This window comes from Halodesulfovibrio spirochaetisodalis (genome assembly GCF_001672295.1).
In the GTDB taxonomy this organism is placed as follows: Bacteria; Desulfobacterota; Desulfovibrionia; order Desulfovibrionales; family Desulfovibrionaceae; genus Halodesulfovibrio; species Halodesulfovibrio spirochaetisodalis.
This window is the reverse complement of sequence record NZ_JXMS01000011.1, coordinates 57672-113777: the sequence shown is the minus strand read 5'-3', so window position 1 is coordinate 113777 and position 56106 is coordinate 57672. Positions and strand designations below refer to the sequence as shown.

The following is a 56106-nucleotide window of genomic DNA, read 5'->3' as shown; positions in this document are numbered from 1 at the left end:
CAGTAAAACATGGAGGTTATACATTATGTCTTTAGTTATTAACAACAATTTGATGGCAGTAAACGTCACCCGCAACCTGAACAGCTCATACGGGAAACTCGCAACATCCACCCGTCGCCTGTCCTCAGGTCTTCGTGTTGGCACTGCGGCAGATGATGCTGCCGGTCTTGCAATGCGCGAACTTATGCGCGCAGATATTAAAACACTTGCTCAGGGTCTGCGTAACGCTAACGACGGTATTTCAATGATCCAGACTGCAGATGGCGCTCTCGGCGTTATCGATGCAAAGCTCATCCGCATGAAAGAGCTTGCAGAACAGGCTGCTACCGGCACTTACACTGATGCACAGCGCTTGATGATCAACCAAGAATATCAGCTGATGGCGAAAGAAATCACTCGTATGGCCATGGACACTGATTTCAACAGCAGGAAATTACTTGCCGGTACAGGCCAAGAAATTAATGTTGAAGAAAGTGTTGCCCAAAACGATGCTGCGCGTACGGCAGAAGCAACTATGGTTGATGAAGACGGCAACACACAATCTTGGTCAAGTGACGGGCCAAACGATGAAGCAATCGTTACTAGTTCAGCAACAGACACACCACTCGGCGCTATCGACGCAAATGGTGTTCAGACCATTACCAAATCAAATGCTGGTGACACACTCACATACACTTCAAGATCTGGGATTGCAGCGGTAGAGAACACCGTAACAACCGTTGCGGGCGGTGGAACCATGGATCTTAAAACCGGAGAACTTACTGGTGTGGGTGTTACAGCGTCCGCTGTTGCTGCTGTTACATACGCTGGCACAAAGGTAACTATCGAAACCCGTGCACCAGGAGGCAACTGGACCGATATTACTGACGCAGCAACAGCAGCAGCGCAAACAACGACTGCAACCCATGAAGTACGAATCACAGCAGAACTTGCTAATGGATCAATCGTGCGCGACACATTTAGCAATAACGATAATCAATTTACCATTACTCCAACTGTTGCCGGTACTGCTAACAGCTATACCATAAGAACTACTGCGGACTCTGGTACTGCTATTCAAATTAACTCTGAATTTGCTGCATCGAAAACATTTGAACAAACCACAAAAACTGGCGTTAAAGTGGTCAACGATGCTGTTTCGTTCCTTGAAGACAACTCAAAAACTTATCTGCCTGCCAAAGCAGGTTTTACTCACGACGCTAAGACAGGTGAGATTAAAAAAGCTCAGTCTGTTGAATCCTCTGCATCAAGCAGTTACGGTTCGATGAAGACGCCTGTTCAAGATATTATTATCGAAGCGTACAACGAAACTACCCATACATGGGATAAGCTTTCCTTGGGCGATACTACTGGAGCTACTCTAGATATCCCTGATACTGTAAAAAAATTCCGCATTACTGCAGAATACGGTGACTACAACAAGGTTAGAGATACGTTCTCTAACAACACTGGTGGTAAATTTACTGTTACTAAGACCCAGTACGGCATGGACTTAGGCATGACAGATACTGATGCAGGCACACCTGGCATTCAGGCTCAAAATTCTACAACACAACTCAACGTTAAGTCAGAAGATTTAGTTGTAGTCAATGTACACTTTGGTACAGGTAGCCAGAAAGTTGATAGCTACGACACCTACATCAATATGGCTTCTGCAAAATCCCTTGGTGTTGGTGAAGAAGCTGGCGACCATATTAAGACTCAGAAGATGGCTAAAAAAGCTCTGGACAACCTTAATATTGCGATCACCCGTAAAGATGAAATCCGTGCAGAAATTGGCTCTACCCAGAACCGCCTTGCTGCAACGGTTGAAAACGTATCCATCCAGAAAGAAAACTTACAGGCTTCTGAATCTCGTATCTCTGACGTGGATGTTGCAACTGAAATGACACAGTTCAACAAAGTTCAGATCATGACTAACGCTGCGGTTTCTATGCTTGCACAGGCAAACTCACTGCCTAAGGCTGCTCAGAAACTTATTGATGGTCGATAGACAGCTAGCAATTCCAACATGTAAAAGCCGAGGATTTTCCTCGGCTTTTTTTATAACTAAATTTACCTTAAAAATGACCTAGCTCCCCTGCAAAAAATTCCTACACTTGCACCTATCATCAATATTCTTTTTCTTTATAAATCTTAACATGCTGTTTATATTAACATTTACAAACATGGCCTCTTACTTGCTTTTTTATTCACAGTAAAACATGGAGGTTATACATTATGTCTTTAGTTATTAACAACAATTTGATGGCAGTAAACGTCACCCGCAACCTGAACAGCTCATACGGGAAACTCGCAACATCCACCCGTCGCCTGTCCTCAGGTCTTCGTGTTGGCACTGCGGCAGATGATGCTGCCGGTCTTGCAATGCGCGAACTTATGCGCGCAGATATTAAAACACTTGCTCAGGGTCTGCGTAACGCTAACGACGGTATTTCAATGATCCAGACTGCAGATGGCGCTCTCGGCGTTATCGATGCAAAGCTCATCCGCATGAAAGAGCTTGCAGAACAGGCTGCTACCGGCACTTACACTGATGCACAGCGCTTGATGATCAACCAAGAATATCAGCTGATGGCGAAAGAAATCACTCGTATGGCCATGGACACTGATTTCAACAGCAGGAAATTACTTGCCGGTACAGGCCAAGAAATTAATGTTGAAGAAAGTGTTGCCCAAAACGATGCTGCGCGTACGGCAGAAGCAACTATGGTTGATGAAGACGGCAACACACAATCTTGGTCAAGTGACGGGCCAAACGATGAAGCAATCGTTACTAGTTCAGCAACAGACACACCACTCGGCGCTATCGACGCAAATGGTGTTCAGACCATTACCAAATCAAATGCTGGTGACACACTCACATACACTTCAAGATCTGGGATTGCAGCGGTAGAGAACACCGTAACAACCGTTGCGGGCGGTGGAACCATGGATCTTAAAACCGGAGAACTTACTGGTGTGGGTGTTACAGCGTCCGCTGTTGCTGCTGTTACATACGCTGGCACAAAGGTAACTATCGAAACCCGTGCACCAGGAGGCAACTGGACCGATATTACTGACGCAGCAACAGCAGCAGCGCAAACAACGACTGCAACCCATGAAGTACGAATCACAGCAGAACTTGCTAATGGATCAATCGTGCGCGACACATTTAGCAATAACGATAATCAATTTACCATTACTCCAACTGTTGCCGGTACTGCTAACAGCTATACCATAAGAACTACTGCGGACTCTGGTACTGCTATTCAAATTAACTCTGAATTTGCTGCATCGAAAACATTTGAACAAACCACAAAAACTGGCGTTAAAGTGGTCAACGATGCTGTTTCGTTCCTTGAAGACAACTCAAAAACTTATCTGCCTGCCAAAGCAGGTTTTACTCACGACGCTAAGACAGGTGAGATTAAAAAAGCTCAGTCTGTTGAATCCTCTGCATCAAGCAGTTACGGTTCGATGAAGACGCCTGTTCAAGATATTATTATCGAAGCGTACAACGAAACTACCCATACATGGGATAAGCTTTCCTTGAGTGACACCACAGGTGCTACTCTCGATATCCCTGATACTGTAAAAAAATTCCGTATTACTGCTGAATACGGTGACTACAATAAAGTTAGAGATACGTTCTCTAACAACACTGGTGGTAAATTTACTGTTACTAAGACCCAGTACGGCATGGACTTAGGCATGACAGATACTGATGCAGGCACACCTGGCATTCAGGCTCAAAATTCTACAACACAACTCAACGTTAAGTCAGAAGATTTAGTTGTAGTCAATGTACACTTTGGTACAGGCAGCCAGAAAGTTGATAGCTACGACACCTACATTAATATGGCTTCTGCAAAATCCCTTGGTGTTGGTGAAGAAGCTGGCGACCATATTAAGACTCAGAAGATGGCTAAAAAAGCTCTGGACAACCTCAATATCGCGATCACCCGTAAAGATGAAATCCGCGCAGAAATTGGCTCTACCCAGAACCGCCTTGCTGCAACGGTTGAAAACGTATCCATCCAGAAAGAAAACTTACAGGCTTCTGAGTCCCGTATCTCTGACGTAGATGTTGCAACTGAAATGACACAGTTCAACAAAGTTCAGATCATGACTAACGCTGCGGTTTCTATGCTTGCACAGGCAAACTCACTGCCTAAAGCTGCTCAGAAACTTATTGACGGTCGTTAGACCCAGCTACTCAACTTGATATAATGAAGGCCGGGGAAACTCTCCGGCCTTTTTCCGAATCACCCGCCTTTCAACAGTTGTTGTATGAAGCCATGTACGCTTCAGACAAAATTGTAGGACACGGAGGTTATACAATATGTCTTTGGCCATTAACCACAACTTACTGGCAGTAAACTCCAGATACAGCCTTGATTTCTGTTATAGAGATATGGCTACTTCTACTGAACGTTTGTCATCTGGACTTCGAATCAATACAGCTGTCGACGATCAGGCAGGGCTCGCCCTTCGTGAACTCATGCGTGCCGACATAACAACTCTTGGACAAGGGTTACGTAATGCTAACGACGGCATCTCCATGATTCAGACTGCAGACGGGGCTCTGGGCGTCATTGATGCTCAGCTTATCCGCATGAAAGAACTTGCGCAGCAGGCATCTACTGGCACATACACCGATGCCCAACGCGAAATAATCAATACCGAATATCAGAAAATTGCCTCAGAAATCAGCCGCATTGCTGGAAGCAGTGAATTCAATACTAAACATCTTCTGAATGGCTACCAGCATGACTTTGCAACTGAAAACGCTTCCCCTACTCCAACTGGCACCGCGACTGTCGATGAAGCTACTAAAGAAATTACTGTAATTGCAGCCACTGACACAACAACATTCGTTAATAAAAACAAAGACGGCTTTAGCGTAACCACAACCGCTACTTTCTCAGAAAAAGGAACAGGAACAGCTGCACCAACTGAAGCCACTTACGAATACAATGAAGACGGCACTACCACTATTACACCAAAAGCTGCCGGCGCAGGTGCCAAAGAGCTCATCAGTTCCTCCACCTACAACCTGAGTAAGCAATATGAGCCAAGTGACGCTACATCCGTTCGTTATGAAATTTCAAAAGATGGTGGCAAGACATGGGAATACCTGCCAACGACTGGTAAAGTAACCACAAATGCAGGTGAGCAGATGCGTGTCACTGCAACCTACCAGCGTGGAGAAATCACAGAAATCTTTACTGACCCTAGCAGCACCGATCCTGCCCATGCTGCTGACGACGCCAGAATTGTTTTTGAATTTGATGCTGACACACATACGATGAGCTATAAGACCGTTGCCAAGCACACAGCTCCACCAGCACTCACTGAAGCCCAAGTCGATGAGAATGCCGCCCAAGCTCAAGAGGATTTGGAAACAGTACAGAATAACATTAAAACAGATTCTGCATTAAGTGTTAACTTCTCTTTCGGGACTGAGAATGAAGCAGAAGACAACTATTCTATTTTAATCGGAAAGGCTGATGCAAAATCTCTCGGCATCGGTGCTGAAGCAGATGACAACGTGCTGACCCAGAAAAATGCACAAAAAGCATTGGATAACCTTACTGCTGCGGTTTTGATAAAAGATGAAATTCGTGCACGAATTGGTGCAACACAGAACCGCCTCTCAGCTTCGATAGACAATATCAGAATCCAGCGTGAAAACGCACAAGCAGCGGAATCCGTTATCTCTGATGTTGATGTTGCAAGCGAAATGGTAGATTTCAGCAGCCAGCAGATTAGAGCAAATGCTGCCATGGCAATGCTTGTACAGGCAAACTCGTTGCCAGAAACAGCACGCAGATTGATCCAAGGTGCATAATATTTCAAAAACAACAAAAAAGCCGGAGAAATTCTCCGGCTTTTTTTTATTCATAACATTCTTGCCTGAAACAAGTTCACAGCAAACAGTTCATTAAGAATCAAAGCGCTCTAAGGCGATACTGGCAGCATACTGTTCAGCTCGCTTCACACTTGGCCCCTCAGCTATAACTATTGTCCCGTCAGGTAAACCAAGCTCTACCTCAAACACTTTTGCGTGCTCTGGGCCTTTACTGCTCTTAAGCGTATAGGACGGACGATCTTTAAATTTTTTCTGTGTCAATTCTTGCAAACGACTTTTGTAGTCTTTTGCTTTTGTGCTTTCCGGCTCATTTGGCCATTTATTCTCAAACACATTATCAATATACTGCAACGCACTATCATATCCGCCATCCAGGAAGACTGCACCCAACACAGCTTCAAACGCGTCACTCAACAAAGAATGTCTGTCGCGCCCGCCTTGTGCTTCTTCCCCTTTTCCAAGCTTCAAATATTTATCAAGTTGCATTTCAATAGCCAGCGCAGCAAGGGAAGGTTTGCTCACCAGCTTTGCGCGCATGCGAGTAAGAATCCCTTCTCTCGCCCTAGGAAACTTGGCAAACAACCGCTCAGAAACACAAATCTCCAGCACGGCGTCACCTAAAAACTCCAAACGTTCGTTGTGTTCTATTGCTCCGCCATGTTCATTCGCATATGAACTATGCGTAAGAGCGGTTTCAAGCAAAGATATTTGCGTAAATGTATAACGAATATGTTCTTGCAATCTTTCGAGCATACTATCCTTCTCACACACTATGGTGCTTTTCTGCCGGCAAGTGTCTGTGTACAAAAGCAAGCAACCTTCTCTTGCACACACATCTTGTCAACAGCCTTCTGTGGTCGCATAAGTTTGCATTGGCGGTTATCTTTTTTTTCTCCGTATGTAAATACAGATGCCATTTATTCTACTAAATATACCTAAAACTAACTGAAACACATTGCAATTATGCAACATAAACTACTCATCCAATGGTAACCCGTCATTGAACACCCTTCCAACACTCTCCAATATTTAAAACCGGAAAAGTCTGCATATCTTTCTTGATTTTCTCTGCTAGAATACGGCACAGTATACCGCACTTTACGATGCAGACTACCCCATTTTTTTCATTATACTTTTTTAGTCTGCCTTCTATTCACGGCTGACTACCTTTTATGATATTGTCTTGATATATGTGCTGGAATATTCTGCTCTCTTAGATAGTCCATGCGCGTTGTGATTATATAGCTTTTCGACAGGAGGACGCAATGGCTGCAGGAATTTACATTGGCTCTACGTCCGGATATTCCGGAAAAAACATGGTTGTTATGGGCATTGGCCTGCGTCTTCAAAAAGAAGGATTTGATGTCGGGTACATGAAACCGGTCGGGGCTGTACCGGAAGAACGCGACGGTGTACTTGGCGATCAGGACGCTTTTTTTGTTCAAGATATCCTTGGACAAGATGCACCTCCTGAATTTGTAAGCCCGGTAGTTGTAACACAGGACTTCAAAGTCCGTGCATTCAGCGGTCAGTACGAAGACCTCATGCCAGCCATCAAACACGGATATGACCAACTGGCCAAAGACAAAGACGCCATGATTGTTGCAGGTTCCGGCTCTATGTACTCTGGACGCTACTGCAACATCGACGGCATGCGCGTTGCCAAGGCGCTTGGCCTGCAGATCGTTGTCATCGACCGCCTCGATAAAGAACTCAATTATGACTATCTTGTCGTGCTAAAAGATGTTCTCGGCGACAGTCTCGCCGGTGTTATCCTCAATGATATTCCAGCCAGCTTCATGAATGAGGTTGATGGACTGATAAAGCCGTTTCTTGAACGTAACGACATAAAAGTACTGGGTGTTATCCCGAAAGACCCGCTCATGGGTGCTATTAAAGTAAGTGACCTTGCTGAACGTCTCGGTGGCAGAGTTATCTCCTGCGCATCAAAATCCGAAAAAGTTGTTGAGAACTTCCTTATCGGCACCATGCAGGTTGAGAACTTTATGACTCACTTCAGAAAGAATAAAAACTCCGCTGTCATTGTTGGTGGAGACCGTTCGGACGTACAGCTTGTTGCTCTTGAAGGCAACTGCCCATGTTTAGTGCTTACAGGCAACCTCTACCCGAATGACATCATTCTTACTCGCTCAGAAGTGCTTAACATCCCGATTGTTGTGGTACGCGATGACACCTACACCGTAGCAAAAAAAATGGAAGCCATTCTTTCCAGACATAAGCTGCGAGATGTCATTAAAATCCGCCAAGGTGCCCAGCTGGTAAGCTCATCCATCGATTTTGAATACCTTAAAGAGCGCATGGGACTCGCGGATACATAACTTTTGTTACCTCCGGTGGCAGGGGAAAATAACTTGTTCTCTGCCACCTTCCCAACAAACTTAGAGACCTGTACTTATTCCTATCCCTGCTGACAGGTCGCCCTCCTCAGCTTTTTCTTTTTTGGGTTTCCTGACCTTAACGCCCCATTTGTGAGACTCCCATGCAGACAAACCGGCCTTACCAGAGCGCACTGCCCTTTCGTACCGCACTACCTTACCTGTTTCTCATTGCACTCATTTTTTATTTCAACTGTGTTGAACGGGCTCTGCTCTCTCCCTTGCTCGTATCAATTCAAAAAGAATTTAATTTTTCATATACATTAACCACAAGCTTGCTCGTGGCTCGCTCCCTCGGCTTAAGCGTCAGCCTTTTTTCTAACAGTTTTCTTGCCGTTCATTTTCAGCACAGACATATCATTACAGCTTCTGTATTCTTTGCAGGAGCCAGCTTTGCTCTACTCTCAATAACCACAACATACACTCAGCTTCAACTTGGATTATTCCTGTTCGGTCTTTCTGCCGGACTCTACTTCCCCTCCGGCATGACAACACTCGCCTCGCTGGTAGAAAAAAATGACCTAAGCAAAGCATTTTCTATTCATGAACTTGCCCCGAACCTAGCATTTATTACTGCTCCATTCATTGCAGAGCTCCTACTGAATGTGACAGACTGGCGGGGCTGTATGCAATACGTGGGCATAGCATCTATGGGACTGGCTGTATTTTTTGCCCTTACAGGAAAAGGGGGATACGGCAATGGTGCTCCTCCCCGTTTTGCTACACTCAAACGGATTCTCTCTAAGCGCAATACATGGATATTTTTTACACTTGCCGGATCTGGACTCGCCCTTGAAATTGCACCCTACTATGTACTTCCGCTATTCTTAGTTGATCAACAAAATATGACAGGAGCAGAAGCCAACCAGTTGCTTGCCTTCTCCAGACTTGCCACCCCAGCCGCAGCGCTCATGGCTGGATATGTTTCCGTAAGAACTGGTGAAAAGCCCCTTCTTATAACTTGTTTCTTTTTAAGCGCAGTTTCCCTTGCTCTTATGGCAACAACGCAAGGAGCTATCCTTAATGCGGCAATAATTGCACAACCATTATTTCCAGCTATTCTATTCCCTGTAATCTTCAAGGTTTTCTCAGAGTTCTTTCCTGCGGAAGAACAATCTCTTGTGCTCGCTATCACTATGCCGTTTGTCGGCTTTCTCGGCTCCGGTATTATGCCAAACTTTTTAGGATACTGCGGAGATATTTTCTCCTTCCAAATGGGATTCGGCATATTCAGTGTCCTCACTCTGGTAAGCATGATCGCTCTCTTTATTACGCCTTCACAAGATTAGCACGTCGAATAACTTGACAGTTGTAGAACGAATACCTACCTAAAGCCGGAACTTACTTTAAGGAGCAGAACATGGCTTATGAAATAAAATTAGTTAAATTGGTGAGCGGAGACATGCTCATTGGCAAAGCAGACGTTGAAGAAGGTATGCTTACTGACGTTGCTGTTTTGCAGACCGTCCCTACTCAGCAAGGCGTTCAGATGATGCTCCTGCCTTTCGGTTACCCGTTTGAGCAAGATTTCGACGCTAAAATTTCTACCGCACACGTAATCTACGAATACAAAGAGTGTCCGGAAGATCTTAAAACAAAATATCTGGAAGCTACTTCCAACCTTACCGTTTCCACCGGTGGTCTTGGCAACCTTGACCTTCAGGGCGGCGCAGGCGGTAACGTTACCGACATTTCACAGCTTCTGAAAAAATAGTTATTGTTTTTTTACTCGTTTTTCTGAGAGGCGGCAGTTATGCCGCCTCTCACCTATTTTGTACAACATAACTTTGTTACGACAGTTCACAGTGTCAGGAAAACAGTGCAACTCTCCCTGTTCTGAGACTTTCGTATAAGGATATTCCATGCGTGAATTGCTGCAGTTGGTTCCAAAACCCAGCCGTTACCTCGGCATCGAAGAGGGAACCGTTCATAAACAAGGCAAAGACATTTCCATCCACGTCGCACTTGCGTTTCCAGACATGTACGAAGTGGGAATGTCCTACCTTGGTCAAAAAATTCTTTACGGTATTCTCAACGAACGGGAAAACTGGTGGGCTGAACGCGTTTTCACTCCATGCGTAGAAACCGCACAAGTCCTGCGTGATCACAATGCACCACTCGCCACACTGGAATCCGACACGCCGCTCAACAAACTCGACATGATCGGCTTTCATGTCACCCACGAACTTTGCTACACCAATATTCTCTACATGCTTGATCTAAGCGGCATACCATTCCGCACAGCAGACCGTGGTGAATCACTGGATATCCCTATCATTATGGCTGGTGGTGGCTGTACATTATCTGCCGAACCTCTTGCGCCGTTCATGGATCTGATGACCCTCGGTGAAGGTGAGGATATGATGGTAGAACTGCTCGACACCCTTGAGCAGTGTAAAAAAGAAAACACTACCCGACATGAATTTCTGCTTCGTGCAGCCAAAGTTCCTGGTGTATATGTTCCATCCTTCTATGAAGCAAAAGAACAAGGCACAATGCTGGTTCCAACCGAAGATGTCCCAGCACGTCCTACGCGTCGCGTAGTTCCTGACATGAATGATGCTGACTTCCCTACAAGCCAGCCAATTCCGTTCGGTGCTGTGCACAGCCGTCTTGCACTTGAAATTGCCCGTGGATGTACCCGTGGTTGCCGATTCTGTCAGGCAGGCATGACCTACCGCCCAGCCCGTGAACGTTCTGTGACGAACGTGGAAAAAATTGTTCAGGAAAGCCTGACAACCACCGGATACGATGACCTTTCGTTCCTCTCCCTCTCTACAGGTGACTTTTCAGCACTGAAAGAGTTGTTCATGAACACCGTAGATCGCTGCTCACAAGAGCAGGTATCCGTATCCCTGCCTTCATTACGCGTAGGCTCCATTGATGATGACATCATGGAGAAAATGGCTTCTATCCGCCGCACAGGTGCAACCCTTGCACCAGAAGCTGGTAGCCAACGTATGCGTGATGTTATTAACAAAGGCATCACAGAAGAAGCTATCATCACCCACGTCCGCAAGCTCTATCAGCATGGCTGGCAGCAGGTAAAACTGTACTTTATGATCGGTCTGCCTACTGAAACTTATGAAGACCTTGACGAAATTGTTGAGCTTTGCCGGAAAGTACGTGGTGCAGCAGGCAAGCGAATTCAGGTTACAGCCGGTATCTCACCATTTGTACCAAAGCCGAACACCCCGTTCCAATGGGAAGCACAAATTTCATACGATGAAATCCGCAACCGAATCCAGTACCTGCGTGATAAATTCAAGCAGGAAAAATGCATGCGGATGCGCTGGCATGAGCCGGAATCCAGCCTTCTTGAAGGTATTTTCTCCCGCGGTGACCGCCGTCTCGCAAATGTAGTGGAAACAGCGTACGCCAAAGGCGCAGTATTCAGCAGCTGGGTTGAACACTTCTCTATCGAACCGTACCTCGAAGCACTCAACGAACATGGACTCACTATTGAAGAGTACACAGGTGAACGTGACCTTGAAGCAGCACTTCCGTGGGATCACCTCAACAATGGCGTAACAAAAGAATTTCTTATTCGTGAACTCAAACGCGCCAAAGAAGAGAAAGTTACTGAAGACTGCCGTTACGGTGCCTGTCGCGTGTGCGGTGCCTGTGATAAGGGAGCTAAAGAATCTGAACTGGAGCGCCTCACTGAGGACACCACCTATCAGAACCTTCTCAATAAAGAAGAACGAGATCAGCACGCGCATGAAATTGAACTTGATGAAAACAACCGCATTGTCATCAAGTCTGCAGTATCTAACAAACCGCCAAAACTCGCAGAACACCTTGCGGTAAAAGCAGCACACATGCGTGTATGGTATAGCAAAGAAGGCGCTTCTGTATTCCTCTCACAGCTGGAACTGCAGTCCATTTTTGAACGCATTTTCCGTCGCGTAGAGCTACCGCTGACCTTCTCCCAAGGCTTCCACCCGCTGCCGCTTATCTCATTCGGACGAGCACTGCCAATCGGTGTTGCCAGTAAAAAAGAGTGGGTAAATATCTTCCTGCGTGAAGAGTTCACTCCTGAAGAAGTTTTCAAAAAACTGATATCTGCAATGCCGGCGGGGATGCATCCAGTTGCGGTTGAAAAACTCAGCATGGCTAAAAAACAGCCTCAGCCATATGCAGAGACATTTAAAGTCGAATACGTAGGTGACAAAGAACGCGAACAAGACTTCATTCAAGCATTCAAAAACATGCTCGAAGAAGACTCCATTATGTGGACACGCTCGACCAAAAAAGGCGACCGCACAATGGATGTGCGTCCTGTTTTCGCAAAAGTTATTTTCAATGAAGAAGATATCACCATCACCCTTGACTGGTCAGACATCTACGTTTCTCCAGTCAACATTGTGAAAGCAATCACCCCGGGATTCGAAGTGCTTGATTTCAAAATGACAAAGCTTGAACAGCACATGCCGTAAGCGATAAATCAATACAAACAAAAAACCGCCCGTCATATTATGACGGGCGTTTTTTTTGTTTAAAAGGAGATGTCTCCGACGGCTCTCCGAGGGGCAAAGGTCTGCCCTTGCATCCCGCAAGGGGCATGCCCCTTGACCCGATTTAGCGCGCTTTCAGCCCGTTAATTATGGTCTTGGAAGCCGCGCAGGTAGCTACCTTTCTGTAACAATAAAAGGGTGCCCCTCATTTGAAGGGCACCCTTCGTAACTAGAAAGGGAGTAGTGCAAAAGCCGCGAAGAATCTCTGTCCGTCAGCTTGCGTCGCAGAAAAAAGTTTTAGGAGATTCTTAAGAAGCCCTTTTTCAAAAGGGTTCTTAAGCCGTCGGAGACCCGCCGGAGGCACAACGTTATCCCTTTCCTCCAGGATGCGCCTTGTCATACACCTCGACAAGCTTCGCAATGGTAAGATGCGTATACCGCTGTGTAGTGGTTAGCCGCGCATGCCCTAACAGTTCCTGAACACTGCGCATATCAGCTCCTGCTTCGAGTAGATGGGTTGCAAACGAGTGCCGCAAACTATGCGGTGAAATTGCTTGGGGCAGCCCAACGCGTTTGCACAGATCTTCGATCAACCTTGCTGCTTGCCTGCGATTCAGTCTTCCTCCTCGTGCTCCGAGGAATAAGGCTTGCTCTTGGTCTGTTGCATCCAGCTTACCTCGCACAGAAAGCCATGCTGTCATTGCTTCTTTAGCTGTGTCAGAGAGAGGTACGACCCGTTCTTTTTCACCCTTTCCCATGACGCGTACTATGCCTGAGTTTACATTAATATCGTGTATATTAAGGCGCAACGCCTCTGATATTCGCAAGCCGGAGCCATACAACAGTTCTGCCAGTGCAAGGTCGCGCAACAACTGCTCTTCACCATACGCACGTTTGCGTGTTGACTCTGCAACGGTTTGCTTCTTTTTGTTCAGCACCTCAAAGGTCTGATCAACATTAAGTGCTGTTGGATGCTTTTGGGGCGCTTTCGGGTTCCGCACACTTTCTGTTGGAATATTCTGAATCAGCTTGCGCTTCGCCATGTATTTAAAAAAACCACGCAGCGCAGAGAGCTTACGTCCCATAGAGGTTTTGCCTATCTCCATACGATGCAACTCTGCTAAAAAACCGCGTACATGCTCACGCTTAACCTTTTCCGGTGCATCCAAAGTCTGCTGTGTTCGGTGCAGGTAGGTTTCAAACTGGTACAGATCGCGTGCGTACGCCTCCACAGTGGCACTTGAGTACCCCTTTTCGATACTTAAATGCCCTATGTACATCTCAGCCATATCAGGCAGTTCCGGCAATTCGCCAGTGAACGTATCATCCGCGATCATTATTCTCTCCGCTTACGCAAATACTATGGTATTCCCATGTTACTTATGAATAAAATAAAACATGAGGCAATTACATTTTCGAATACTTCATGCCCGGCAACTGACGAACACTTCCTGCAACTTCAAGCATAAGTAGTGCTGTACTTATTGTAGATGCTGGATGATTCAACAGTCTACTCAGCACATCAATATGCACAGGCTCTTCGCCTGTAAGTAATGAAAGAATCTGCTCATCAAGTGGTGCATCGGGATCAATTAATTTTTGATCCAGCGGTAGGATATCAGCATGAACCTGCACTTGAGGTTCTGGTACGGCTGCCTTGCTGTCGACAGCTTCATCTGAGTGAGTTTTTGTTTCAGATACCTGCTCAGCCTCACATGAAGAACTGATTTCTGTTGAAGCGGTCAGAGGAATCTCAATTACTTCCGGTATGGCAGCCAGCCGCTCTTCCAGCGTTAACGCCTTCTCTTCAGCATCATGCTCTAGCGAGTCGTCAGTGATTTGTTCAACAGCGTCTATAGAAGCCGCCCTGTTGGATTCATGTGATGATTCAACTAACTCGGTTTCATATGGGTTCTCTGGCTTAGATTCATTTTCTGAAGGCAGCGCTGCTGAAGTAGCGTTCTCTGAATCTGTTGTTCTAGTGAAGCTCTCAAGAGAAACACCGAGCAACGGAGCAATGGAAACAAGGATATCGTCACAGGAAAAAACAGCCGTAGCGCCTTGTCTGATCAAATCATGACAGCCAGACGACGCACGAGCCTGCATTCTTCCGGGCACGGCAAAAACTTCCCGCCCCTGCTCTAGAGCATGCCGTGCAGTAATAAGACTGCCGCTTTTGGGCATGGCTTCAACAACAAGTACGCCTAGTGCAAGGCCGCTGATGATTCGGTTACGCAACGGAAAATTTCGCCCTTCAGGCGGCATATTGGGAGGAAACTCTGTAACAATGGCTCCGTGTTCTGCTATCTGAAAAAATAGTTCACGATTCTCAGGAGGATATACATGGGAAATGCCAGTACCCAGAACAGCAATAGTACTGCCCCAGCCAGTCAACGACGAGCTGTGAGCAACAGAGTCTATGCCACGGGCAAGTCCGGAAACAGTTGTAACACCAGAGGCTGACAGCGTTTTACCGAGCACTTTTGTTGTATTAATACCATCCTTAGAACAACGACGGGAGCCGACGACACCTATGGATGGATTTTTTAATAAAGAACAGTCGCCCTTGTAATACAACAGTAATGGCGGATCTGGAATTTCCCGCAACAGATCAGGGTACTCAGGGTCAGCCCACAGAACGATGTTACACGAAACCTGCCCTGCGTTTTCCCACTCTTTTCGTGCCTGCTCACGCCACCGGTTGCTCAGCACAGCTTCAATAACCTTTGCGGAAATAGAAGCCTTTGCTGCCCAACCTTTGATATCCTTCATGGCAGCTGCTGCTGATCCATATTCCACCAAAAGTCGCTTGGCGGTTCTGAATCCAAGCCCTGCTGTATACCGGAACGCCAATGAAGCCCAGTAATCTTCACGCCGTTCGTCAGATAATGTTGCCAGACAACTTACAGGAGTAGCGTTCATACGTACCAATTAAAAGCCAGAGAGCATTTTTCGGGCAAGACGCGCTTCATTACTTTTTGGGTACGTCTCAACAACTTTCAGCAAAAAGCGGCGAGCTTCTGAAATTTCGTGCAGCTTTTTATATGAATACCCGATTTTAAGCATTGCGGCTCTTGCCTTATTACTTTTTGGGAAACGTAGCAAAACTTCGCGGAACAAGTCGATTGCAAGTCGAAAATCCTTCTGGGAATAGAAAGACTCGCCAACCCAATAGACAGCATTAGGGACAAGATCATGCGATGGAAACTCTGTCAAAAACTCTTCAAGACGCTCGCGTCCTTGCTCATACGCTCCGCTTCCCAACAGCTCCAGCCCGTGCTTGTACATGGATGAAGCACCTTTTTTCTTGGCTGGAACCGGAACAACACGCTTAGGCACCACTGCAACGTTGGTTACCCGAGAAGCAGTAACCGTTGAAGAAGGTTTGGTGTGTTTTAACACACGGGGCTTGGCAGCAGACTTTGCAGAAACAGGTTTTGTTGCTGAAGCAGACAGCGTTTTACCTGCCGTTGGTGTTGGCTGAGCTGAAGTATGTTTTTGAATTGCTGGAGACTTAGCAGCTTTCGGTTGAGATGTTTTTGGGATGAACATCGCAATGGCAGCCTTTTCGTCTTCCTTCTTTTTCTGAATATCAACACTGTACTTTTTATCAGGTCGCTTACTGGATGACGAATGTGTTGTCCCGCCCTTTTGTATAGCAGCCGAAGCAGGTGCCTTTTGTTTAGAAGCAGTAGTTGCAGGCTGCGATGTAACTATAGTACCGCGTTTTGCAAATACATGAACATCCGGTGTCAGCTGGGTAGACGTAAGAATCATTTCTTCCTGCGACGGAACAGGCAGGCCAACCTTTTTTTCCAGCTTTGCAATTCGTGCAGAAAGGTCAGCTTCGCGCATTGCCGCTTTCTCTCTAAAATCCAGAAAGCGCTGTTCCAGATTCTCCATTCGCCACCGTGTACTTGCTACATCCGTATTCATTGCGGCAGTACTGCACCCGCAACATACGAAAATAAGCCCCCCTGCAAACAACCGTCTCAGCATTACCACTCCTCTACAATACGCTCTGCTTACAGACAATTTTCTAATATACAACATGCCATCAGTGCATCTATCACCAAATATCACGCGCAGCATACCTGTATTCTGTTCTCAACTGAAGTTATTTTTTCTGGAAAGAACAGCTATTACAGCACTCTTAATGCATACTGGACTATGTGCCAAACTTGCTTTTCGCGTGTAAATGATGCAAGGAAACGGTTGCCCGGCACAAAAGCCGTGCAAATGCATCCAAAGGAGTTCCTGTAGCATGAATTGGCTACTCTACGACCCTCAGTATCTGGGGATGAGACTTGCAGGCATGTTGGTAATCATGACATTGTTTGCTGTGCCGTCCCTTCCACTGATTTCTGCTATCAGCCAAAGCATCGCAAAATCTCAGAAGAAGAGTTTTTACGATAAGTTTGGTAAGCAGCTCACTCGCATGTGCCTCATTTATGGCGGCCTTGCTTTCGCAGCGCTCGGAGTGGCGACTGCGCGTTACCTGACGATTGATCCGACCGTCCTCCAAGGACCGTATCAATTGCCTCTTATTGCGGCTGCATGTGTTTCCGTGCTCGCCGCTGCTGTTGTGACTATGTACCTGATGGTCTGGAAAACTATGCGCAAACAAAAAGGCGCACACATGACTCTCGGACTCGTAAGCTCCGTACTGCTTTTTGCCGCAGTCACCTGTCTGGCAATTGTTGCAAACTGCTTACTTGATCCTGCTCATCCGCTTCCTGCTGTCGCTACCCCTGTAGAAGTACTTATCGCACTTATTACTACTGCAAATACAACGTCGTTTATCTTTTTTCTTGCCATTGGCTTCCTCATGGGACTTACCTTGTGCGGCGCCTTTAGTCAGGTCTACCTGCTTGCACGCAGAGATAAAGACGACTTCGGTCGCGACTACTACAAATTTGCAATGCCATACGCAGCCAAATGGGCAATCTGCGGCGCTGTTCTCCAGCTTGCTGCTTCCGTTACCCTGCTGGACGTAACCGTATTTATCGACATCATTTCCACGAATGTACCGGCAGATCTCATGCAGAACCCTGCTTTTGTTGCGTGGGCCTTTACTCTTGGCCTGCCTGTATTTGCCTGCATTCTCTGGACATTTATTGTACTCAGCGCAGCTCCTATGCGCAGAAAAGTGAGCATCTACTGTGCTGCCATTATTGTGATTATTGCCAACATTAGCCTACTAACAATAGGCTACATTGGTCTTTTCATGCCAATGGCGCTACAACCTGCAGTCGGACAGTAGGCTAACTTTAACTCACACGAGTTATCAAAAAGCCCGGCACCGCTCAGGTGCCGGGCTTTATTTGTTTAGAGGCTCGGGGAACCGGAAACGGTTTTATGCAAAAGGCGTTGACAATATATGTCAAACTGTTCAAATATTCTTCAGATTGAGTGAATATTGGTGCCCCGCCAATTTGAATTATAAAACGGTATGCTACCGGAGAAAAGGATTCTGGAATGGACTTTAAACTTGACTTACTGCCTGAGGAAAAACGGAATCATGAGTGTTTATCAGGAGTTGAAACACTCTCATTCGGTCAAATGCGCAGTGATCACATGTTCGTTGTTGATTACGAAGACGGCGAATGGAAAGATGGGCGCATTGTTCCTTATCAGGACTTCTCCATCGCACCTGGCGCAATGGTACTCCACTACGGTCAGGCTATTTTTGAAGGCGCTAAAGCGTTCCAGCGCGACGGTGAAATTTTCACATGGCGCTTCGACAAAAACGCAGAGCGTCTTAACGAATCTGCACGCATCCTTTGCATGCCAGAAATTCCTGTAGACCTTCAGGTAGAAGCACTCAATCGCCTGCTCGACGTTGAGCGCAACTGGTGCCCGGGTATGGATGAAGCATCCTTATACATCCGCCCGTTCATGTTTGCGACTCAGGACTCCCTTGGTGTTCATCCTAGCGCAAAATACACTTACTGTATCATGCTCTCACCAAGCGGCCCTTACTACGCAGGCGGCTTCAGCAACACTGTGACCCTGCTCGTCACTGAAAAATTCCACCGTGCTACACCAGGCGGCACAGGTGCTGCAAAAGCATGCGGTAACTACGCTGCTTCCCTGCGCGCGCAGGAATTTGCAAAATCTAAAGGCTGCGGTCAGGTACTCTACCTCGACACCACCAACACCTTCCTTGAAGAAGTTGGCGCAATGAACCACTTCCATATCATGAAAGACGGTTCCATCGTTATCCCTGAATTCACTGACACAATCCTGAAGTCCATCACTTCCCAGTCAATTCTGGAACTTTTCCCGAATGCACGTCAGGAACGTATCAAAATCTCTGAATTCCTTAAGCAGGTAGAAAGTGGCGAAATCATCGAAGCAGGCGGTTTCGGTACTGCTGCAGTAATCACACCTGTAGGCAAATACGTCACAGACGACGGCAAAGAATACGTTGTAGGTAACGGCGAAATCGGTGAACACACCCGCGCTATCTACGAAAAATACGTAAGCATGCAGCGTGGCGAAACTGAAGCACCAGAAGGCTGGCTCGTTCAGGTTCCTCGCTACTAAGCACCCCGATTCTTGAATTACAAAAAGGCGCTCAATTGAGCGCCTTTTTTTGTATCCGAAAGACAGGGGAAATGATGCTATGCAGCACCCTCTTCAGCTTTCGCCATCCACTGTCGATACAGTGTAAGCACTATGCAACTTAGCGGCAGAGCTAAAACCACTCCTAAGAAACCGAGCAGCTTTCCCCAGATGGAAAGAGAGAGCAGAATCATCCAAGGAGAAAGTCCCAAACTCTCTCCTTGAAGCCGTGGAACGAGCACGGCATCCTGCAAAACTTGAACTATTGCAAAGATCAGCCCAACGCCACCCAATGCATACCAAAAGTTCCCTCCTGTGGCCAAAGCATCGATTCCTGCCAAGAAAAAGGCTGGGATAAGCCCTATGATCTGCAAGTAAGGCACCATATTCAAAAGACCTATCAGCATACCCAAAAGGACTGCCAGCGGAAGTCCTATGATCAGAAAGCCTACAGAAAAAAGGCAGCCTATAATGAGTGCGATGAGAGCTTGCGTTCGAAAATAATGATTGGTGACAGTGGTAAATTCATCCACAAAGGTTATGACGCGATCTCGATAACCAACAGGAACGCACTTGCGCCAGCCACTCAGTTTGTCATAGTCGTTGAGAAGAAAAACAAGGTACAAAATAATTACGAACAGACCAGCAACAGCGGTCAGAGTCTGCGCCGACCCACTAACTATGTGCCAGATGCCCGGCAGTGCTTTCTGGACAGAAGCTTGTAACATATCAGTTAAGCCTGACTCAGTGAGAAAGTTACGGACTTTCTCCTGCTTCGCCAGCTCCAGCACCTTTTGCCAGATATCCGCAGGAATATACTGTTCCGCCCTTTGGGCTACAGCGGAGTTATTGATCACGCTGGACAGTAATTCCCCTGTATGTTTGAGCTCTCCGCCAATCATGCCCAATGCCATCCAAATCAGTTTGGCTGTAGGGAGCAATATGGCGACGAGGGTTATCAACACTGCAGCCGTGCGATTTTTAATGTAACGGCCAGTAAAGTTCACCATTGGGTGAAGCATGTATGCCAGAGTTAAGGCGACCACAAATGGAGTTAGCGCATCACTCAACGTATCGAGTAATAGTACGCTTACCCAAATAAAGCCTCCCGCTAGAAGTAACCGAATCACCCGATCAAAGGTGTATGGTGCATCGTTATCTATCATATATTTTCCATTTTTCTTACGACCAAAGGTTCCCACATATATGCAAAGATCAAGAAATCTTTTGCACTGTTTTTCTGGCAAGTTACTGGCCAACAGGCAGTGCCTTACAAAAGTGATGTCGACCTTTGCAGTCCGGTTGGCCTACATGATGATCAGCCCTATTATCAAGCGAGAAACATCTTTTTGCTCATCTTTTCCGAATTCATAACAGCTTGTTACGACAACATAGCTGGTCTGTAATCAAATTACGATGGATAATCCCTCATTTTTTTTAGTTTTCATGTCTACCCGTCTGTGATTCTCAACAACCACACTGCCTGCCATTCAAAAAAAGTACGCATAAAAAAAGTCCCCTATTTCACAATGAAATACACACCGTGAAATGGGGGACATTCTCTCTTCAATGTTACTAACTATCTTTTTTCAGCGCGGCATCAACGCTGTCTGCATCCAAGACTTCCAGACAACTATTAAGAGACCGCTCCAAGCAACACCATGTGTGCTTCAGCTCCGGATACTCATCGCCAAGCTTCTCATGCAGCATCCGCAAGGTGCTTGCAACATCGTACAATTCAGTAATGGGATCAAACGAAAGGGAAGTGTTGATTTGTGCCATAAGACAACTCCTGAGTGTTATGTTTTTTCTTTACGCTATGTTGAGTTCGCGCAAATAAAAAAGATCGGGAGCTTCAACACCGCACTCAGGTCGGCAGAGGGTTTTCCCCTTACGGGTATTGTATCGCCCTCGTACTCCCGATCAAAAATAGCTTGATCGTGTAAGGTAGGATGCCTTCAAACACAAGATGCACTGCTCCTAGGAACGCCAAGATTGGCAGGAGTTGTATCTCTTGAAAATTGAACGCAAAAAACCACTTCTTACAGGAAGCGGAGAGCCGCTGAGTGTTGGTTTAAATAAAAAACCTAGGTGTGTTGAAGCACCTAGGTGAAAATATGTCGTTTTTTTATGAGAGTGTCAAATAGAAGGAACGACGCTTCCCTTATCTCACAATCGATGCACGCTATTGTTGGCATTGCGAACTAAAAAAGGTCGAGAGCTTCAACAGCCGCCCACCAGAAACGACCAGAGGGGTTTCCCCTTGCGGGTATTATATATCCCTCATACTCCCGACCAAATATTGATTGCTGCAAGCTTACTGCGCTAACAATTTCAAAATATGGATATTTTGTACAGAAAACCAATTCTGCAACGTAGAAAATGAACAAAAAAAAGCTCCCACCTCAATAGAGGCAGGAGCTTTTACACACCAAAATTTGTTTAGACTACTTGAATGCTAGCGACGAGGCGCGCGAGGTTTTGCTTCGGAAAGACTTGCAGGGCGTCCCATCAAGTTCTTACCGTTCAGGGTCTCAATTGCAGCATCGGCTTCATCAGCATCCATATCTACAAATGCAAATCCGCGGGAGCGACCAGTTTCCTGATCTTTCATAATGCGTACACGGATCACTGTGCCACATTCTTCAAAAAAGCTCCGTAAATCATCATCTTCAGCGGACCATGCAAGGTTGCCGACAAAAATACTCTTTATCATCAGATTCTCCATAAAAAGTTCACGAGTATACCGTGTTTCTGTCGCAATATACCTAAATAGCAACTACCCGCAACGAAAATATGCTGGCAGAAAAATATCCCGCCGCAACGTATTTACTTACTGTTTATCTCTCCCGCCTATTCCAACTAAATATTGTGTGGTATATACCACACCTTCTCCCACACTCTGCCGAATATTCTAAGGTAGTGGCGCATAAGCCGCGTTAAAACATAAACAACAGACTGAACTCGCAGTCTTTGGAGATTTTTAAGAACCTTTCTTCCTTAGAGCCTCAGCCGTTCTTAAAGAATGAAAGATTACGGATGAGGACAGTGAAACAAGGTTCTTAAAGCCCTGCTGGCAAGCACTGTCGGAGACAAAAAAAGGGCACCCTCAATGGATGCCCTTTTTACATTATTCAAGAAAACAACTTAGCTAAGCCAGTCGTTAAGTTCTGCGATTTGTGCACGCACTGCATCAGGGCCTGTACCGCCCTGAGTTTTACGTCGTGCTACAGCGTTTTTGTAGGAAAGTACTTCGTACACATCGTCTGTAATAAGATCAGAAACAGAGGTGAACTCGTCGATGGTAAGATCTTCGAGGCCTTTGTTTTTGTCTTCAGCAAGCGCCACCGCAGCGCCTGTGATGTGGTGTGCTTCACGGAACGGAACATCCTTGCCAACAAGGTAGTCAGCAAGTTCTGTTGCGTTGAGGAAGCCTTGTTTAAGCACTTCTTCCATACGCGCTGTGTTAAAACGCAGCTCAGAGAGCATGCCTGCCATAATGGCAAGAGATGCAGAAACTGTTTTATCGGTATCGATAAACGGCTCTTTATCTTCCTGCATGTCACGATTGTAGGTCATTGGAAGACCTTTCACTGTGGTGAGCAGGTTCATGAGCGCGCCGTAGGTACGCCCTACTTTACCGCGCATAATCTCTGATACATCCGGATTTTTCTTCTGCGGCATGATGCTTGAGCCGGTGGCGTACGCATCTGGCAAGTAGATGTATCCGAAGTTAGGGTTTGCCCAGTATACAAGCTCCTCGTTGAGACGTGAAAGATGTGTCATCACGAGTGAACCGGCAAACATGGATTCCAGAACAAAATCTCTGTCGGACACCGCATCCATAGAGTTCTTGAAGGTTCCGTACATGCCAAGTTCTTCTGCAACTGAAGCAGGATCGAGCGGGTATGTGGTACCTGCGAGTGCCGCTGCGCCCAGCGGGCACACACGGGCACGTTTGTCGCAGTCTGCAAGGCGATCAAAATCGCGCTGCAGCATCCACGCGTAGGCAAGAAGATGATGTGCAAGGGATACAGGCTGTGCTGGCTGCATGTGCGTACAACCCGGAAGCAAAGTATCCACGTGCTCTTCAGCCTGCTTTACAAGCTCAGCAACAACGCCTTTAAGAAGCTCCTGCCATTCACGAATGGAGTCAGATACGTACAGGCGGAAATCAAGTGCCACCTGATCGTTTCTGGAGCGACCGGTATGCAGACGTTTGCCGGCATCACCGATAAGCTCTGAAAGACGACTTTCGATGTTCATGTGAACATCTTCGTACTCAGTTTTCCACTGGAAGGTACCGTCTTCAATTTCCTTAAGAATAGCATCAAGGCCGGATACGATGGAATCTGCATCTTCCTGCGTAATAACCTGCTGACGGGCAAGCATACGCGCATGTGCTTTAGAGCCTGCGATATCCTGCTTGTAGAGGTTCTTATCGTAGGAAACAGATTCTGTGTATTCTTCTACGAGCGCAGCGGTCTTCTGACGAAAACGTCCGCCCCACATCTTTTTTTCTGCCATGGTGAAACCCTACTTTTTGTAGCCGAGCAGACGTAAGCCCTGAAGCTTAATAAAGCCTGCTGCGTCTGCCTGATCGTAAACATCATCCTCTTCAAAAGTTGCGAGATCTTCGCGGTAGAGAGAGTACGGAGACTTACGACCAACAGGGATAACGTTGCCTTTGTACAGTTTGATACGAACAGTACCGGAAACGTTTTTCTGTGTTTCGTCGATGAGCTTCTGCATTGCTTCACGCTCAGGTGCAAACCAGAAACCGTTGTAGATGCACTCAGCATACTTAGGAATCATGGAGTCACGAAGGTGCATGGTATCACGGTCAAGGCAGATGCCTTCGAGATCGCGGTGAGCAATGTGCATGATTGTGCCACCCGGAGTTTCATATACGCCGCGGGACTTCATGCCAACGAAACGGTTTTCAACCATGTCGAGACGGCCAACGCCGTGTTTACCACCAACGGTGTTAAGCGCTTTTACCATTGCAGCAGGGCTTAACTTTTCACCGTTAAGGGCAACTGGATCGCCGTTGATAAATTCGAGTTCAATGTATTCCGGCTCATCCGGTGCTTCTTCAACAGGAACAGCCATAAGATAGGAACCCGGGCCCGGCTCAAGCCAAGGGCTTTCCAGTTCGCCACCTTCAAATGAGCAGTGAAGCATGTTTCTGTCCATGGAGTAGAGCTTACGGGAAGCTGCTACAGGAAGCGGAATACCGTGCTGCTCTGCGAAGTTGTTAAGGTCTGTACGGGAACGGAAGTTCCATTCACGCCACGGAGCAATAACTTTGATAGACGGATCAAGTGCCATTGCGGACAGCTCGAAACGAACCTGATCGTTACCTTTACCAGTTGCGCCGTGTGCTACAGCCTGTGCGCCTTCCTGATGTGCAATTTCGATAAGGCGTTTGGTGATAAGCGGACGGGCAATAGAAGTACCGAGCAGGTAGCGGCCTTCGTAGATTGCGTTAGCGCGCATCATCGGGAAAATGTAGTCGCGTGCAAACTCTTCACGAAGATCTTCAACGTAGGCACGGGTAGCACCGGTTGCGAGTGCTTTTTCATCTACGCCGTCAAGGTCTTCCTCCTGACCTAAGTCAGCTGTGAGGGTAATAACTTCGCAGTTGTAGGTAAGCGCAATCCATTTGAGGATTACAGAAGTATCGAGCCCGCCGGAGTATGCGAGCACAACTTTTTTAATTTCATTAGCCATTTCGTACCTTCCATTCTTTTATTGAAAAACGGGGCACATAACGTGCCCCGCATCATATCTAGCTCAAATTCTCAAAAACTGAAGCAGATTGCGCCATGCTCACTGCGTTTTCAGTTTATTCAACAGCGGCGGCAACAATATGCGTCATTGTTACTATTCTGCTGTGAATATCCACTCGAGAATTGCTTTTTGCATGTGCAGGCGGTTTTCAGCCTGATCCCATACAATAGAAGCCGGACCTTCAAGCACTTCTTCACTCACTTCTTCCCCGCGGTGTGCAGGGAGGCAATGCATGAACTTCGCATCTGGATGAGCGAGTGCCATCATTTTCTCATCAATCATGTAGCCTGCAAATGCTTTTTCTCGTCGCTTCTGCTCTTCTTCCTGTCCCATAGATGCCCACACGTCTGTGTTTACATAGTGTGCACCTTCAAGAGCCAATTCCGGTTCGTGGGTACAGAAGATTTTTGCGCCAGCCTGAAGCGCGAATGTAAGCAATTCTTTATCCGGCTCGTAGCCTTCCGGAAATGCCATAAACAGCTCAAACGGAAAGTACATTGCTGCTTCAATCCATGAATTAGCCATGTTGTTACCATCGCCAATCCATGCAACACGTACTGCGTCAAAATTAGGAGTGCGCTCATGAATGGTTAAAAGATCACTCATAATCTGACACGGGTGCCCCTGGTCGGTCAGGGCATTAACAACCGGAATATCACCGTAGTGAGCCAGCTGTTCAATATTTTCCTGACCGAAGGTTCGAACAATCATACAGTCATTGTATCGGGAGAGCACTCGAGCAGTATCTTTGAGCGGTTCACTTCGACCCAGCTGGCTTTCAGCCGGAGTCATAAAGATAGTTTTTCCGCCAAGGTGATATACAGCAGTTTCAAAAGAAACTCGTGTACGGGTGGAAGCCTTTTCAAAGAGCATAATCGCTGTCTTGCCGTCTAAAAGCTCACTGCGGTAATCAGTGTCTTTCATTTCTTTTGCGCGGGCAATCAGGTCATGCGCTGCTTGGCAACCTAAATCTCTGATACGTGTAAAGTGCTTGGTCATCATGACCCCCTGTAATTGTGTGCTTTCCCAATAAAATCCTTACAAATGATTTCAGCCATCAACAAGCAGACTGCTTGCTAAAAATAACCTGAAGCAGATGTTTTAGGCTGAATACCTAAGCTTGTAAAGCCGCAGTATATGAATTTCTCATGGAATTTCTGCACAAAACACTCCTTCGAAGGAGAGTGTCACCTCCATTCTTTCACCCGCCCTGCACTCTCGAATTTTATACAAAGCTGCATGAGTAAAACCGAATGCAAACGGTTCCATTTTCAGGGAGTTGCAAAAGACTACAACCATCGGTATATGTTCACAATGAGTACCAAACCATACAGCAATCCTTTACGACATTATCGGCAGCAGTATACTCGGCACGATGATGAACAGGCCTTTCAGGTTCTCGTTGAGGAGACAGATTTACATGTAACCGCATCCAAAAATCTGTCTTTAGAAATTGCTGCGTATGTGACTGAATTACGCGGCATACTGAAGTCCTACATCACCTTTCATCCCGAGTTTGTAGAAAGCTATTCCCCTGTGGCAGTCCCGGAACATGCAGCACTCATTATCAAGCGCATGGCAGAAGCAGCCAGCATTGCTAATGTAGGCCCCATGGCGGCCGTCGCCGGTACTATTTCACAGATGGTATGTGAAAAATTTGCATACCAGAGTCCCGAACTTATTGTTGAAAATGGCGGCGATGTGTACATGCTTTCATCAAAGCCCCGTATTGCAGGGTTACTACCGGACCCTAACAGCGATGCGACCATCGGCATAAAGCTCGACGACACAGACTTTCCAGTGGGTATCTGTGCTTCATCCGCAACTATCGGGCACTCCATCAGCTTAGGCAAAGGAGAACTGGTTGCGGTGAGATCCAAAAACGGCAGTCTTGCTGATGCCTGCGCAACTGCCCTATGCAACATGCTCAAGCTCCCCGGTGACGTTGAACTGGTAACAGAAGAAGCTGCCCGCTTGCAGCAATACGGTATTGAGGGTGTTTTTGCCCAGTGCGGTGACAAAGTCAGCGTATGGGGAAAAATGGAACTGGCTGTTGTGTAAATTTTAATGGGGAGCGTTACCCCGATTTCAGTGCTGAATCTCGCATATCAACAATCCTTCCGCACATAATGGATGCAGACTGCAGAATATGCTACACTGCTTCATTGAGGTGTTGATATGCGAGAAGCAGCAGTAATTTTCCCCCACCAGCTATTCATCGACCATCCGTCTGTCATAGATGGCAGGCCTGTCTATCTGCTTGAAGAACAACTTCTTTTCGGGGATTACCGCTGGCAGAACATCTACCACCATCAAAAGCTCATGCTGCACCGTGCCAGCCTTAAGGCATATGAGCACCATCTTCAGCAGGCAGGGCACTCCACTACCTATATTCCACATGCTCCATCGCAAAACATGGAAAACTTGTTTGCAGCGCTGGCGAGAGACGATATTAATCTCATCGTTATTGCTGATCCTGCAGACTATCTCATAGAAAAGCGCCTGAAAAAGCTCTGCGCAACTCATAAAATCAAACTGACCATCCAGCCCACCCCTGCTTTTTTTCTGCAACGAACCGAAGCTGAAAAACTGTTGGGGGACTCTCCGCGGCAAGCCTCATTTTACTCTGCCCAACGTAAAACCTTAGGTGTCCTCTTACTGGATAATGGTAAACCGGTGGGAGGCAAATGGTCGATGGATGCCCAAAACAGATACGCCTATGACGGCATGGTTCCCGTTCCTCCTCCACCTCCTGACGTACGCTCCTCCTTTGCAGACGAAGCCTTCACCCATGTAAGCAAAAGATATCCCAATGCATTAGGCAGTAAAACTGCACTGCTCTACCCTCACACGCATGAGCAAGCACAGCAATGGCTGGATGACTTTGTTCAACACAAGTTACCGCATTTCGGTATCTATCAGGATGCCATCCTTCATGACCACGACTTCCTTTTCCATGCCCTTATTTCTCCGGCATTGAACATCGGACTGCTCAGCCCCAAACAAGTACTGGATGCGGTGCTCAAGAACTGGGAAAAGCGTAACATCCCCATCAATTCCATTGAAGGCTTTGTGCGACAACTCATCGGATGGCGGGAATTTATGCATGCCACATATTGTAAACTGGGAGTACAGCAACGTACTTCAAACTTCTTCAACCATACCCGCCCGCTCCCAGATAGTTTTTATACAGGCACAACCGGCATTACACCTGTTGATACCGTCATCCAAAGAGTCTTGAAACACGGGTACTGTCATCACATTGAACGGCTGATGATTCTCGGTAACTTTATGCTGCTGTGCGAATTTGATCCGAAACAGGTGTATATGTGGTTCCTAGAACTATTTATAGATGCATATGACTGGGTCATGGTTCCCAATGTATATGGCATGAGCCAATACGCAGACGGTGGACTCATCACCACAAAGCCGTATGTCAGCAGCAGTAATTATGTCCGCAAAATGAGTGATTTTCCTGAAGGAGACTGGTGTACGATTTGGGACGGTCTATACTGGCGGTTTATCTATACCCATTACGAACTCTTTGAGGGCAACAACCGCACACGGCCTATGATATGGGGATTGCAGCGCATGAACGAAGAAAAACTGCAACAACATCTTGCAGCAGCAGAAGCCTATCTGGATTCTTTGCCATAGAAACGGTTACTGGCGATTTGCGATAAAAATCCCGCAGACAATCAGCAAGCCTGAAACACCATGCACCCATGAAACTGATTCACCTAGGATCAGCCATGCTTCTATGCCGCAAAACAATGGCAGACTGTAGTACACAATAGCAGCCTTGGCAGGGCCAATTGTCGCAATAGCCTTGTTCCAGAAAAAATATGCCATGAGCGATGCCCCGATTCCAATGTAGAGAACTGCACCCAACACATGCGCAGCAGGCAGAACAGGCGGCACAGAAGCCCACTCCCATACAACCCACGGTACCAGCATAATCCAGCCAAGAACAAAGTTTGCTCCAAGATAGGCAATCGGAGAAAGCGTTACAGGCTTTCTGCGCACCAATATGGTGTACACAGAAAACACAAGGGTTCCGAACAACATAAGCAGGTCACCCTGATTAAACTGTAACTCCAAGAGCAACGCCACATTACCGCGTGTTGTCAGCAGTACCACACCACATGCAGCCAGCACTACGCCAGCCATGCGCGATACCGTGATACGGTCGTTCAAAAAGAAATGCGCCAGCAGAATAATGAAGACAGGCGAAAAGATAGCAATCAGAGACAAATTGAGCGCTGTAGTCTTATGCCCTGCAATGTAAATTAACGTATTAAACACCGTCACACCGAGGAACGCTGTAGGGAGCAAGTGCCCCATGTTTGCCGCAACGTCTTTGCGCTGATTCCACAACGCCCGCAGCGCAAACGGGAGCAGCGCAAGCATGGCAGTGCTCCATCGTGCAAACGCCAATGTTACAGGGGCTATTTCGTCAGACAGACCACGGGCAACAATAAAATTACCAGACCAGATTACAGTAGCCAGCAAAGCAAAAACATATCCGGCGTATCGGGCAGAAGAAGCAGGAAGGCGCATTCTATTCTCATTTTCTAACAGGTTAACAGAGAGATACGTTACTCACTAAGATACGGCGTTTCATAAGGCAAGCACCTCATCAGAATACACGCACCACTGATTGCAAAAATCTATACCTGTCCTTCCCATCTATCAGATCAATCAATTTGTTCTATATCTTCTGGTACGCTATGAGAAAACAAACTTTTTCAGGGAGATCTCATGGCCAAACGCATCGTTGCCTCTATCATACTGGCATTACTTATTTCAACAGCTTCATTTGCCGCAACATTCACAGACGTAACCACAGATCAGGTTAATGAATTACGTTCAAAGAACACAACACGCCTCGTGGATGCACGCAGCCCTGACGCATTCAACGGCTGGGCTATGGAACAGGAGGAACGAACAGGTCATTTGCCTGGCGCCACAAACCTTGCAGCATCATGGGTGACAAATAAACTGCCTCGCACCAAAGAAGTCACCAAAGCAAAGCAACTGGACACCGCTAAAAAGGTCATTGTTTACGGATACACTCCTGAACAGGCACGTATTGTTGCAGACTGGCTTGTTTCACAGGGAATCAGCGCAGACAAGATCAGCGTCTATAAAGACTCTTTTTCTGCATGGGAAAAAGCAGGTCTTCCGCTTGAGCGTCTGCCACAGTATAAGCATATCGTCCCGGCTGAATGGGTGCATAACCGTCTTGCTGCCAAAAATATCCTTGTAATTGAAGCATCATGGGGCGAAGGCAAAGTTTACAAGCAGAATCATATCCCCACGGCCGTACATCTGAATACTGACCTGCTGGAATCCGAAGAGCGTCGCTGGAATTTCCTTCCTGCTGATGAGATTCGCACCAATCTTCTTTCCCTCGGCATCACAGCCGACACACCAGTGGTTGTATACGGCGAAGCAGGTATTGATGCAGCCCGTGCAGTTGTTGCCATGCAACTGCTTGGCGTAAAAGATGTACGCATCCTTAACGGTGGCTTGCATGCATGGAAAGCCGCAGGATACAAAACCGAACGAGGTGAAGTTGAGCCAACTCCCGCCACTGACTTCGGAACTGCAACACCGAACAACGCTCTTGTGATCGATATTACAGAAGCAAAGCGCATTCTTAACTCTCCTGATGCAGAACTTGTTTCCATCCGGACATGGGATGAATTTGTCGGCAACACTACCGGCTATTCATACATCAAGCCCAAAGGGCGCATTCGTGGAGCTGTCTGGGGACATGCTGGAAAAGATGCGTACAACATGGATGACTTCCGCAATCCAGATCATACCATGCGAGATTACCACGAAATCGCTGCCTTCTGGAAAGAATGGGGCATTACACCTGACAAAGAAGTTTCTTTTTATTGCGGAACTGGCTGGCGTGCGAGCGAAGCACTGCTCTACGCACAAGCTATGGGATTTACAAAGGTAAGCCTTTATGATGACGGGTGGCATATCTGGAGTATGAATCCAGCAAACCCCACCGCAACTGGCACTCCTAAGCGATAAATATTGCTGGCTGAAAGGTACTCGAGGAGCCAAACCCTACTGTAGTCTCAATCAGACAATCCTTTCGCATATACCCAGCACTCGTACTCCGCCTGAATAACCAGCCACTCCCTGAGCCAATCTATTTGTATAAAAACAACGACATACAGACAAAAGCCCTGTTGATTCTCAACTCAACAGGGCTTCTTTTTTGATCGAAACAGTACGTTGTTAAATTTTTCTTACCGTATAATTAAAAACATTAAACTATACTCGAAGTCGAAATTTTGCCTATAAGGGGTTCAACACATTCACCACAAATGAGGTCGCCATGAACCATCCGAAAACTATCATTCGAGTCGCTGATGTTCCTACTCCTACTGCAGGTCTTGCTCTTGGCATTGCCAGCCTTGGCTGGTGCTGGGAAAATGCCGCCCCTCTTCAGGGCTACGCACAGTTGACCGGTGCAGCCATTGCAGCAGTATTACTTCTCGCACTTCTCACTCGTTTTGTTTTCTACCCTAAAACGTTATTGAACGACCTTGCGCACCCAGTTGTAGGCAGCGTTGCACCGACCTTTGCTATGGCAACAATGGTCATTTCCAATGCTGTTTCAAAATTTGCACCACTGGCAGGTGAAACTCTCTGGCTGGCTGCTGTTGGCATCCACCTTATTTTCCTTGCTTTCTTTATCTTTCACCAGATCAACGATTTTTCTTTGCAGAAGATGGTTCCAAGCTGGTTTGTACCACCTGTAGGTATTATCGTTGCTAACGTTAGCTTTGCCGGAACACACTTTTACTCTTTTGCAACATTACTGCTCTACTTCGGCATGGTAGCATACGCAATCATGTTGCCGATCATGATCTACAGACTCATTTTCTGTAATGAAATCGTAGATGCAGCAAAGCCAACCATTGCAATCATGGCAGCGCCTGCAAGCCTCTCTCTTGCCGGATACCTGTCTATGACCAGCAACCCTTCTGCGCTTATTGTTGCGGTTCTGCTCGGCATCGCAGTTCTCATGACATTTGTACTGTACGTGGCATTCACTAAACTGCTTCGTCTCCCATTCAGCCCGGCATACGCATCCTTTACATTCCCACTCGTTATCGGGTCTACAGCACTCTACAAAGCGAGTGCATGGATGAACGCACAGGGTTGGCAGCAGGAAATCGTGCAGCAGGTGTCTACTCTCGCAACAGCAGAGCTGTACATTGCAACGACAATTGTTACCTATGTTGCAATCCGCTACACACTCTTCTTCTTCCCGAAAGAAGCGGTTGTATCTCACTTCCGTAAACAGCGTCTGGTTGCAGGAGCAGTTTCAAACTAATATTTTCCTTGCTCGGACAACATACTTCCAAAGGAACACAGCACAGCCAATGGAAGGTAACGGCACATGAAAGAGCCACCCTATGCAGCATGCACTGGGTGGCTCTTTCTGTGTAAAACGCGTTACGGCAGAACTTATTCTTTAAAGGCAATCTCCTTCGCCATATGAGCGATTCCGTATCGCAGCTCTTTTGTATTGTATATTTAACACTTAGTTACTTTACTTTCCTCAGCCTGATTATTAGACCTACAGCTACTATAATCTTTCGTTAGAGGTGTTTTCTATGCATACCCTTACTGACTGCGAACAAGCCGTTAAGAACGTACTTCAGGACAGCGCCTATCAGGAAAGCTACAAATGGGACAATACTGATACCGAACAAACTTCCCTTAACCGTACTAATGGCACAGCAATGGCTGTATTTATTGCGGAGATCATTCAGGACAACAACGCACCATGTGTTGAAGAGGTTATCGGCCTGCTTGAAGAATTTATTCAAGAATGCACAGCAACAGAAAAAACTACTCTGCTTGAGGAATTGCGCGTCGCACTGAATAACGCAGGGTAACTGTCCCAACTGCAAACAAGTACGGAACTCTCAACTCAAGCCCGCTACGAACCTGTTGCCAGCCCGTCGGGTAGCCGTTGACTTGCATTTTTCATAACCGTATCATGCATTCTTGCTCTAACAACAATCGAGCCACAGGCTCTTAGCATAAAGCGAGATGATTCATGAACGGATGCCGTCGATGCAGCGATAACAAAATGCTGAACTATTACTGTGAAAAATGTGGTATGCTCGGGTTTTCTAAAGGCCCGAACGGCGCATGGGTTGCCAATACCGGGGACGTGGTAAAAGTTGTTCAGGCAGGTGGTATTAAAAACGGATGCCCTACCTGCGGCAGCAAAGTTACCCAGCGAGAAGAAGACTTCTGCGTATGGTGTAAACCGGAAGACAAATAATTTTTTGCACAACAAAGCCCCGTACAGATTCTGTACGGGGCTTTGTTGTGTTGGCGCTAACTCTCGGCAGGAGCCTCCGTGACAGGCAATCCATCTGCCGAACGAATATGCACGTCCATTTGCGGAAACGCAATTTCAATACCCAGCTCACTAAACGCATCATCAATACTAAACCGTAAGTCAGACATCGTTCTCAAGGTGTAGTCAATATCATCAATCCAGACGCGCAAAATAAAGTCCAGACTGCTTGAACCAAAGTTATTGAACTCAACCCACGGTGCAGGTTCACTCAACACACGCGGATGTTCCTCTGCAATCTTAATCAAAGTCTTTTCCACTAACTTTGCATCTGAGCCGTAAGCAACGCCTACTGTAAGCTGCTTACGCAACACTGCACTGTCCTTCGTCCAGTTGGTTACCTGATTTGAGATCAGATCTGAGTTCGGGATAATGATTGCAGCATTTTCAAATGTCTCAACAACCGTAGTTCTGATATTAATTTTTTTTACGGTGCACAGCACATTCCCCATCTGAATAATATCTTCCTGTTGGATGGAACGACCAAAAAGCAAGATAAGCCCGCTAATAAAATTATTAAAAATTGCCTGCATACCAAAACCAATACCAACGGAAAGACCACCGGCAATAACCGTAAGGCTGGTCAAATTAACCCCAAGCGCCCCCAATGACAGCAGAGCAAACAACGCCCAAAAGGTATATGTTGAAATGCTCTGCAAGGAATGCAACGTCCCGCGCTTGCCGCGCGGCCACTTTCTACCCGTGCGTTTGATATAGGTATTCACAACAGCTATGGCGGCACGGGTCAGAAAAAAGAACGCAACCACAAGAATGATACTAAAAAAGTGAAGGGTAAAGCCTTTCCAGCCTATATTTATCTGGACAGTTTTTTCAAGAATTGCAGCACCGAAAAAGTCATATATCCATATAAAGGCCAGCAATACTGATGCAGCCCAAATAATCGGGGCAAATATTCCCATCAACAAGGCTCTGAGGAAAGGGTACAATCCATGATCCGGCAAATGTGAAATGCCAAAGCTCGCAAGGCATGTCCCTGCTCTACTTATCGTGTACACATAATATCCTGTGAACAAAATCATTCCCAACAAAATAGCCAGCCGTCCGTACCCAAAAATGGCAACAGCAAACGTTACTAACAGCATCCAGAACCAGAATGTCTGCCTGAGCAAAATGGAGTGCTGCACAAGACGGTTTTTCATAACCCCGCTTACCAGCACACCCAGAACTATCCAAACGGGAATGACAACCTGTTCCGGCATTCCGGTTACCAAAATCACTCCACCAGCAGCAAATAGCCACGTAAGAGGTGTTCGTGATGGATAAGCGTATTCACAAAAAGTGCATCGGATAATATGCGAAACCCACATAGAACCGAATCCAACAATGCTAATCCCCACCATATACATGATACCGGTAAACTTTGGATAAAAATGTTCTTTGGTTACTAATATAGTCATCCCAAGAATAATAACAGCGCACGCTCTGACAAATTTGGGACGCTCTGAACGATATTCTTCCTCAAAGAAAATTCTTCTTCCCGCAAGCACCGCTGCTCCAAACAGCAAACTAAAAAAGGCCACGAAAAAAAGTAAAGCATTGGTCGCGCCTTTTTCTGCAACAGAAAAGCGTTCCGCCCATAATGGAAACCGTAGCGCAACCCATCGGGTAAATGGAACCGCGTTATCCCAAAACTGTTCTGAAAAAGGTGGGTTTTTCCCTACAATAAAATATCCTTCCCACTTTGACGGCAGTTCCTTTTCCATCCGTTTGATGAGCAAGGAAGATCTCTTTTCCAGTTTTTCTGCAACCCCCATTTTTCCCTTAATATTTACAGCCTGCTCCTTCAGGGCAGTTTTCAATCGCGTGAGAGTCTGAGTATATGCAATATAGTTTTTATCTACCGTTGTTGCTGCGTCCTGTATTTCCTTATCATCAACACTTCCCGTCGCATTATTAAGACTTTCCAGTCTGGCTTCCACCTGACTTTGCAGGTTTTTCAGCGAAGTCAAAATGTCCGAACTTCTGTCATTTACTCTGGCCAGCTGTGCATAGAACTCACGAAGCACCATAGGTGTTGTGCCAGCGATCCCCAGACTGAGAACTATTTCACGGTATGTTCCCGTAAGCTCCTGCAACTCTGCTTCCATATCTTCTAGCTTAGCCCTTACAGCTTTGCGCATTGCATTTTCATCATCTTCTAGAATCGCAAGCACTTTTAAGCGCTGCAGATAGGCATCAGGAGCTGTACCGTCTTCCTGCCCAAGTGCCAGTACAGGGGAAAAAATAAGAAATGCATATAACAACATGCAGAATAAACGAATCATGTACCCTTCCCGTCTTATTACTGCTCAAAGCCCAGCGGCTTTACGTTACCGCTGATAAAATATGCATCATGTTACCATCTGTTACAGGTAAATTCACCTCTGCGTCGTCTCTTCCTGCTGCATTATTCAGCTTTTTTTCAACCTAACCCTCTGACAAAACACTACATAAGAAACTAACGGACTTCTGAAGAATAATAAAAAAAGTCCCCGCTATACATGCATAGCGAGGACATCATAGTTGCGATTAATCAGCGAGCAGTCGAAAATCGCCTGCACTTACTTTATGCAGACTACACTTTTTGCTGGTGCCTTTTACGCATAAAGTACAATGCGATAAATGGTATTACTCCAGCGATCATGCCCATTTCTCCAATAACTCTTGGCTTATCTGCCCAATCAAAAGAGATAAACTGCATGGCAAGGGCACCAAGAATAAAATAGGTAAATGTCAGGATAGAAGACGCAGTACCAACGTCCGTATCTACTGTTTCCAGAATCATATGGTTACTTACCGGACGACTGACCCCGATAGAAAACGTCATGCAGAACATGGTAATAGCAAACCCTGCAACTGTTCCTCCCAAAAAGTACAACGCTATGCTTGCCAGTACGATCCCGATAAGTGAAGTACGCAAAATATCAGACGCCGTCATATCCACACATAAGCGTGAACATAAAAATGATCCCGTCATAAACCCAAGGGCGTTAAATCCGAACAGCATCGCATATTGCTGCTCCGTCACCCCAAACGATAAAATATAAATATCTGCAGAGCCGGCTAAAAATCCAAAAAAACCAATTCCCATAAATGAAAATGTAAAACAGCTTAAGGAAAACGGTACATTGGAGAGTACGTTCACATAGCGGGAAACCACATTCCAAATGGAACCCTGAATTTTTTCAAACTCCGGCTCATCAAAGCGGATTGTTCCGTACATCGCCACCGATGCCATAATCGCCTGACAGACAAAAATCCAATTCCATGAAGCGTATTCGAGGATAACACTGCCTATAAGCGGAGCCACCATCGGGCACAATGGAATAATGACTCCGATATATGCCAGTATCTTCTGCCGTTCAGCACCCGTGTACAAATCTTTTGCAAGAGCCATGGATAGTGCAGAAGCTGAAGCCGCACCCGCTGCTTGCACAATACGGGCAGCAACCAGAAGCCAGATACTATGTGACAATGCACAAAGCACACTACCAGCAATATATATAGCTATACCACCGAGTAGAACAGGCCGTCTTCCTATGCGGTCGGACAAGGGACCGTAAACAAGCAAGAAGAAGCTGAAAAAAACAAAGAACAGCACCAGTGATAAGTTAACTGTTACCAGTGGTATCCCCATTTGTTGCTGAATAATAGGCAAAGCGGGGAGATACATATCTGTAGAAAGCGCAGGAAACGCTGCAAGCAGCGTAATAAACAAAAAGTTCGACATATCTACCCATCCACCTGATCTCAAAAAACAATCCCAAAAATTTCAGAACGTCAAAGACGCTCTGCTACACAATCAATAGCGTACCCAAACACATTGATGACAAGTCATCAATTGGTCAATATACTACTACAACGAAAACACTACAATCCGTTTTTTACACAATACACAAATATGCCCACACCAACGGCAACACCTATCAATATTATTGCCCACGCAAGTCGAGCATACACGACATCTTCATTATGCATAGCCAATCTTCCCATATAGTTAACGTGCACACTACCCCAAAATGCATCTTGGTTAGTCCAACCGCTCATACTTGCCACAACAAGGTATGTACACTACAAAAGCCGCTTCACAACAAATATTGCATGCCGTGCGACATGCGATAGGTACTATTTTTTATTGGAGGGAATATGGATATTTCCACTTTTGATAAAGAGGTTAAAGCGGCGCTTGGAACACTTCCTGAAGAGCCTATCAAATACGTAAAAGCAGTGGTCAGCACTGCGCAAAATTACACTGAATACTACTTTGTTGATATTACATGGAACGACGGGCTGAACGAAACCACAACCCAGCTTAAGGTTGACCGTACTCTTTCTGCCGCAGAAGTGCATGAAAAGATTACTGCTGCATACGACTATGCATCACTTCAGACTCTTTTATAGCTGACAAGAAAACCCCCTTACCGTTTTCGGAAAGGGGGTTACGGCTGCAGGAGGAAAAATGTCATGCAGCCCGAACGGAACCTTCATCGAGGAAATTTGTAACAAGATACTTTAAAAAAGCATCTTCATAATATAATCAAGCACAATCCAGCTGACACCAAGCAGCGTGAACATTAGTATAATTTTTCCATACGCATTTTTTGCCAGCGTCAATTCAACACACTGTGATGCATCTTCAACGGAACAGACTGAGTAATACTGCTGTTTAGCTTCTGCTTCCTGAAAGACCACAAGTCCACCCGGCCTGATATCTGATTCTTCCCATACCAGATTCTCTGCATTCAACTGCCCGTTTGTTTTCACATCGACAAAAGAATAGCTTGCAAATTGCTCTTCTGTCTCACCACAGGTTTCCTCAGCGATATCCTGACTATCAACCTGCTCATCGACCTTTTGTTCTTCCAGAACTAAACTCATTGCATCTGCTCCTTTACAACCAATACAGGACAATTACTGCAGTAAACCAGCTTGTACACAACGCCCCCCATAAGCAAATGAGCAAGTTTGCTACGGGATCCCGCTCCCACAACAACCAGACCGGCTTTCTTCTTGGCTGCTTCTTCCGCCAGCACGGTGTGCGGTGGGTTGCCATAGCGCACTGTAACATCAAAGCCCCGAACATCCGCCGCAGCGACTATTCTGGTTACAGAAGAGACGGCTTGCTCTGTCTTTTTCAGAATGTCATTCTCCACTACCGGAGAAAGACTAAAGGCTTCCATATCCATTTCATACGCAATTCCTGCCGTCAGATGCGCTCCGTAGCGCTCAGATAATGCGCTTGCCTGACGCGCTGCCGCTTCTGCCTCTGCACTTCCATCATACGCAAGAAATATGGAGTCCAATGACAACGCTGTATTTCCTGTAATTATAAGCAAGTCGCTGGCTGTCTGCTGCACAACAGTTCCTGCAACAGAGCCGACAACAATGGACTGTAACAGCTGACTGGAATGAGTCCCCAGAGCTACAATGTCGCTACCGAGTGCCCCGACCTGTTCTACCAGAATATCTGAAGGGTTCCCCACACAAAAATGACCCTGTGCTTTCACTCCAATCTCTTCACATTGCTGCACTGCTTCATTAAGAGCGTTACGAATGCTCTCGTACATATCGTACAACACGCTTGTGTCCCCATGTATCCTCAAATCCCCTTGATACTCCGGACAGACGGTCACAATATCCACCATAGAATTTTCTGATCTGGCAAACTGCGCGGCTTGCCGGACTATATCCATAGAAGTTCTTGCTCCGTCAAAAGCTACAAGCATTTTTTTATACATTCGTAACGCCCCTTTTTTCTATGTACTCAGGGTATTAGACATTGGAACCGGCAGCCATTGCCATCTTGCGTTCCTGTCTGCGCCCCATAATCATGGATTTCAGGATGATGAACGCACCCACGCCAAGCGCAAAGCACATAAGACCAAAGCTGGTTTTGCTCATACTACTGATAAGCCCTGCATCCCAGTTAAGCACTTCAAGCTGTTTGAGATACTTGGGAATAGCAAGACCACGGCTGAAAGCGACAATAAGCATAATGGTAGCCATTACGTACTTAATTACATAGTCTTTAACGTATGTTGTACCAATAGCACCAAGCTGCACACCGAACAGAGAACCGGCGAGAATAATCAGAGTAAGACGGATATCCACCATTCCGTAAAATGCCCAGATGAGTGTACCGCCAAGCCCCATAACAAATGCCACAACAAGCTCAGTAGCAGACGCCATAAGACTGGACATACCAATGATGTAAATCATACCCGGAACACCGGCAAAACCACCCACTGCAATGGTTGCAGCAAGCAGACCGGCAGCAAGGCCAACCGGTGCGGTGAACCAGAAAGAAATACGGATATTGCTGCCTTTAAAGGTCATCATTGGCCACAATTCAATACTCTGCAGTTTTTTGGCAAGGTCAGTTACTTTTTCTTCCCCGCCGTTACGTTTGGTTGCAATTGCATCTTTCATAACAAAGCTGCCGACAGTAACCAGAACAAACACAAACGCTAAGGAAACGTACAAGTTGGAGCCGGCTGCACCCCACATTTCAAGAATGAATTTTTGTACTTGAATGCCGATCTGTACGCCGACTTCAGCGGAGATACCGATAATCAAGCCCATCTTGATATCTACCTGACCATACTTATAGCGTTTCAATGCGCCCACAAGCGCCTTAGGGAACTTGTGGCACATGTTACTTGCTACAGCCACAGGGCCGGGAACCCCAAGACTCATCATACCCGGTGTAAGAACAAATGCGCCGCCTGAGCCGATAAAGCCACTGACAAGCCCGCCGACAAATCCGACAAAAAACATAAACAGGACACCTGTCAGGGATAAATCTACAAAACGGGAACCGTCTAATAATACATCATGCATGGTATATTCTCCTGATTACGAACCGGCTACGCATTCACCGTAGCTCGGCTGCGGGTGTCTTTACGTTTTGTTGCCTCTTTTGCATCCTTTTTACGCTCTGCTGAGGCTGATGCTTCAATTCCAAGAGCTGTCCAGACATTGCTCGCAAAGTTCCCGTGCACATAGGAAAATAAGAATACGGTCGAAACCGGCAGCAGGCAGTAAGCTCCACCTTTTGAGTAAAGTGTTACCATTGGGTCTGCAAATTTAAATACTGCCGCATATAAACCAATACTGACTGCTCCAAATAACAACGAATTAATTTTCGCTTTCTTTTTTCTATCGTGAGCGGTTTTCATTCTAACTCCTTCGGTCCTTCCTGCTTTATTTCATTATGCTCGTAACTGCGGACGTTTTCTTGCGCTTTCAGTCTGCTTGTTACGTGTTCTTTTATTCCCCTTATGCTCATTGGCGACACGATCTGCCATTTCATGGTCACCACTTTCAGCATACACAGCCGCTACAAAAAGCCTTTCCAGCGTCTTAAACAGATTCACAACGCCCTCCTTTATCAAGCGCAGTTCTCTGCACCGCCCAGTATCTCCCCACACTGAGCTATACTAGGCACTTGTCATAAAAAAATAGGGCACATCGATGTGTAGTTGAGCCAGCTTGCATTCCTCACACCGCAGAAGAACAAACTCTACTTCTCGCGTTTCATCACAAATCTTTCGTACTGCCTCATTGAAACTCTCGAACACAACAATCTGCCGGGCACTAATTTGCTCTGACACACTTGGTAATTTTGCGACCTCCTCTGAAAAAATTTGTTTGAAAGAACGATTCGCGGATTCAAGAAAATTTTTGCCTAACTTTGCGGCCTGCTGACTGCCCAGTACACAGGCAAACAGCAATTCGCATCGCAGCCGAGCCGCCACAGGTAACGCTGCCTGAATGACTTGCCTCTCTGCAGGTTCTCCATGATATGCAACAATGATCTTTTTCTTTGTTTCATCCATCTTCATAAGCTGCAGGGCAGTATCCCGTTCCCCTGCTTCTGCAAACGCGGCTGCCGTTGCGACAGATTCCAGCATTTTCATAATCTTCATGAATAATTCACCATTCTCCCAAAGGTTATGCCCCCCTTGAGCACTATCTGTGCCAAAGCATAACATGTTGATTTTACGAGACTTAAATTCAAGATGCATTTTTTCATCATCAAAAATCGATACAATTTGCAGCAATTGAAAATCAGCTGCTGCAATTTGCAGCAATTGAATTGCAACATGGCATTAGAACATAAAAAAATGCTGCATTTTGCAGCAAAGAGAATACATGGATTTACGCATATCAAGCTGATATACATAGATAAACAAAAGGCGGAATCATGGGACTTTTTAGCAGACCGGAAAGCATTGAACCTGCGCAGGAGCCTGCCGCTACCACGCAGGATGAGTTGCGGAACGCCGTTGAAAAAGCAAAATTGCCTGAAAACATACGGCGCATTGCATTGGACGAAATCACCAAGCTGGATAGAACAGACCCTTCCATCGCCGAATTCGGCATTGGTGTTACGTATGTTGAATTACTACTCTCACTCCCGTGGAATATTTCCTCTCAAGACACGCTGGAGCTTGAAAACGCCGTAACAGTTCTTGATCAGGAGCATTTCGGTCTGAATGGTGTGAAGCAACGTATTTTAGAATATCTTGCGTCCAACATAACCTGTCACATACGAAAAAGTACTGTTCTGGTTGTAGATGATGAACAGATTTCCCGTGACAACATGGCGTATTCTCTCAGCAAGCTTTCCTGCGAAATTCTCACTGCTTCCAATGGACTCGAAGCAGTGACGATTCTGGAAGAACGCAATGTGGACTGCATTGTAACCGACCTTAAAATGCAGAAAATGGACGGGCTTGAACTGCTCAATTATGTGCAGGAAGAATGGCCGGATACCAAACTCATAATTGTCACCGGATATGCAACCGTCGACAATGCTATAGGAGCACTGAAAAAAGGTGCGCTCCACTACCTGCCCAAACCCATTAATCTGGAAATACTGCGCACGACAGTGCAGGAAATTCTCGATCAACAAAAACAGGCATGTTCTGTTTCCGGCCCTATCCTTTGTTTCTCGGGCCCTCCGGGTACCGGAAAGACATCTATCGGCAAATCTGTTGCCAACGCACTGTCCCGAAAATTTATCCGGCTCTCTCTTGCCGGAATGCGTGACGAAGCAGAACTACGTGGACACAGGCGCACCTACGTAGGCGCCATGACTGGTCGTATCATCAGTGAACTGAACAAATGCGGGGTCAATAACCCTGTCTTTATGCTGGATGAGATAGATAAAATAGGTCAGGACTTCAGAGGTGATCCGGCATCAGTCCTGCTCGAAATTTTAGATCCTGAACAGAACAGGCATTTTCTGGATTATTACCTGGATACACCGTTTGATCTATCTCGAGTAATGTTTATTACTACAGCTAATATTGTTGAAAACCTGCCTGCTCCGCTGCGGGACAGAATGGAAGTTATTCCATTCTCCTGCTACACCTTGAACGAAAAAAAACAGATCGGGCTTGATTACCTTGCGCCGCGCCAGTTGCGTACACTCGGCTATTCACAAAATGAAATATCATTCACACCTGAAGCAATGGCTGCGCTGATTTCCGGATACACAAGAGACGCTGGCCTACGTAATGTAAACAGGGAAATAGGCAACGTCTGCCGTAAAATTAATCTTCAGATATTACAGCACACCCAAAAGCCTCCTATTTCCATTTCTCCAGATGATATCCGCACTCTTCTTGGCTACGAGCGATTCACTTTTGAAGCAGCAACTGCGCAACCGCTTGTTGGCGTTACCACAGGACTGGTCTGGAGCGAATACGGCGGACAAATTATTTATATTGAAACAGCAAAAATGAAAGGTACAGGCCAACTGTTAATGACAGGCTCACTGGGGGATGTCTTAAAAGAATCTGCCCAGACTGCACTCAGCTTTCTGCGCAGCAATGCCATACAGTTTGCCATTGATGAAAATATATTTGAACAGACTGACATTCATGTACACATTCCGGCGGGAGACATTTCCAAAGATGGCGCATCAGCAGGTATCACAATAGCTATGGCGCTATTGTCTCTGCTTACAAAACGCCCTGCACGACGGGATGTCGCAATGACAGGAGAGTTCACCCTAAGTGGACGCGTGTTACCGGTAGGTGGATTACGGGAAAAAATACTCGCAGCACAACAGGCAGGAGTACGTACGATACTGCTTCCAGAACGAAACAGACAAGAGGTAGAGATAATGAACGAAGACGTGCGTAATGCCGCAGAACTTCACTTTATCTCATCCATCAATGAAGTGGTTGATCATGTGCTGCTCCCGTCCACACAAAACAATTCTCCATATGGACAACAAGCAAATACTCAACAAACGGAAAGCGCTCTGTAGCCCTCTGCAAAACATCATGAAACGGTACGTACGGCACCATTCGATTTTACAAGCAGAGTATGCCATGTATTGAAAAACAACAAAGAGCAATGGAACGAAGCGAAATATGAGTCTTCACTTCCTGCCATTGCTCTTTGTTGGTTATGTACGCTAGGAATCCAGTCCCAGCCGCTTCATTTTGCGCCATAAGGAACCACGGTTCAAACCTAGTAACTCAGCAGCACGCGTCTTATTGCCGTCTGCCTGCTCAAGCACCCACGTTAAATACCGCCTTTCATTTTCATCAAGGGATACAACATCTTCAAAGTCAAAACCAGACTCTGCAACGTGCGACTGCAATAGCGCATCTCCCCATAAATCAGGGGGAAGTTGTGCCATCCTAATGACTTTGCCATTGCACATGACAACAGCACGCTCCATCAAATTTTCCAGTTCACGGACATTTCCGGGGAACGGATACTCTTGCAAAACATCCAATACGTCATCATCAATGTCAGTAATATTTTTGCCAAACGCAGTGGCAAACTTATTCACAAAAAAGCCTGCCAACAACGGGATATCATCTTTCCTTTCTCTCAGAGGTGGTACCTGCAGCGTGATAACATTTAATCTGTAATATAAGTCTCTGCGGAATGTTCCATGTTCAACCATACTCAGCAAATCTTTATTTGTTGCCGCAATAATGCGTACATCAACCGGTACCTCTACCGTCCCACCGACTCTGAGCAATTTGCGTGTTTCCAGCACACGCAACAAGTTTGCCTGCATGCTCAAGGGCATATCCCCTACTTCATCCAGAAAAAATGTGCCGTTATCCGCAGATTCAAGCAGCCCTTTTTTGGCGCTGTTTGCTCCGGTAAACGCCGCCTTTTCATGTCCGAACAATTCATTCGCCAGCAACTCCTCATTAAAAGAGGCACAGTTCACTGCAAAAAATAAATTTGTTCGTCTAGGGCTTCCCATATGCAAGGCTTTGGCAACAAGCTCTTTACCAGTCCCAGTCTCACCTTGAATGAGGACTGTACAACCGACCGCCGCAACTTGATCTATCTGCCGTTTAAGCGCTGTCACAGGAGCACTATGCCCAACAATTCTGTCCGAACCGGAAGACTCCAGTTGCTGACGCAGCACGGTAACTTCTTCTTTCAGCCGTTTCTTTTCCAAAGCCTTCTGGGTAAGTAACGTTACCTCGTCAAGCCGCACCGGCTTAGCCAAATATTGAAATGCGCCTTTTCCCATTGCTTCAACAGCGCTATCCACCGTGGCGTATCCTGTAAGTACAATAACCTCAGTATCCGGTGTGATCGTCTTAATAAACTGAAGTAATTCGAGGCCGCTTATGTCGGGCATGCGCATATCCGTCAGCACAACATCATAATTCCCTTGCTCAACAGCCTTGCGCGCAAGGGCGCCGCTTTCTACCGCGGTCACTGTTGCACCCTGCTGCGTCAGTACATGCGCCAAATTCTCCCGCGCAATTAACTCGTCTTCAGCTACTAATATCTTTGCATTATTCATACGAACCTGCGTTTGCTTTCTATCCAGCTGCTATCCCACAAAATAGCAAGGAGTTTGTCTGCCTCGAACGGCCTTTCAGGCAACACTTTCATCGCTGCGTACCAAGGGTAAGTCTATGTAAAAACGGGAGCCTACCCCAAGGGTACTTTCCACCCGTATTTCCCCGTCAAACTCTTCAATAATACCATATGCCACAGAAAGCCCGAGCCCTGTCCCTTCCCCAACCTCTTTACGCGTAAAGAACGGGTCAAAAACTTTGGGGAGATCTTCTTTACTAATGCCTTTTCCCGTGTCCGATACAATCAACGTAACGAAATCTGCTGCCTGCTCTTTTGCCACAGAAACAGTAATCTGCCCTGTTGTTGATGCCTTCATAGCCTGAATAGCATTAATAATCAGGTTGATAAGCACCTCGCCCATACGCTGCGGATCTATACGCACAAAAATATCTTCCGGTATCTCCACGTTCATGCTCACACCGGAAGGAATTTGCGAAGAAACAAGCTGAGCCGCGTTAGCCACCACCTTTTCCAAAGAAACAGTACGCAACGAAAGATCAGTACAACGTGCAAACTCCAGCAGACCACGCACTATATCCCGTGCCCGTGCAGTTTCGGTTTCAATATTATCCAGTAATTTTTTGGGAAAGGGCTCTAAAGAATCGTTCAATTCTGTTTGAAGAATCTGTGCAGATGTAGAGATATTATTCAGCGGGTTATTCACCTGATGCGCAATTCCAGCACTCAATGTACCAATGGAAGACATCTTCTGCGCCTGAACAAGCTGCGCCTGCCTGTGTCCCAGCTCAGACACCATGCTGTTAAACGCTTTTTGCACTTGCGTAATCTCATCATGAATACTTCCAACATCCACAGGAGAAAAATTACCCTGAGCAATCTGCGTAGTGGTTTCTTCAATGACTTTAAGAGGATTGATAATTCTTCTGGAAATAAAATAGAGGGTACAGAGAAACAGAAACGAAACCGTCAGAATTGAAAAAAGCAATTGCTTACGCAATTGCCTGTTAATTTTCAAAATATGTTCTCGTTCAAAATCAGCAATATGTTGTGCCTGCAACACAAGTTCCTGACCGATTTCACGCAACTGCCCCATTTCACCATTCAAACGCTGCCCTTGTGTGCTTGCCGCGGCGTGCATTGCGATAATTCTGTCACGGTACTCAATAATAGTTTTGTGCAGCGCAACAATCTTACCAGTCATAATCTCATCAAAATTAAATTCTGAATGTCTGTTCAGCAGCTGAAGCGTATTTTCAATTTCCTGCAGAGCAAGTACGTAACTGCTTTCTTCATCATATAAGAGGTAGTTTTTTTCCTGACGACGAAAATTCAGAATAGAACTTTCGACATCATCAATAAATTCTACGGAGTATGTCTTGTCTTCTACAAGAAGCAATTGTTTGTAGGAAAAGAATGTCTGCCCACCCAGGCAAATGGAAAGAATGAGAAAACCGGCAATAATTCGCTGCCGAACATTAAGTCGTAACATAACTCCTCCTGCACAACATTCACAACTCACTGAATTTATTATATCAGCATACAAAACACACTATTGTGATTTTTAGCACAAAGTCAAGATACTAGAAAATAATCAAGGCAACTACGGGTAACCTCCTGATACGCAAAATCAATTGCACAACTCCATGAAAAACCCCGAAAACAGACAATGTCCATTTTCGGGGTTCAGCAGTTCCTCATGCTCACCTAGGCTGGAGCAATGAGAATACTCTCACAATTTTTTACCAAACTAGACCTGACCACCAAAGACGAGAACGTCATCGCGGCGCTTTTCAATACCCTGATAGTCAACAAAAGATTCGTACAACTCATCCTGCTGATTAATCATTTCACCATGATCTTTTTCAATAACAGTCTTAAAACGTTTACGACCAAATGGCAGTCTACGATCACCACCAACCTGATCAATCAGACCGTCAGTCAGCATGTAGAAGCGCATTCCCTTTTCCAGTGGAATGATCTGGTTGGAAAATTCGAAATCAAGCGGGGTCTTGTTCATTCCCACACCTTTTTTATTACCTTTGTATTCAGCAAGGCTGCCATCTGTATTGCGAAGAATCAGATAGTTACGCGCACCGGAAAATACCATTTCGGACTTATCATCAGCAACATACACAAAGGTGCAGTCCATGCCGTCATCAGGGCGTTCAGCACCGCTGTTGCTGGAAAAGGCTTCTTTAAGAAGTTTGTTCACAGCAGTCAGGACGCCAGCCGGATCTTTTTCAAATGCATTTGCATCAAGTCTATCGAGCATAGACTGAACAATCAGCGTCATAAATGCCCCAGGAACACCATGCCCTGTACAATCGATGATACCGAGAAAGAAACCGTTTGTTGTTTTCTTAAACCAATAAGAGTCACCGCCTACCCCGTCACGCTGTCTCCATAACAAAAACGAATCAGCAAATTCAGCAGCCAGTTCTTTTTGCGGAGGCAAAAACGCTTTTTGAATAAGCTCCGCGTAGTCAATGGAGCTTTGAATCTGCTTCTGTGCTTCTTCAAGCTTGCCCATAGCTGTGCGAATTTCTTTCTGTCGGCTACCGATAACATGCCCCATCCAGAACATATTATGACGAAGCTTCTGGAGTTCATCTTGTCTTGCCGGCTCAGGTGGAATTTCATCAAACGGATTTAAGTTACCGTTTTGAATCTCAAGGCACAGCCCATTCAACTGCTTGATAGGAAACAGCACTACAACGTAGGTCAGCAGCTTTGATAACGGGAGCAGCAGAATTAATCCCGCAATTGCCCATAACCCCAGTTTATCTAGCAACTCAGTACGAGTAAGTGTCTCGCCAGTTACAAGAATGACCAGTGGTGCTCCCACCAGAAGCAAAGCGAGAAAGAAATTCATTTTCATTCCCACATTAAACCAACCGGCACTATCCATAAATCTTCGTGCAAACGACATTAACAACTCCTCGGTTGCCCGCACTCAGACGGACAACCAGTGTAATACATATATGCAAGTCAGACAGCCCACATCAACCACTTGTGACACTGCCAAACTAGAATGACTTATTGCTCCCTCACATCGGTTTTCCCTAAACGGGTAAACTCATCAATGATGGTGCATAACGTTTTAGTGTGACTTGTCACAAACTCAACGGCATCGGATGCTTGTGTAGAAATATCCACTGTATGCTGAGAAACCCGACTGATATCGTGTACCAACGAGCCCATTTTTCCAGATGCAGACACCTGCTGTTCAACAGCAGTTGCTATATCTTCATTATTAGCGGACGCGCTTTCAGCCAATTCAACAATCTCTTTGAGAGATTTTCCTGACTTGTGCGAAAGTTCGTACACATCTTCCAGCACACCACTAGTCTGTGCAACGGATGATACATTTTCTTTAATAACATCACTGATCGAAAAAATGATCTTACGGACATCCGCAGTAGCAGTTACGGTTCGTTCAGCGAGCTTGCGCACCTCATCAGCAACAACCGCAAATCCCCGTCCGGCATCTCCCGCGCGCGCAGCTTCAATCGCAGCGTTTAATGCCAACAGGTTTGTCTGGTCTGCAACATCTTCAATCAACTCAATCACACCGGATATTTTCGCGGCCTGAGTACTAAGTTCATCCATATTTTTCTGAAGAGCAGCATGGGATGTTTTCATCTCCTCTACGGCTCTCAGGTTATTATTCACAACATCTGCACTCTGCTCTGCAACGTGGATTGTTCCCTTTGCATTTTCAGCGGTTGTACTGGTTGTGATAGAAATGTCCTTAGCGGCAGCAGTAATTTCTTCCATAGAATTTGAAGCAGTATCAAGGTCGTCCTTCTGCTCTACAGCTCCTTTGGTAACTTCACTCATAAGAGCAAAGAGCCGTCTTGAATTTTCGTTCAAGCCGGTTGCGACGCCTTCAAGCTGTTCTGCGGCGTGCACAAAAGCTTCAGCACGGGAAGAGCTTGCCTTCTCTGCTTCTTTCTCTGCTTTGCGCAATGCACGCACAGTCTTACGCGACTCTTTAAAAGCTTCTTTCTTTACATTCTCCGTTTCTTCCATTTGTCCACGTACGTGATAAAATACTCGTTCTAACACGCATGAAAACTTAGCAAAAAAAACGTTCCCGCGAATGTTCTTTTCAAAAACAAAGCCATTCTGCGCTGCTTCCTCGCATGCATTAAACAGCAGTACGAGCGGGTTGCATACAGTTACAGAAACCCATGCCCCCACAAGCAACAATAAGATGACTCCCGCAGCCAGTGCGGATAAAACAACCTGATATCCGGCCAGCTCAACCTGTCCGGAACCAAGGCCATAACCAACCACCCCTCCTGCCAAGGCTGCAACTGCGCACAGCACAACGCAGCCATTAACAATATTTTTTCCTAACTCTGAAGCAGTGCCTCGCCAAAATAAATACTTCTTCACGACACATTGCCTCTTCTGTTTAACTATAGCTGACTAAATTAAACGAGACAGACTCTACCTCTTCCATAAAGTCTTCCCCGCACTCCAAAGCTACCTCGTTATCTTCATGATAACGCCAGTCCACGGCAATTTTAGTTCCAGAACTTGCAGCTGTATCAAGCATTTCAAACAATTCCATAAAAGCTTTGGAACTTGAGCTGTTAAAGTACAAAATATCTATAGAAAATTTAATAGCACTTCCCTTTGCGCTCACAAGATACTCTTTAAACCAGTTGAATACCGGTCCGTAAAAAGTAGAGCAATTTTCCGGATACGATTCGCCGGAAATCTCATGCATATGAGTAACAGGGTTCAAGCATATTTTTGGTGTAGATTTAGTTGCTTCTACTACGAATTTATCCATTATAGACCTCCTATGCCTTTACTTTCATGGCAAAAAATGAACTGCTCTCATCGAGCGGCTCAATAGAAAAACTGAGTGGTGCGCTAGCCTTGCGAGCCATCTCTATAAAACCAAGCCCTGCACCTTTTGAATCTGCATCAGGGTCCTTTCTCCGCATTTCCTTATAAAACTTTTTAAGCTCATCCGAGTCCATGTGCTGCACCTGCTCGATCTTTTTCTGCAGCTTATCAGTATCAGCAGAGTTGATCTTATTACCGCAGGAAACAAAATACCCACCCTCATCATCAACTCCCAGAATAATTTGCCCAAGCGCGGTTTCAGCACCGTCTTCTGCATCTGCAAGTCTATCTGTTGAGTAGCGAATAATATTCTGCATTTGCTCAACTAGTATGGTAAACACTCGCTGAATCATGCTCAGACCAGCATCTTCATGCTTCAGTTTTGTGCGAACAGCATCACCAATTCCTTCAACTACTTCCTGTGAAACAGGGCCGTTGAAGTAAAAGACAACACCGTTATCCTGTAAAAACTGCTGTTTTTGACTACAAAAATCCACCGCACCCTCCAAAAAACATTATTGGAACGTGACAAGTTACATTATTTTTCTGTCACGTCAGATTTGTGCAAACATATTGTATACTAGAATTGAACGTCATATTCTGATGTGACTGACGTCCCCCGCTACGTATCACCACTACGCCCCCAAACGAACTGGTAGAAAATAAGATGTGTTACGACTCGTTGATATTGAAATCGATTATCACTGTCAACACCGTCATATCAGTTCATTCTTTTTTATGGGCTGTGTCTTCGACGTCTTGATATTGAAATCAATTTTCATTGTCAACATTTCGTTAATATTTTCGGAATGTTCTAACGCCAAATAAATGGACACCTTCCCTAGTCTATTTCCCAAACAGGTCAGTACTCCAACGCAACCTAAAGAATTCATTCTAATAACCAAGTAAAAAATTATTTTTAACTTCAAGTTGTTATCATTAATTAGCCACACAAACTCTCATGAAATCTAGTAATGGTAGTTTCTCGAGCATACCATAAATAAACAGGCACTTACATTGAATAGCTAGCAATTTGCTTTGACAGCAAAGCATCTCTTGTTTCAACAAGGCAATTAGCAATAACTTTTGATGCAAGATGTATTTTATACATTATCAAATTTGGTATGTACGTGCTTACTACGTAAAAAATAGCAAGCAATGCTATCTACTACAATACTTTTTCATACTTACTACCGTACTTACTGGTTTACACACTCCAACTGTTATGAGTGTTTTGCCACTTTCCTCCTACGCCCCGACAACCTTCCTCCTATATTCTTAATTAAATCGAGAACTTTCTCCGCCCCTTCTTTGGCACATTGAAGTCATATGGTTGTAAAAGACAGAGCGTATTTTCACCCTATCTACTCGTTATTACATAGAACTAAAAAACTGAACGGATTTGGTATGACCGCACGACACACCAACTAATTCTGCTAACCAGTAACTTGTGAGTAATTCGATGCCTGTGAATTGGAACAACCCGTATGCACTTGCTTACCCATCAACATCCCGCTGGTATAAAGGAAATCTTCACGCTCATTGCTCTCCTGCCAGCCCTTGTGCTTCAATTTCTGCTGAAGACTTAATTTCTGCATACAGCAAGCAACAATATGATTTTATCTCCGTTTCAGACCACCTGCATTACACATCTGCTGAGTCCACAGAGCTAACTCTGCTCCCAGGACTTGAGTGGAATTCCAGAATAGGATTCATGCCGGACTCATCAGTCAGCTATCAGCATCACTTAGGCATTTATTCTCTCGAAGCAGAAACTCTCAAAAAAGCAGTTCGTTTTAGAACAACTGAAGAGCTTTTTGCCGCAGCAAGCACCAACCCTCCGTTTTATATTATCAATCACCCCAACTGGCTTGAACCAGCACATTATGACCCCGCAACCCTGCACAGCATTGCAGGAAAAGCTGGCGGCATAGAAATATACAACGCTTTAGTCGAGGAGGAAGAAGGATCAGCATACGCAACACAAGAATGGGACAGGCTGCTGAGTGCAGGGCACAGGATACTTGGTTTTGCAAGCGATGATGCACACTGTGCAACCGACACCGGTCGCGCATGGATCATGGTTTACGCACAGGAGCCGACACCTGAAGCTCTTTTTCATGCAATAACATCTGGTTGTTTTTACTGCTCTACCGGAGTTGTGCTGAACAACATTGGAAAAGAGAAAGATACTGTCTTTATTGAGTTGCCTGAGAAAGCACAGATCAGCGTAATTGGAAAGAATAGTAAACAGTTGGCCTGCACTGTGGATTCTACTTTGCAGTTTGACTGCTCTGCTTGCACAAGCCCGTACGTCCGCTTGTATGTACAGGGGAACTTGGGACAGCAAGCGTGGAGTCAACCGTTTTTCCTGTAACTGTCCCTACATTGAATTAGGCAGAGTCAATACAATTTTGTCTCACGCATTTTTGCAAAGGAGCACACATATGGCTTCCATCACAATGAATACCATCCGTAAATCCTATGGACCTGTTGATGTCTTAAAAAATATTTCCTTAGAGATTAAAGACGGGGAATTCATATCACTATTAGGTTCATCCGGCTGCGGAAAATCTACCCTGTTGCGAATAATTTCCGGCCTTGAGCAACAGACAAGCGGCACACTGCATATTGGCGGAAAGGACATGACCAACGTGCCCCCAAAACAACGCAGCGTCTCCATGGTATTCCAGTCATACGCGCTCTATCCCCATTTGACCGTTTTTGAAAACATGGCAGTGCCGCTTATTATGCGCACTATGAGCCGCACACAGCGTTTCCCTGTTCTGGGAAAATACATTGGCAGCGCACGCTCCATTCGCAAAGAAATCCGTGCAAAGGTGCTTGCTCTTGCCGAAAGCCTCGACATTCATCATCTGTTGGATCGCAACCCCTCCCAGCTTTCAGGAGGGCAACGTCAAAGGGTCGCTTTAGGACGCGCCATGGTACGCGACCCCGAAGTCTTCCTAATGGATGAACCGCTATCCAACCTCGATACAAAAATGCGTGCCCATATGCGCACAGAACTGGCAGAAATTCACCAAAAACTCGGCTCAACATTTGTGTATGTTACCCACGATCAGGAAGAAGCCATGACCATGTCCGACCGCGTCGCACTGATGATGAACGGGCAACTCATGCAGGTCGCAACACCCCGAGAAATATATCGTAAGCCTGTGCACAAAAGTGTTGCAGAATTTATCGGTGCCCCGAAAATCAACATCCTTTCCGGTGCAATTGTTGAACGCGGAGTTATGGAGGTATGCGGAGTACGAACTGCTGTTCCCGGAGAATTGCAGGCAAATGCCTCACTAGGGATTCGTCCAAGTCGACTCCAGCCAGCTCCTGAATCATCAGGAACATGGCAGGCACAGGTCATTACTGTTGAAGATATGGGATCCAGTTTCTTGCTCCACTGCGAGCTTAGCGACGGGACACGAACAATCAGCCGCATAGACAGCCGCTCCGTTGTTCCTGAACGAGGGGCGAACATTCATCTGGCTCCGCAGGCAGATTGCGCCATGTTCTTTGATGCCAACGGTTGGAACCACGCCTGTCATCCACACCTTGATTCAGACACCCTGCACGCGTTCTCTACCACACCACCAGCCGACTCCAACGCTGATCACGCTCAAGGAACAAAAGAATATGCACTTGCGTCCGCTGTATAATAGACTGCTTCCTTATCTGCTTAGTGCGCCTGCATTAGTGCTGATGTTTCTCTTTCTGATCGGACCAATTATGGCAGTCCTGTTTCTTTCTTTTACGGACTGGCAACTGGGTGAAACCGCCTTCAGAATTACGGGACTTGAAAACTACCTGACCCTGTTCAGCGACGAGCTTTTCTTACGCTCCATGCGTAACACAGCGTTCTATATAGTTATGACGGTGCCCACCACGCTCATTTTCGGGCTGGTGGGCGCCATGCTCATCCTGCAAAGCGGCGCAATGCGTAAGCTCTACCAGACAATCTACTTTTTGCCCTTTATGGGAACAGCTGTTGCCATGCTTATTGTCTGGGAGTTTGTATTGCACCCGACCATCGGTGTATGGGGAATGATTGCCCAATGGTTCAATCTCGATCCAGTCAATCTTCTGCGTAATGAACACACTGCGCTCCCCATTCTTGCACTTATCAGCATCTGGCAAAATGTAGGCTTCGCTATTGTTCTTTTTATGGCGGGTCTCTCAGGGATCCCTGAAGAAATGTACGAGGCTGGAGCACTGGACGGTGCTGACGGGGTCTTCTCCAAGTTTTCTCTCATCACATGGCCGCTCATAAGCCATGTAACATTCTTTGTTTTCATACTGCTTACGGTTCATTCCTTCCAAATATTTGAAAGCGTGGCAGTACTGACCAAAGGCGGCCCCAACGACGCCACAGAGGTGCTCACCTACACCATGTACAAAGAAGGATTTGACTATTTCCGCACCAATATTGCTTCCGCAATTACCGTTGTATTTCTAACAGGCGTTGGCGCGCTTGTGCTTATTAAAGCTGCATGGCTGGAAAAGAAGGTACACTATCAATGAGACACTTCAGCTATTTTCTCCGTCACGCTCTACTGGCAGCAGGTGCCTTATTCATGGCTACTCCGTTTATTGTCATGCTCAGTACTGCTCTTAAGAGTCAGGCGAATATCTTCTCCGGATCCTTTTCCATCATTCCTGAACAGTGGGCTGCCTCAGGAAATTTCGGGGAAGTATTCACCAGTCTACCAATTATACAGTTCATGCTTAACGGAGCACTCGTAACCGCAACCATTTTCTGCATTCAAGTGCTCGTTGCTGTACCTTGCGCATATGCCCTTGCTAAGTTTGACTTTAAAGGAAGAAACATACTCTTTAACTGCGTCCTATGGTCATTGCTTATCCCGCCTCAAGCAGTTGCTATTCCAGTCTTTCTTGAGCTGCACTCCCTAGGACTTCTAAACTCATACTCTGCTCTCATCCTGCCATGGACTATTTCTGTATTGGGAATTTTCCTTATGCGCCAATTCTTCATGGCAATACCCGATGACATTATGGACGCAGCGCGAATGGACGGCATGGGTGAAATATCAATTCTTATCCGTATCATGCTGCCCATGGCTGTCCCTGCGTTAACTGCATTCGGCATTCTCTCTTTTATTGCTCACTGGAACGATTTTTTCTGGCCTCTCATCTGTCTTCAAGACGTCCAATATTTCACTCCCCCTCTTGGTATCGCCTACTTCAAAACAGATGATGCCGGAATAAAATACGGCCCCCTTATGGCTGCTGCCTGCGTAATTACCATACCGCTGCTAGTGGTCTTTCTTGCTGCCCGAGACAAATTTATCCAAGGCGTCTCCGTTCAAGCCGGCGTCAAATAACTTGTAACCTGCAATGGAGTGTTTCCCATGCGTGTCCCCGACAATAAAAAATTTCCCCTGCTACTTGCGCTCATCATGGTCTTTGCCATGTGCATGACTGCTGCTGCCAAAACACAAATTATTATTGAATACCCATACCCTAACCTGTTCGATAAAGTGCACCCAAAACTTATTGATCAATTTAACAAAATAGAACCGGACATCGAAGTCAAGGTCCGTACTAAATACCAAAGCTATGAAGACGGTACTAAAAAAGTATTACGCGCAGCCATGACAAACAGTCTGCCGGATGTAAGCTTTCAAGGCATATCCCGTGTCCGCGTGTTGGTAGAAAAAGGCATTGCTCAGCCTATTGATCGGTTTATTAACAATGAGGCGGGGTTCAGTGCTGCAGGATTTTACGATGCCATGTTTCAGACATGCAGGTTCAATAACAAGGTTTACGGATTGCCATTTGCTGTTTCCCAGCCAATTGCTTTTTACAACATGGAGTTAGCGCGCAAAGCCGGATACACAGAGAAAAACCTGCCCAAAACATGGGCAGATGTGTACGAGTTTGCTCATAAAGTGGAAGGAGCTTCCAACGCGAACGGCT

Annotated in this window: 47 protein-coding genes and 2 pseudogenes (1 of these 49 cut by a window edge); 24 read left to right on the top strand and 25 right to left on the bottom strand. The window is 46.0% G+C overall.

Annotated elements, in window-relative coordinates; all coding sequences use genetic code 11:
• Positions 1-25: 25 nt before the first annotated feature.
• The 5 genes and pseudogenes from SP90_RS16630 to SP90_RS16960 all read left to right on the top strand — a co-directional run.
• A pseudogene (locus SP90_RS16630) lies at positions 26-445 on the top strand (flagellin N-terminal helical domain-containing protein); the annotation flags it as partial.
• Positions 446-514: 69 nt separating this feature from the next.
• A complete protein-coding gene (locus tag SP90_RS16905) occupies positions 515-1993 on the top strand; it encodes a flagellin (protein ID WP_331710487.1) in 1479 nt (492 codons plus the stop codon).
• A gap of 227 nt (positions 1994-2220) precedes the next feature.
• Positions 2221-2640, top strand: a pseudogene (locus SP90_RS16620) (flagellin N-terminal helical domain-containing protein); the annotation flags it as partial.
• A gap of 69 nt (positions 2641-2709) precedes the next feature.
• The gene (locus SP90_RS16900) at positions 2710-4188 is read left to right on the top strand and encodes a flagellin (RefSeq protein ID WP_331710486.1); all 1479 of its coding nucleotides are present in this window, start codon (positions 2710-2712) and stop codon (positions 4186-4188) included.
• A gap of 136 nt (positions 4189-4324) precedes the next feature.
• Positions 4325-5833 (top strand): flagellin N-terminal helical domain-containing protein, encoded by a 1509-nt coding sequence (locus tag SP90_RS16960; RefSeq protein ID WP_066854468.1) that lies wholly within the window; start codon positions 4325-4327, stop codon positions 5831-5833.
• 93 nt (positions 5834-5926) lie between these two features.
• Here the strand turns inward: SP90_RS16960 and rnc are convergent, their stop codons facing one another.
• Positions 5927-6607 (bottom strand): ribonuclease III, encoded by a 681-nt coding sequence (gene rnc / locus SP90_RS08255; RefSeq protein WP_066854466.1) that lies wholly within the window; start codon positions 6605-6607, stop codon positions 5927-5929.
• Between the two features lie 512 nt (positions 6608-7119).
• Here rnc and SP90_RS08250 point away from each other — a divergent pair.
• The 4 genes from SP90_RS08250 to SP90_RS08235 all read left to right on the top strand — a co-directional run bounded on the left by SP90_RS08250 (position 7120) and on the right by SP90_RS08235 (position 12689).
• On the top strand, positions 7120-8193 hold the full coding sequence (locus SP90_RS08250) for a phosphotransacetylase family protein (protein WP_066854464.1): 1074 nt from the start codon (positions 7120-7122) through the stop codon (positions 8191-8193).
• A 161-nt stretch (positions 8194-8354) separates the two neighbouring features.
• Positions 8355-9539 (top strand): MFS transporter, encoded by a 1185-nt coding sequence (locus SP90_RS08245; protein WP_066854462.1) that lies wholly within the window; start codon positions 8355-8357, stop codon positions 9537-9539.
• A 71-nt stretch (positions 9540-9610) separates the two neighbouring features.
• On the top strand, positions 9611-9964 hold the full coding sequence (locus tag SP90_RS08240) for a hypothetical protein (RefSeq protein ID WP_066854460.1): 354 nt from the start codon (positions 9611-9613) through the stop codon (positions 9962-9964).
• A 148-nt stretch (positions 9965-10112) separates the two neighbouring features.
• The gene (locus SP90_RS08235; RefSeq protein WP_066854458.1) at positions 10113-12689 is read left to right on the top strand and encodes a TIGR03960 family B12-binding radical SAM protein; all 2577 of its coding nucleotides are present in this window, start codon (positions 10113-10115) and stop codon (positions 12687-12689) included.
• A 386-nt stretch (positions 12690-13075) separates the two neighbouring features.
• Here the strand turns inward: SP90_RS08235 and SP90_RS08230 are convergent, their stop codons facing one another.
• From SP90_RS08230 to ybgF, 3 genes are all read right to left on the bottom strand, one after another.
• Entirely contained in the window at positions 13076-14044 is a 969-nt protein-coding gene (locus tag SP90_RS08230; protein ID WP_066854456.1) for a tyrosine recombinase XerC, read from the bottom strand.
• 70 nt (positions 14045-14114) lie between these two features.
• Entirely contained in the window at positions 14115-15629 is a 1515-nt protein-coding gene (gene dprA, locus SP90_RS08225) for a DNA-processing protein DprA (RefSeq protein ID WP_066854454.1), read from the bottom strand.
• A gap of 9 nt (positions 15630-15638) precedes the next feature.
• A complete protein-coding gene (gene ybgF, locus SP90_RS08220; RefSeq protein ID WP_066854452.1) occupies positions 15639-16706 on the bottom strand; it encodes a tol-pal system protein YbgF in 1068 nt (355 codons plus the stop codon).
• 265 nt (positions 16707-16971) lie between these two features.
• Here ybgF and SP90_RS08215 point away from each other — a divergent pair, with 265 nt between their 5' ends.
• A complete protein-coding gene (locus tag SP90_RS08215; RefSeq protein WP_066854450.1) occupies positions 16972-17970 on the top strand; it encodes a hypothetical protein in 999 nt (332 codons plus the stop codon).
• A 215-nt stretch (positions 17971-18185) separates the two neighbouring features.
• On the top strand, positions 18186-19256 hold the full coding sequence (locus tag SP90_RS08210; protein ID WP_066854449.1) for a branched-chain amino acid aminotransferase: 1071 nt from the start codon (positions 18186-18188) through the stop codon (positions 19254-19256).
• A gap of 77 nt (positions 19257-19333) precedes the next feature.
• Here SP90_RS08210 and SP90_RS08205 read toward each other — a convergent pair whose 3' ends face one another.
• From SP90_RS08205 to argF, 6 genes are all read right to left on the bottom strand, one after another.
• A complete protein-coding gene (locus SP90_RS08205) occupies positions 19334-20440 on the bottom strand; it encodes an AI-2E family transporter (protein ID WP_066854447.1) in 1107 nt (368 codons plus the stop codon).
• Between the two features lie 409 nt (positions 20441-20849).
• Positions 20850-21056, bottom strand: a complete 207-nt coding sequence (locus tag SP90_RS08200) for a hypothetical protein (protein ID WP_066854445.1) — start codon at positions 21054-21056, stop codon at positions 20850-20852.
• Positions 21057-21732: 676 nt separating this feature from the next.
• Entirely contained in the window at positions 21733-21990 is a 258-nt protein-coding gene (locus tag SP90_RS08195; protein ID WP_066854443.1) for an RNA recognition motif domain-containing protein, read from the bottom strand.
• A gap of 431 nt (positions 21991-22421) precedes the next feature.
• Positions 22422-23801, bottom strand: coding sequence for an argininosuccinate lyase (gene argH, locus SP90_RS08190; RefSeq protein ID WP_066854441.1), 1380 nt, complete (start codon positions 23799-23801; stop codon positions 22422-22424).
• A gap of 9 nt (positions 23802-23810) precedes the next feature.
• Positions 23811-25007 carry an argininosuccinate synthase gene (locus SP90_RS08185; RefSeq protein ID WP_066854439.1) on the bottom strand — a complete coding sequence of 399 codons (1197 nt, stop codon included), beginning with the start codon at positions 25005-25007 and terminating at the stop codon, positions 23811-23813.
• 153 nt (positions 25008-25160) lie between these two features.
• The gene (gene argF, locus SP90_RS08180; protein WP_066854437.1) at positions 25161-26066 is read right to left on the bottom strand and encodes an ornithine carbamoyltransferase; all 906 of its coding nucleotides are present in this window, start codon (positions 26064-26066) and stop codon (positions 25161-25163) included.
• A 240-nt stretch (positions 26067-26306) separates the two neighbouring features.
• Between argF and SP90_RS08175 the strand changes: the two genes are divergently transcribed.
• Both SP90_RS08175 and SP90_RS08170 read left to right on the top strand, forming a co-directional pair.
• Positions 26307-27128, top strand: a complete 822-nt coding sequence (locus tag SP90_RS08175; RefSeq protein ID WP_331710484.1) for a UPF0280 family protein — start codon at positions 26307-26309, stop codon at positions 27126-27128.
• 117 nt (positions 27129-27245) lie between these two features.
• A complete protein-coding gene (locus tag SP90_RS08170) occupies positions 27246-28724 on the top strand; it encodes a cryptochrome/photolyase family protein (RefSeq protein WP_066854433.1) in 1479 nt (492 codons plus the stop codon).
• Between the two features lie 6 nt (positions 28725-28730).
• On the opposite strand, the gene SP90_RS08165 is transcribed toward SP90_RS08170, so the two are convergent.
• A complete protein-coding gene (locus tag SP90_RS08165) occupies positions 28731-29627 on the bottom strand; it encodes a DMT family transporter (RefSeq protein ID WP_066854431.1) in 897 nt (298 codons plus the stop codon).
• 201 nt (positions 29628-29828) lie between these two features.
• Here SP90_RS08165 and SP90_RS08160 point away from each other — a divergent pair, with 201 nt between their 5' ends.
• The 4 genes from SP90_RS08160 to SP90_RS08145 all read left to right on the top strand — a co-directional run bounded on the left by SP90_RS08160 (position 29829) and on the right by SP90_RS08145 (position 33396).
• A complete protein-coding gene (locus tag SP90_RS08160) occupies positions 29829-31118 on the top strand; it encodes a sulfurtransferase (RefSeq protein WP_066854428.1) in 1290 nt (429 codons plus the stop codon).
• Positions 31119-31428: 310 nt separating this feature from the next.
• Positions 31429-32433, top strand: coding sequence for a TDT family transporter (locus tag SP90_RS08155; protein ID WP_066854426.1), 1005 nt, complete (start codon positions 31429-31431; stop codon positions 32431-32433).
• Positions 32434-32716: 283 nt separating this feature from the next.
• Complete coding sequence (locus SP90_RS08150) at positions 32717-33001, top strand: hypothetical protein (protein WP_066854424.1); 285 nt, start codon at positions 32717-32719, stop codon at positions 32999-33001.
• Positions 33002-33165: 164 nt separating this feature from the next.
• Positions 33166-33396 carry a hypothetical protein gene (locus SP90_RS08145; protein WP_066854422.1) on the top strand — a complete coding sequence of 77 codons (231 nt, stop codon included), beginning with the start codon at positions 33166-33168 and terminating at the stop codon, positions 33394-33396.
• A gap of 56 nt (positions 33397-33452) precedes the next feature.
• Here the strand turns inward: SP90_RS08145 and SP90_RS08140 are convergent, their stop codons facing one another.
• Complete coding sequence (locus tag SP90_RS08140; protein ID WP_066854420.1) at positions 33453-35759, bottom strand: mechanosensitive ion channel domain-containing protein; 2307 nt, start codon at positions 35757-35759, stop codon at positions 33453-33455.
• 290 nt (positions 35760-36049) lie between these two features.
• Positions 36050-37204 (bottom strand): Bcr/CflA family efflux MFS transporter, encoded by a 1155-nt coding sequence (locus tag SP90_RS08135; RefSeq protein WP_066854418.1) that lies wholly within the window; start codon positions 37202-37204, stop codon positions 36050-36052.
• Between the two features lie 416 nt (positions 37205-37620).
• On the opposite strand from SP90_RS08135, the gene SP90_RS08130 reads away from it, so the two are divergent.
• Positions 37621-37875: a hypothetical protein gene (locus SP90_RS08130; protein WP_066854416.1), complete on the top strand. Its 255-nt coding sequence runs from the start codon at positions 37621-37623 to the stop codon at positions 37873-37875.
• Between the two features lie 111 nt (positions 37876-37986).
• Here SP90_RS08130 and SP90_RS08125 read toward each other — a convergent pair whose 3' ends face one another.
• From SP90_RS08125 to SP90_RS08105, 6 genes are all read right to left on the bottom strand, one after another.
• Positions 37987-38352 (bottom strand): hypothetical protein, encoded by a 366-nt coding sequence (locus SP90_RS08125; protein WP_066854414.1) that lies wholly within the window; start codon positions 38350-38352, stop codon positions 37987-37989.
• Entirely contained in the window at positions 38349-39212 is an 864-nt protein-coding gene (locus SP90_RS08120) for a universal stress protein (RefSeq protein WP_066854412.1), read from the bottom strand. The genes SP90_RS08125 and SP90_RS08120 overlap by 4 nt, the downstream gene beginning before the upstream one ends.
• A 34-nt stretch (positions 39213-39246) precedes the next feature.
• Entirely contained in the window at positions 39247-40314 is a 1068-nt protein-coding gene (locus tag SP90_RS08115; protein WP_066854410.1) for a sulfite exporter TauE/SafE family protein, read from the bottom strand.
• A 26-nt stretch (positions 40315-40340) separates the two neighbouring features.
• Positions 40341-40652 carry a hypothetical protein gene (locus tag SP90_RS08110; protein WP_066854408.1) on the bottom strand — a complete coding sequence of 104 codons (312 nt, stop codon included), beginning with the start codon at positions 40650-40652 and terminating at the stop codon, positions 40341-40343.
• A gap of 33 nt (positions 40653-40685) precedes the next feature.
• The gene (locus tag SP90_RS16610; protein WP_157471227.1) at positions 40686-40850 is read right to left on the bottom strand and encodes a hypothetical protein; all 165 of its coding nucleotides are present in this window, start codon (positions 40848-40850) and stop codon (positions 40686-40688) included.
• Between the two features lie 63 nt (positions 40851-40913).
• Positions 40914-41567: a hypothetical protein gene (locus tag SP90_RS08105; protein WP_066854406.1), complete on the bottom strand. Its 654-nt coding sequence runs from the start codon at positions 41565-41567 to the stop codon at positions 40914-40916.
• A gap of 113 nt (positions 41568-41680) precedes the next feature.
• Here SP90_RS08105 and SP90_RS08100 point away from each other — a divergent pair, with 113 nt between their 5' ends.
• The gene (locus SP90_RS08100) at positions 41681-43756 is read left to right on the top strand and encodes a S16 family serine protease (RefSeq protein ID WP_082936355.1); all 2076 of its coding nucleotides are present in this window, start codon (positions 41681-41683) and stop codon (positions 43754-43756) included.
• A 150-nt stretch (positions 43757-43906) separates the two neighbouring features.
• On the opposite strand, the gene SP90_RS08095 is transcribed toward SP90_RS08100, so the two are convergent.
• The 6 genes from SP90_RS08095 to SP90_RS08070 all read right to left on the bottom strand — a co-directional run bounded on the left by SP90_RS08095 (position 43907) and on the right by SP90_RS08070 (position 50654).
• On the bottom strand, positions 43907-45274 hold the full coding sequence (locus SP90_RS08095; RefSeq protein ID WP_066854404.1) for a sigma-54-dependent transcriptional regulator: 1368 nt from the start codon (positions 45272-45274) through the stop codon (positions 43907-43909).
• 75 nt (positions 45275-45349) lie between these two features.
• A complete protein-coding gene (locus SP90_RS08090; RefSeq protein WP_066854402.1) occupies positions 45350-46783 on the bottom strand; it encodes a sensor histidine kinase in 1434 nt (477 codons plus the stop codon).
• A gap of 258 nt (positions 46784-47041) precedes the next feature.
• A complete protein-coding gene (locus SP90_RS08085; protein WP_066854400.1) occupies positions 47042-48223 on the bottom strand; it encodes a PP2C family protein-serine/threonine phosphatase in 1182 nt (393 codons plus the stop codon).
• 107 nt (positions 48224-48330) lie between these two features.
• A complete protein-coding gene (locus SP90_RS08080; protein ID WP_066854399.1) occupies positions 48331-49695 on the bottom strand; it encodes a methyl-accepting chemotaxis protein in 1365 nt (454 codons plus the stop codon).
• A 19-nt stretch (positions 49696-49714) separates the two neighbouring features.
• On the bottom strand, positions 49715-50098 hold the full coding sequence (locus SP90_RS08075) for a DUF1987 domain-containing protein (protein WP_066854397.1): 384 nt from the start codon (positions 50096-50098) through the stop codon (positions 49715-49717).
• A gap of 10 nt (positions 50099-50108) precedes the next feature.
• A complete protein-coding gene (locus SP90_RS08070) occupies positions 50109-50654 on the bottom strand; it encodes a SiaB family protein kinase (RefSeq protein WP_082936354.1) in 546 nt (181 codons plus the stop codon).
• A gap of 965 nt (positions 50655-51619) precedes the next feature.
• Here SP90_RS08070 and SP90_RS08060 point away from each other — a divergent pair.
• The 5 genes from SP90_RS08060 to SP90_RS08040 form a co-directional block, all read left to right on the top strand.
• Complete coding sequence (locus SP90_RS08060) at positions 51620-52534, top strand: CehA/McbA family metallohydrolase domain-containing protein (RefSeq protein WP_066854391.1); 915 nt, start codon at positions 51620-51622, stop codon at positions 52532-52534.
• Between the two features lie 70 nt (positions 52535-52604).
• Positions 52605-53828 carry an ABC transporter ATP-binding protein gene (locus SP90_RS08055; RefSeq protein ID WP_066854389.1) on the top strand — a complete coding sequence of 408 codons (1224 nt, stop codon included), beginning with the start codon at positions 52605-52607 and terminating at the stop codon, positions 53826-53828.
• Between the two features lie 70 nt (positions 53829-53898).
• The gene (locus SP90_RS08050; RefSeq protein ID WP_157471226.1) at positions 53899-54690 is read left to right on the top strand and encodes a carbohydrate ABC transporter permease; all 792 of its coding nucleotides are present in this window, start codon (positions 53899-53901) and stop codon (positions 54688-54690) included.
• A gap of 53 nt (positions 54691-54743) precedes the next feature.
• Entirely contained in the window at positions 54744-55511 is a 768-nt protein-coding gene (locus SP90_RS08045) for a carbohydrate ABC transporter permease (RefSeq protein WP_197498779.1), read from the top strand.
• Between the two features lie 27 nt (positions 55512-55538).
• A protein-coding gene (locus tag SP90_RS08040; RefSeq protein ID WP_066854385.1) for an ABC transporter substrate-binding protein crosses the window boundary here: on the top strand, positions 55539-56106 show its 5' end (the start). 695 nt of this gene lie beyond the right edge of the window; only the first 568 of its 1263 coding nucleotides appear in the window; it begins with the start codon at positions 55539-55541; its stop codon lies off the right edge, out of view.

Excerpts from the sequence above, each read along its gene's own strand:
- SP90_RS08200 (WP_066854445.1), bottom strand. The coding sequence starts at position 21,056 with ATGGCACAAATCAACACTTCCCTTTCGTTTGATCCCATTACTGAATTG.
- SP90_RS08110 (WP_066854408.1), bottom strand. The coding sequence starts at position 40,652 with ATGAAAACCGCTCACGATAGAAAAAAGAAAGCGAAAATTAATTCGTTG.
- SP90_RS08250 (WP_066854464.1), top strand. The coding sequence starts at position 7,120 with ATGGCTGCAGGAATTTACATTGGCTCTACGTCCGGATATTCCGGAAAA.
- SP90_RS08045 (WP_197498779.1), top strand. The coding sequence starts at position 54,744 with ATGGCTACTCCGTTTATTGTCATGCTCAGTACTGCTCTTAAGAGTCAG.
- SP90_RS08055 (WP_066854389.1), top strand. The coding sequence starts at position 52,605 with ATGGCTTCCATCACAATGAATACCATCCGTAAATCCTATGGACCTGTT.
- SP90_RS08175 (WP_331710484.1), top strand. The coding sequence starts at position 26,307 with ATGAGTAAAACCGAATGCAAACGGTTCCATTTTCAGGGAGTTGCAAAA.
- SP90_RS08075 (WP_066854397.1), bottom strand. The coding sequence starts at position 50,098 with ATGGATAAATTCGTAGTAGAAGCAACTAAATCTACACCAAAAATATGC.
- SP90_RS08145 (WP_066854422.1), top strand. The coding sequence starts at position 33,166 with ATGAACGGATGCCGTCGATGCAGCGATAACAAAATGCTGAACTATTAC.
- SP90_RS08090 (WP_066854402.1), bottom strand. The coding sequence starts at position 46,783 with ATGTTACGACTTAATGTTCGGCAGCGAATTATTGCCGGTTTTCTCATT.
- SP90_RS08230 (WP_066854456.1), bottom strand. The coding sequence starts at position 14,044 with ATGATCGCGGATGATACGTTCACTGGCGAATTGCCGGAACTGCCTGAT.
- dprA (WP_066854454.1), bottom strand. The coding sequence starts at position 15,629 with ATGAACGCTACTCCTGTAAGTTGTCTGGCAACATTATCTGACGAACGG.
- SP90_RS08210 (WP_066854449.1), top strand. The coding sequence starts at position 18,186 with ATGGACTTTAAACTTGACTTACTGCCTGAGGAAAAACGGAATCATGAG.
- SP90_RS08120 (WP_066854412.1), bottom strand. The coding sequence starts at position 39,212 with ATGTATAAAAAAATGCTTGTAGCTTTTGACGGAGCAAGAACTTCTATG.
- SP90_RS08060 (WP_066854391.1), top strand. The coding sequence starts at position 51,620 with ATGCCTGTGAATTGGAACAACCCGTATGCACTTGCTTACCCATCAACA.
- SP90_RS08155 (WP_066854426.1), top strand. The coding sequence starts at position 31,429 with ATGAACCATCCGAAAACTATCATTCGAGTCGCTGATGTTCCTACTCCT.
- argF (WP_066854437.1), bottom strand. The coding sequence starts at position 26,066 with ATGACCAAGCACTTTACACGTATCAGAGATTTAGGTTGCCAAGCAGCG.
- SP90_RS08115 (WP_066854410.1), bottom strand. The coding sequence starts at position 40,314 with ATGCATGATGTATTATTAGACGGTTCCCGTTTTGTAGATTTATCCCTG.
- SP90_RS08130 (WP_066854416.1), top strand. The coding sequence starts at position 37,621 with ATGGATATTTCCACTTTTGATAAAGAGGTTAAAGCGGCGCTTGGAACA.
- SP90_RS16905 (WP_331710487.1), top strand. The coding sequence starts at position 515 with ATGGTTGATGAAGACGGCAACACACAATCTTGGTCAAGTGACGGGCCA.
- SP90_RS08140 (WP_066854420.1), bottom strand. The coding sequence starts at position 35,759 with ATGATTCGTTTATTCTGCATGTTGTTATATGCATTTCTTATTTTTTCC.
- SP90_RS16960 (WP_066854468.1), top strand. The coding sequence starts at position 4,325 with ATGTCTTTGGCCATTAACCACAACTTACTGGCAGTAAACTCCAGATAC.
- argH (WP_066854441.1), bottom strand. The coding sequence starts at position 23,801 with ATGGCAGAAAAAAAGATGTGGGGCGGACGTTTTCGTCAGAAGACCGCT.
- SP90_RS16900 (WP_331710486.1), top strand. The coding sequence starts at position 2,710 with ATGGTTGATGAAGACGGCAACACACAATCTTGGTCAAGTGACGGGCCA.
- SP90_RS08240 (WP_066854460.1), top strand. The coding sequence starts at position 9,611 with ATGGCTTATGAAATAAAATTAGTTAAATTGGTGAGCGGAGACATGCTC.
- SP90_RS08215 (WP_066854450.1), top strand. The coding sequence starts at position 16,972 with ATGAATTGGCTACTCTACGACCCTCAGTATCTGGGGATGAGACTTGCA.
- SP90_RS08160 (WP_066854428.1), top strand. The coding sequence starts at position 29,829 with ATGGCCAAACGCATCGTTGCCTCTATCATACTGGCATTACTTATTTCA.
- SP90_RS08185 (WP_066854439.1), bottom strand. The coding sequence starts at position 25,007 with ATGGCTAATGAAATTAAAAAAGTTGTGCTCGCATACTCCGGCGGGCTC.
- ybgF (WP_066854452.1), bottom strand. The coding sequence starts at position 16,706 with ATGCTGAGACGGTTGTTTGCAGGGGGGCTTATTTTCGTATGTTGCGGG.
- SP90_RS08195 (WP_066854443.1), bottom strand. The coding sequence starts at position 21,990 with ATGATAAAGAGTATTTTTGTCGGCAACCTTGCATGGTCCGCTGAAGAT.
- SP90_RS08095 (WP_066854404.1), bottom strand. The coding sequence starts at position 45,274 with ATGAATAATGCAAAGATATTAGTAGCTGAAGACGAGTTAATTGCGCGG.
- SP90_RS08100 (WP_082936355.1), top strand. The coding sequence starts at position 41,681 with ATGGGACTTTTTAGCAGACCGGAAAGCATTGAACCTGCGCAGGAGCCT.
- SP90_RS08135 (WP_066854418.1), bottom strand. The coding sequence starts at position 37,204 with ATGTCGAACTTTTTGTTTATTACGCTGCTTGCAGCGTTTCCTGCGCTT.
- SP90_RS08245 (WP_066854462.1), top strand. The coding sequence starts at position 8,355 with ATGCAGACAAACCGGCCTTACCAGAGCGCACTGCCCTTTCGTACCGCA.
- SP90_RS08170 (WP_066854433.1), top strand. The coding sequence starts at position 27,246 with ATGCGAGAAGCAGCAGTAATTTTCCCCCACCAGCTATTCATCGACCAT.
- SP90_RS08235 (WP_066854458.1), top strand. The coding sequence starts at position 10,113 with ATGCGTGAATTGCTGCAGTTGGTTCCAAAACCCAGCCGTTACCTCGGC.
- SP90_RS08165 (WP_066854431.1), bottom strand. The coding sequence starts at position 29,627 with ATGCGCCTTCCTGCTTCTTCTGCCCGATACGCCGGATATGTTTTTGCT.
- rnc (WP_066854466.1), bottom strand. The coding sequence starts at position 6,607 with ATGCTCGAAAGATTGCAAGAACATATTCGTTATACATTTACGCAAATA.
- SP90_RS08050 (WP_157471226.1), top strand. The coding sequence starts at position 53,899 with ATGGCAGTCCTGTTTCTTTCTTTTACGGACTGGCAACTGGGTGAAACC.
- SP90_RS08125 (WP_066854414.1), bottom strand. The coding sequence starts at position 38,352 with ATGAGTTTAGTTCTGGAAGAACAAAAGGTCGATGAGCAGGTTGATAGT.
- SP90_RS08085 (WP_066854400.1), bottom strand. The coding sequence starts at position 48,223 with ATGTCGTTTGCACGAAGATTTATGGATAGTGCCGGTTGGTTTAATGTG.
- SP90_RS08150 (WP_066854424.1), top strand. The coding sequence starts at position 32,717 with ATGCATACCCTTACTGACTGCGAACAAGCCGTTAAGAACGTACTTCAG.
- SP90_RS08205 (WP_066854447.1), bottom strand. The coding sequence starts at position 20,440 with ATGATAGATAACGATGCACCATACACCTTTGATCGGGTGATTCGGTTA.